A 47,497-nucleotide genomic window follows, 5' to 3' on the forward strand; every position below is an offset into this window, starting at 1 on the left:
CTGGAATGCCGTTTGCGCATCGGTGACATGGTGTCCGAAGCCAAAGGAAATGAGGCGGACGTGAGTGCCAGTCTCGAGGAATTGCTGGTCGTTTACCGCCAACTAATCGAGGTTGCAAGTGGCGAGCGTCAATCCTTGGTCAATGAAATGACGAAAATCCGTCAGGCGAAGAACGCGGCAAAGGTATACCATTTGTTCACCTGACCACCGATGTTGCAAAAAGCCGTGCGCCATTAATTTGACTGATCGGTGTTTTTTGACTTTACTAGTGGCTGTTTTCGAATTTCAGACGTCCGAACACTGACCATTCAGTCGGAATGATGTCGAGCACGCCCCTGCAGGGCGCCGATATGACTAGGGAAGTTGCTATTGCATGTGGCGTGAAACCAAGATTCTGCTGATCGATGACGACAGCGCGCGCCGCCGCGACCTTGCGGTGGTGCTGAACTTCCTCGGCGAAGAAAACCTCGCATGTGCCAGCCATGACTGGCAGCAGGCGGTCGAGCCATTGTCCTCGAGCCGCGAAGTGCTGTGCGTGCTCATCGGCACCGTGAATGCTCCGGGCAATCTGCTTGGGCTGCTTAAGACAGTGGCTACCTGGGATGAGTTCCTTCCGGTTCTGCTTTTAGGTGAAATTTCTTCTGCCGAGCTGCCGGAAGACCTTCGCCGCCGGGTGCTTTCCAACCTGGAAATGCCGCCAAGCTACAGCCAGCTGCTGGATTCGCTGCACCGTGCTCAGGTTTACCGCGAAATGTACGACCAGGCGCGCGAGCGCGGTCGCCAGCGCGAGCCCAATCTGTTCCGTAGCCTGGTGGGCACCAGCCGTGCCATTCAGCACGTGCGGCAAATGATGCAGCAAGTGGCGGATACCGACGCCAGCGTGCTGATCCTGGGTGAGTCCGGCACCGGCAAGGAAGTGGTGGCGCGCAACCTGCACTACCATTCCAAGCGCCGTGAAGCGCCGTTCGTGCCGGTCAACTGTGGCGCGATCCCGGCCGAGCTGCTGGAGAGCGAACTGTTCGGCCACGAGAAGGGCGCCTTTACCGGGGCCATCACCAGCCGTGCCGGGCGTTTCGAGCTGGCCAACGGCGGTACCCTGTTCCTCGATGAAATCGGCGACATGCCGTTACCGATGCAGGTCAAGCTGCTGCGTGTGCTGCAGGAGCGTACCTTCGAGCGCGTGGGTAGCAACAAGACCCAAAGCATCGACGTGCGCATCATCGCTGCGACGCACAAGAACCTCGAAACCATGATCGAGGACGGCACCTTCCGCGAAGACCTGTACTACCGCCTGAACGTGTTCCCTATCGAAATGGCACCGTTGCGTGAGCGGGTGGAAGACATCCCGTTGCTGATGAACGAGCTGATTTCGCGCATGGAGCACGAGAAGCGCGGTTCCATTCGCTTCAATTCCGCCTCGATCATGTCGCTGTGTCGTCACGGCTGGCCGGGTAACGTGCGCGAGCTGGCCAACCTGGTCGAGCGCATGGCGATCATGCACCCGTACGGGGTCATTGGCGTGTCGGAACTGCCGAAGAAATTCCGCTATGTCGATGACGAAGACGAGCAGATGGTCGACAGCCTGCGCAGCGACCTGGAAGAGCGCGTGGCGATCAATGGCCACACACCCAACTTCAGCAATCACGCCATGCTGCCGCCCGAAGGCCTGGACCTCAAGGACTACCTGGGTAGCCTGGAGCAGGGCCTGATCCAGCAGGCGCTGGACGATGCCAACGGTATCGTTGCGCGCGCGGCTGAACGTTTGCGTATTCGCCGTACCACCCTGGTCGAGAAAATGCGCAAGTACGGCATGAGCCGCCAGGGTGGCGAGGAACAGGCCGAGGATTGACGCCTGGCGGTTGCCTGTGCCGGCTTCTTCGCGGGCACGCCCGCTCCCACAGGATCGATACACATCTTCAATTCGGTGATATCCCTGTGGAAGCGGGCGTGCCCGCGAAGAGGCCGGCATAAATCCCTATCTCCGGCACGGCTATTGCTACATCGCTGGCAACACACCGTTTTTATGACGGTCAGCCACGCGAGAGAGCACGATGCCCCAGGCCGCCCACGTATCCCGAGCCCCCGAACAGCAGGGGCAAACCCCGGTCGCGCAGGACAACGGCCAGGGTATCGCGCAGGCCTTCGCCCTGTTCAATCAGGTGTCCAGCCAACTGAGCCAGTCCTACAGCCTGCTCGAAGCCCGGGTCAGCGAGCTCAAGGGCGAGCTGGCCGTGGTCAGCGCCCAGCGCATTGACGAACTGAGTGAAAAGGAACGCCTGGCCAACCGCCTGCAGAACTTGCTGGATTTGCTGCCCGGCGGGGTGATCGTGATTGATGGCCAGGGCCTTGTGCGCGAAGCCAACCCGGCTGCTTGCGAGTTGCTCGGCGAGCCTCTGATCGGTCAATTGTGGCGTCAGGTAATCGCCCGTAGCTTTGCCCCGCGCAAGGACGACGGCCACGAAGTCTCGCTGCGCGACGGTCGCCGCCTGTCGATCGCCACCCGCTCACTGGATGCCGAGCCTGGCCAATTGGTGCTGCTCAACGACCTGACTGAAACCCGTCGCCTCCAGGACCAGCTGGCTCGCCACGAGCGGCTGTCGTCGTTGGGGCGCATGGTTGCCTCGCTGGCCCACCAGATCCGCACGCCGCTGTCGGCAGCCATGCTGTATGCCGGCCACCTGGCCGACAACGAGCAAGCGCTGAGCGCGCAAACCCGTCAGCGCTTCGCCGCGACCTTGAAGGAGCGCCTGCACGAACTGGAACACCAGGTGCGCGACATGCTGGTGTTTGCCCGTGGCGAGTTGCCGCTGGGGGATCGGGTGACCCCGAAAGCGCTGTTCCAGGCCCTGCAGCAGGCGGCCCAGGCGCATGTGCAGGGGCACGCCGTGCGCTGGCAGTGCGACAGTCATCTGGGTGAGCTGCTGTGCAACCGCGACACCCTGGTGGGCGCCTTGCTCAACCTGATTGAAAATGCCCTGCAGGCCAGCGATGGCCCGGCACGGCTGAAGGTGCACCTGTACCGCCGCGAACGAAGCTTGCACCTGTGCGTCAGCGATGCTGGCAGCGGCATCGATGCAGGCTTGCTCGGCCGTTTGGGCGAGCCGTTCCTTACCACCAAGGCCACCGGCACCGGCCTGGGCCTGGCCGTGGTCAAGGCGGTGGTGCGTGCGCACCAGGGCACGATCAACCTGCGCTCGAAAGTCGGCCGTGGTACCTGCGTACGGGTAGAGCTGCCGTTGATCGACGGGCAATTGGCGGAGGGGGTGTAATGGCAATCAAGGTGCTGCTGGTCGAGGATGACCGCGTATTGCGCCAGGCGCTGGGCGATACCCTGGAAATCGGCGGTTTCGCCTACCAGGCCGTGGGCAGTGCCGAAGAAGCGCTGGAGGCCGTAGTGGATGACGCGTTCAGCCTGGTGGTCAGTGACGTCAACATGCCCGGTATGGACGGGCACCAGTTGCTCAGCCAGCTGCGCCGCCAGCAGCCACAGTTGCCGGTACTGTTGATGACGGCGCACGCTGCCGTCGAGCGTGCGGTCGAGGCCATGCGCCAAGGCGCCGTCGACTACCTGGTCAAACCGTTCGAGCCCAAGGCGCTGCTCAGCCTCGTGGAGCGGCATGCCGCCGGGCGTGTGACCGGCGAAGAGGGGCCGGTGGCCTGCGAGCCGGCCAGCCGCCAATTGCTGGAACTGGCGGCCCGTGTGGCGCGCAGTGACTCGACCGTGCTGATTTCCGGCGAGTCCGGTACTGGCAAGGAAGTGCTGGCGCGCTACATTCACCAGCAGTCGCCGCGTGCGGCGCAGCCCTTCGTGGCGATCAACTGCGCGGCGATCCCCGATAACATGCTCGAGGCCACCCTGTTCGGCCACGAGAAGGGTGCCTTCACCGGCGCTATTGCGGCTCAGGCGGGCAAGTTCGAGCAGGCCGAAGGCGGCACCCTGCTGCTCGACGAAATCTCGGAAATGCCCATGGCCTTGCAGGCCAAGCTGCTGCGTGTGCTGCAGGAGCGCGAGGTGGAGCGGGTAGGCGGGCGCAAGCCGATCAGCCTGGACATTCGGGTGCTGGCCACCACCAACCGCGACCTGGCCGGCGAAGTGGCAGCCGGGCGCTTCCGCGAAGACCTGTACTACCGCCTGTCAGTGTTTCCGCTGGCCTGGCGCCCGCTGCGTGAGCGGCCGGGCGATATCCTGCAGCTGGCTGAGCGCTTGCTGGCGCGCCATGTGGCCAAGATGAAGCACACCCCGGTGCGCCTCTCGCCAGCGGCTCGGGCCTGCCTGCAAGCCTATGCCTGGCCGGGCAACGTGCGCGAACTGGACAACGCCCTGCAGCGGGCGTTGATTCTGCAGCAGGGTGGCGTGATCGAGGCGGCGGATTTTTGTCTGGCAGGCGCCATTCCATTGTCAGCTAGCACCGAGCCATCTCTCCAGGTGGTTGCTGATGCCGGCGGCTTGGGGGATGACATGCGTCGTCACGAGTACCAGATGATCATCGACACCCTGCGCGCCGAGCGCGGCCGCCGCAAAGAGGCGGCCGAACGCCTGGGGATCAGTCCACGTACGTTGCGCTACAAGCTGGCGCAGATGCGCGATGCCGGGTTTGACGTCGAGGCCAGTCTGTTCGGCTGACTGGCCAATCATCTGCAACTGGCGCGGACCTCTGTGGGGGCGGCCTTGCGTCGCGATAGGGTCGCAAAGCAGCCCCGGCGATCTTTGCGGCGGAGCTGAAGTCCTGGGGCCGCTCCGCGCCCCTATCGCGACGCAAGGCCGCTCCCACAGGAATTGTGTGATCCCTGGGAAATGAGTTGCGAAGGCTGGCACCTTTGTTGCTTTAGGTAGGTCATTCGCCGCATGACTGTCAAAAAAATGCGGCCGCAGGAGAGAGAAGGGTCATGAGCCAAGGTGTTGAATTCAATCGTCTGATGTTGGACATGCGGGCCATGCAGGCCGATGCCATGTCGCTGCCCAAGGTAACGGCCGCCCCCGAGCTGGCGCCAGGGCAAAGCACCTTCGCCGACATGCTCGGCCAGGCCATCGGCAAGGTGCATGAGACGCAGCAGGCCTCGACCCAACTGGCCAACGCGTTCGAAATCGGCAAAAGCGGCGTCGACCTGACTGACGTGATGATCGCTTCGCAAAAGGCCAGCGTGTCGATGCAAGCCATGACCCAGGTACGCAACAAGCTGGTCCAGGCGTACCAGGACATCATGCAGATGCCGGTTTGAGGACGGATGTAACCCATGGCTGAAGCAGTCGTCGAAAACGCCCCCGCCAAAGCTGGCTCGCCAGCGGCCAAGCCGCCGCTGTTTGGCATGGCGTTTCTGGAAAACATCTCGCAGATGCCCATGCTGCGCCAGATCGGCCTCATGGTCGGCCTGGCGGCCAGCGTGGCCATCGGCTTTGCCGTGGTGCTGTGGTCGCAACAACCCGATTACCGTCCGTTGTACGGCAGCCTGTCGGGCATGGACACCAAGCAGGTCATGGACACCCTGGCCGCTGCTGACATCCCCTATAACGTGGAGCCCAACTCGGGGGCCCTGCTGGTCAAGGCCGACGACCTCTCCCGTGCGCGCCTGAAACTGGCAGCCGCCGGCGTGGCGCCGAGCGACGGCAATGTCGGCTTCGAGCTGCTCGACAAGGAGCAGGGCCTGGGCACCAGCCAGTTCATGGAAGCTACCCGCTACCGCCGCAGCCTTGAAGGCGAACTGGCCCGTACCGTTTCCAGCCTCAACAACGTCAAAGCCGCGCGCGTGCACCTGGCCATCCCGAAAAGTTCGGTGTTCGTGCGTGATGAACGCAAGCCCAGCGCCTCGGTACTGGTCGAGCTGTACCCAGGCCGTGCACTGGAAGCCGGGCAGGTGATGGCCATCGTCAACCTGGTCGCCACCAGCGTGCCGGAACTGGACAAATCCCAGGTCACCGTCGTCGACCAGAAAGGCAACCTGCTGTCCGAACAGATTCAGGATTCCGCGCTGACCCAGGCCGGCAAGCAGTTCGACTACAGCCGCCGGGTGGAAGGCATGCTCACCCAGCGTGTGCACAACATTCTGCAGCCGGTGTTGGGCAACGACCGCTACAAGGCCGAAGTGTCCGCCGACCTCGACTTCAGCGCGGTCGAGTCCACCTCCGAACAGTTCAACCCCGACCAGCCGGCGTTGCGCAGCGAGCAGTCGGTCGACGAACAACGTGCCAGCAGCCAAGGCCCGCAAGGCGTGCCTGGCGCGCTGAGCAACCAGCCGCCAGGCGCCGCTTCTGCACCGCAGACCACTGGTGGCGCGGCTACCCCGGCTGCTGCCATTCAGCCTGGCCAACCGCTGGTGGATGCCAACGGCCAGCAGATCATGGACCCGGCCACCGGTCAGCCGATGCTCGCGCCGTACCCGTCAGACAAACGTCAGCAAAGCACCAAGAACTTCGAGCTGGACCGTTCCATCAGCCACACCCGCCAGCAGCAGGGGCGCATGACCCGCCTGTCGGTAGCGGTGGTGGTGGACGACCAGGTCAAGATCGACCCGGCCACTGGCGATACCACGCGGGCGCCATGGGGTGCCGAGGACCTGGCGCGCTTTACCCGCCTGGTGCAGGACGCAGTCGGCTTCGATGCCAGCCGTGGCGACAGCGTGACAGTGATCAACGTGCCGTTCGCCGCCGACCGTGGCGAGGAAATCGCCGATATCGCCTTCTACCAGCAGCCGTGGTTCTGGGATATCGTCAAACAGGTGCTGGGCGTGGTGTTCATCCTGGTGCTGGTGTTCGGCGTGCTGCGGCCAGTGCTGAACAACATTACCGGGGGCGGCAAGCAGGCTGCCCCGGACAGCGACATGGAGCTGGGCGGCATGATGGGGCTGGATGGCGAACTGGCCAACGACCGCGTCAGCCTGGGTGGCCCGACAAGCATTCTGCTGCCTAGCCCGAGCGAGGGTTACGAGGCACAGCTCAACGCAATCAAAGGCCTGGTGGCCGAAGACCCGGGCCGTGTGGCTCAGGTCGTGAAAGACTGGATCAACGCCGATGAGTGATAACCGAGCCGTTACCGCCAAGCTGAGCCGCGTCGACAAGGCGGCGATCCTCCTGCTCTCGCTGGGCGAGACCGATGCGGCCCAGGTGCTGCGGCACATGGGCCCGAAGGAAGTGCAGCGGGTGGGTGTGGCCATGGCGCAGATGGGCAATGTGCACCGTGACCAGGTTGAACAGGTGATGAGCGAGTTCGTCGACATCGTCGGCGACCAGACCAGCCTGGGCGTCGGTTCTGATGCGTACATCCGCAAGATGCTCAACCAGGCCCTGGGCGAGGACAAGGCCAACGGCCTGGTCGACCGCATCCTGCTCGGCGGCAATACCAGCGGCCTGGACAGCCTAAAGTGGATGGAGCCGCGTGCCGTGGCCGACGTGATCCGCTATGAGCACCCACAGATCCAGGCCATCGTGGTCGCCTACCTCGACCCGGACCAGGCCGGTGAAGTGCTGAGCAACTTCGACCACAAGGTGCGCCTGGACATCGTCCTGCGCGTGTCATCGCTGAACACCGTGCAACCCGCGGCGCTGAAGGAGCTGAACCAGATTCTCGAGAAGCAGTTCTCGGGCAACTCCAACGCCGCGCGTACCACCCTGGGTGGCATCAAGCGGGCGGCCGACATCATGAACTTCCTCGACAGCTCGGTGGAAGGCGCACTGATGGACGCGATCCGCGAAATCGACAGCGACCTGTCGGAGCAGATCGAAGACCTGATGTTCGTCTTCAACAACCTGGCCGACGTCGACGACCGGGGCATCCAGGCGCTGTTGCGCGAAGTGTCCTCCGACGTGTTGGTGGTGTCGCTCAAGGGCGCCGACGAGCGGGTCAAGGACAAGATCTTCAAGAACATGTCCAAACGTGCTTCGGAGTTGCTGCGCGACGATCTGGAGGCCAAAGGGCCGGTACGGGTCAGCGACGTGGAAACCGCGCAGAAAGAAATCCTCACCATTGCCCGGCGTATGGCCGAGGCCGGCGAGATCGTGCTTGGCGGCAAGGGCGCCGAGGAAATGATCTAAGGTATTCGCGATCCCATGGCCGACGCCGCCTTTTGTAGGCGCGGGTTTACCCGCGAAGGCGTCGGCCCTGGCAATCGAGGTTGTCGCTGCCGACGCATTCGCGGGTGAACCCGCTCCTACAAGGGACCGTGTCGGCCGAACATGGTTTGAGAACATGACAGCATGCCCACCAAAGAACACCACCCCAGCGACCTGATCCGCGCCCGCGACCTCGAGGGCGTGGACGTGTGGACGCTGCCCAGCTTCGACCCGGAACCGGAGCCTGCGCCCGAGCCAGAGCCGGAACCCGAGGTCATCGCGGAAGAAGTCGAGGAAGTGCCGCTGGAAGAAGTCCAGCCACTGACCCTGGAAGAGCTCGAAGCCATCCGTCAGGAGGCCTACAACGAGGGCTTCGCCACCGGGGAGCGCGAGGGCTTCCACAGCACTCAGCTCAAAGTCCGCCAGGAGGCCGAAGAGGCCCTGAAGGCCAAGCTGGACAGCCTCGAGCGGCTGATGGCCAACCTGATGGAGCCGATCGCCGAGCAGGATACGCAGATCGAGAAAAGCCTGGTGCACCTGATCGCGCACATGAGCCGTCAGGTGATTGGCCGCGAGCTGCGCAACGATTCCAGCCAGATCACTCAGGTGCTGCGCGAAGCGCTCAAGCTGCTGCCCATGGGCGCGGACAATATCCGCATCCACCTCAACCCGCAGGATTTCGAGCTGGCCAAGGCCCTGCGCGAACGCCATGAGGAGAACTGGCGGCTGCTGGAAGACAGCGCGCTGCTACCGGGTGGTTGCCGCATCGAGACGGCCCACAGCCGTATCGATGCCACCATGGAAACGCGTATCGAAAAAGCGGTGGCGCAGCTGTTCGACCAGTTGCACGACCATTCCCTGCACCCGGCGGCGCCAGACATGACGATAGACCTGGACGCGCCGGCCGAGCGTGCCGTGGACAGCCCAGATGCACCTTGAACGCACCAGTTTCGGCAAGCGCCTAGGCTCTTACGCTGAGGCCATCGCGCTGCCGGCCCAGCCCATCGTCGAAGGCCGCTTGCTGCGTATGGTTGGCCTCACCCTGGAAGCCGAAGGCCTGCGCGCAGCAGTCGGCAGCCGCTGTTTGGTGATCAACGATGACAGTTATCACCCGGTGCAGGTCGAAGCCGAAGTCATGGGCTTTGCCGGGCCCAAGGTGTTTCTGATGCCGGTGGGCAGTATCGTCGGCATCGCGCCGGGGGCCCGGGTAGTGCCGCTGGATGACGGCGGCCGCCTGCCCATGGGTATGAGCATGCTGGGCCGGGTGCTCGACGGCGCCGGCCGTGCGCTGGATGGCAAGGGCGGGATGAAGGCCGAGGACTGGGTGCCGATGGACGGCCCGGTGATCAACCCGCTCAACCGCGACCCTATCAGCAAGCCGTTGGATGTGGGCATTCGCAGTATCAACGGCCTGCTTACCGTCGGCCGTGGCCAGCGGCTAGGCCTGTTTGCCGGTACCGGGGTGGGTAAATCGGTGCTGCTGGGCATGATGACCCGTTTCACCGAGGCCGAAATCATCGTGGTCGGCCTGATCGGTGAGCGGGGGCGCGAGGTGAAGGAGTTCATCGAGCACATCCTCGGTGAGGAGGGCCTCAAGCGCTCGGTGGTGGTGGCTTCGCCGGCCGACGATGCGCCGCTGATGCGCCTGCGCGCCGCCATGTATTGCACACGCATTGCCGAGTACTTCCGCGACAAAGGCAAGAATGTGCTGTTGCTGATGGACTCGTTGACCCGTTTCGCCCAGGCCCAGCGGGAAATTGCCCTGGCCATCGGCGAGCCACCGGCCACCCGGGGTTACCCGCCCTCGGTGTTCGCCAAGCTGCCCAAGCTAGTGGAGCGGGCAGGCAATGGCGAACCTGGCGGTGGTTCGATCACTGCGTTCTATACCGTGCTGTCTGAAGGCGACGATCAGCAAGACCCGATCGCCGACTCGGCGCGGGGCGTGCTTGACGGCCACTTTGTGCTGTCGCGTCGGCTGGCTGAGGAGGGCCATTACCCGGCCATCGACATCGAAGCGTCGATCAGCCGGGTCATGCCCCAAGTGGTCGATGCCGACCACTTGCGCCAGGCGCAGAAGTTCAAGCAACTGTGGTCGCGTCTGTCGCAAAGCCGCGACCTGATCAGCGTGGGTGCCTATGTGGCCGGCGGTGATCCGGAGACCGACCTGGCCATTGCCTTGCAATCGAAGCTGGTTGAGTTCCTGCGCCAAGGCCTGGGCGAGAATGTGGGCATGGCGCAGAGCCGCGAACAGCTGGGGGCAATTTTCACGCCCCCGGCAGGTTGATAAGCCATGGCGCTGCCCGGACGTGCCGCGCGCCTGGCGCCGGTGGTGGACATGGCCGAAGAGGCCGAGCGCAAGGCGGCTCAGCGCCTTGGCCATTTCCAGCAGCAGGTGGCCACGGCCCAGGCCAAGCTGGCTGAGCTGGAGCGCTTTCGCGAGGATTACCAGTTGCAGTGGATCAACCGCGGCGGGCAAGGGGTCAATGGCAGCTGGCTGGTCAATTATCAGCGTTTTCTGGGGCAGCTGGAAACGGCCATGACCCAGCAGCGGCAAAGCCTGGTCTGGCACCAGAACAACCTCAATAATGCCCGTGGTGCCTGGCAGCAGGCCTATGCCCGGGTGGAAGGTTTGCGCAAGCTGGTACAGCGCTACCAGGACGAGGCCCGGCGCGCTGAAGACAAGCGCGAGCAGCGCTTGCTGGATGAGCTGTCGCAGCGCCTACCGCGGCAAAACCCTCTATAGGTGTTCGCCGCAGGCCTTGCAGCGGAATAATTGGCCCGAAACAAATGCGATGTCTTGCCCGCGAATGCGGTGGCGGCTGCGACGGTGTATGACCGGGTATATTGGCTGGCAGGTCCGGCCTATTCGCGGGTGAACCCGCTCCTACCACGGTATTGGGCGACACCACCGATTGATGTAGGAGCGGGTTTACCCGCGAAGAGGCCGTACAGGCCATCAAAGCCACGAGCCTGCATCCGCTTGCCACCCCCACCATCGCCTGCTAAACCTTAGAGCAGTTGCATCCGCCATCATCGAAGGAATCGCTAGCATGGCAGTCGAGACTGATTTTTCGCAGGACGGGAAAAAGCTGACCATCAAGATCAAGGGGCGCTTCGATTTCGGCAAGCATCAGGAGTTTCGCGACGCCTACGAACGCCAGCCCAGGCGCCCGGATTCGGTGGTCGTCGACCTGAAGGACACCACCTACCTCGACAGCTCCGCGCTGGGCATGCTGCTGTTGCTGCGCGACCACGCGGGCGGCGACGAGTCGGATGTGCGGGTAGTGCATGCCAGCTCCGACGTGCGCAAGATTCTCGCTATCTCCAATTTCGAAAAACTCTTCGATATCAGTTGAGCGCCGACATGCCGGCCGAACAGGCGTTGACCGTGCTGGTCGCCGAAGACAGTGCTGTCGATCGCCTTCTGCTTGCGCAGATCGTGCGCCGCCAGGGGCATCAGGTATTCACTGCGGAAAACGGCGAGCAGGCGGTAGCGCTGTACCTCGAGCGGCGCCCGCAACTGGTGCTGCTGGACGCCCTGATGCCGGTCATGGATGGCTTCGAGGCGGCGCGGCAGATCAAGGCATTGGCTGGCGAGGCGCTGGTGCCGATCATTTTCCTGACGTCGCTGAATGAAGAAGAAGGCCTGGTGCGTTGCCTGGAGGCGGGGGGCGATGATTTCATGGCCAAGCCCTACAGTGCGGTGATCCTCGCTGCCAAGATTCGCGCCATGGACCGTCTGCGTCGCTTGCAGGCAACGGTACTGGAACAGCGTGACCAGATCACCCGGCATCACCATCACCTGCTTAACGAGCAGCGGGTCGCCAAGGCGGTGTTCGACAAGGTGGCCCACTCGGGTTGCCTTTCTGCACCCAACATTCGCTACCTGCAATCGCCTTACGCGCTGTTCAATGGCGACCTGATGCTGGCGGCATTTACCCCGGCCGGCGACATGCGTGTGCTGCTTGGCGATTTCACCGGTCATGGCCTGCCGGCGGCGGTCGGCGCCATGCCGATGGCTGAGGTGTTCTACGGCATGACCGCCAAGGGCTACGGCATGGCGCAGATCCTGCGCGAGATGAATGCCAAGCTCAAGCGCATCCTGCCGGTGGACATGTTCTGCTGTGCGCTGCTGCTCAACCTCAGCATGCAGCGCGGCTCGGTGGAGGTATGGAATGGCGGTATGCCTGATGGCTATCGCCTGTCGGTGGATGGCCAAGTGCTGTCGGCACTGAGTTCGCGGCACCTGCCGCTGGGCATTCTGGCCGCTGAGCGCTTCGATGACAGCACAGAGGTGTTGCCGCTGGCACCGGGCGAGCGCCTGTTGCTGCTGTCAGACGGTGTGCTCGATACCGCCGACGACCAGGAGCGCCTGTTTGGCGTACAGCGCCTGCGAGCGGTGCTGGCCGACAACCGCGACCCTGTGCAGTTGTTCGATGAGCTGATGCTGGCCCTGGAGCGTTTTGGTGGGCAGCCACGCGATGACATCAGCTTGTGCGATATTCGCATGTTCACTGCCGAGGAGCGGGTGCCGGCACCGATGATCTACTCTGATAGTGGCCGCTCCAGCCCGCTGGACTGGTCGCTGAGCTTCGAAGTGCGTGGCGAAAGCCTTAAGCGCTTCAACCCTGTGCCTTACCTGGTGCAGTTGTTGCAAGAAATTCATGGCCTGCGCGCGCGTACCGGCAACTTGCACAGTGTGCTTAGCGAGTTGTATGCCAATGCGCTTGAGCATGGTGTGCTGGGCCTGGACTCACAGCTCAAGCGCGATGTGCAGGGCTTTACCGACTATTACCAGGAGCGCGCCCGGCGCCTGGGCTCGCTGACCGAAGGCTTTGTAAGCATCGATTTCAAGGTTGAACCGCATGGCGGCGGTGGGCGTCTGATGATCGAGGTGCGCGACAGCGGTGCCGGCTTCGACGTGCAGCAAGTGCTTGCGCGGCCTTCGCTGGATCAGGGGCTGAGCGGTCGCGGTCTGAATCTGGTGCGGCAGTTGGCCAGTGACGCGCGCTGGAGTGAAGGCGGGCGTTGCGCGCATGTGGAGTTCGTATGGTGAGCCACGGGTTGGCTCGGGCATAATCTGGCTTGATCAAGGAGTGAACAAGTGACTGACATGCATATTGACCACAAGGTACTCAGTGACCTGCGTGAGGTCATGGAAGATGGCTACCTGCAGTTGGTGCAGACTTTTCTCGACGACTCAGAGCGGCGTCTTGGCCAGCTGCACGCGGCCAAAAGCGCCGAGGAGCTTGGCGCGGCAGCCCACAGTTTCAAGGGCAGCAGCAGCAACATGGGCGCGGTGGCCTTGGCCAGCCTGTGCCAGCAGCTCGAAGAGCGCGCACGGCGGCCCCCGTTATATGGAATTGAAGACTTGATCAGCCGCATCGACATGGAATTCGTCGTGGTGCAGCACTTTTACCGCGGTGAGCAGCAACGTATTTCCGCAGGCTGATACGCGAGTTGGCGCGAGTCTTGCCTGTCTCTGCCCCGATGATTTTTGTTTCTGGCGCGGAGACCGCTCGATGCCTGTCGCACCCAACCCTTTGTTGCAAGCCAATGCCATTGCCAAGACCTCGCGTTCGGCCGCCGTGCAGGCGGACAAGCCGCTGCAGGCGCTGGGCGACAAGGGCGATGCCTTTGGCCAGGTGATGGCCAGGCAGGGCCGCGACAAGGTTACCGGGCAGGACGACAAGGTTGCTCAAGCCAAGCCCAAGGACAAACCTGATGCGGCAGCCGGCGGCAAGAAAGACCCGGCTGGCAAAGCTGCAGTTGCCGATGACGGCAACAAGTTGCCAAAAGAGGATTCGGCCCAGGCCGATACGGGTGTGCGTGATGCCAGCCTGGTGGCCGGTCAGGTCACTGATGCCCAGCCCGGCGCACAACTGATCCAGGCGCAGGCCGAGGCGGTGGCGCCCGTGCTGCAGGCGGCCACGGCGCAAACCCAGGTCGCCGCGGCACTGCCTGAAGAGCCGTCCGGCGAGGAGGCCTTCGATCCGGATGCTGACCCTCTGGCCAACCTGCCAACCCTGCGCTTCGCGCTGGAGCACAGTGCCCAGGCCAAGGGTGGCACCTCGGCACATGCCCTCGATGCTGCCCAGGCTCAGGGCGAGGAAGGGCAGGCGGCCGTCAATACCTTGGCGAATTTGGTCGAGAATGCCGATGGCGAAAGCACCGAATCCGGTGACAAGGCTTTTGGCAGCTTGCTTGAGGACGGCCTGAAAGACACCAAGAGTGCCAGCAGCGACACCCGCATCGATGATTTTGCCAACCGCCTGGCCAGCCTGACCCAGGCGGCCACGGCCAAGACCGCCAATGCCGTGCCGGCCAATGCGAACCCGCTGCATCAGCCATTGCCAATGAACCAGAACGCTTGGGCAGAAGGCCTGGTCAACCGGGTCATGTACCTGTCCAGCCAGAACCTCAAGTCGGCTGATATCCAGCTGGAGCCAGCAGAACTCGGTCGCCTCGACATTCGCGTCAATGTTGCGGCGGACCAGGCGACCCAGGTCACCTTCATCAGCGGCCACGCCGGCGTACGTGATGCCCTCGACAGCCAGGTGCACCGCCTGCGCGAACTGTTTGCCCAGCAGGGGTTGGCGCAGCCGGATGTCAACGTGGCTGACCAGTCGCGCGGGCAGCAACAACAGCAGGGGCAGGCGCAGGGCAGCAACTTTTCCGGGGTGGCGGCGCGCCGCTCCGAGCAGGGTGGGGTCGAGGCGGTCGATAGCGCCCGGCCTTTGGAGCAGCAGGTGGTTGTCGGCGACAGTGCGGTCGATTACTACGCCTGATAACGGTTGGCCTGGGCTGGCTTCTTCGCGGGCGAGCCCGCTCCAACAGGCGTTTCGTTGATTTCGAACCCTGTGCGGTAGCTGTGGGAGCGGGCGTGGCCGCGAAGCAGCCAGCACCGCAAAACCTGCTGGAATCCATCCCCTGCAAAATCTGGCATAACACTTGCTCAAGCCAAGCCATCCTCCCTTGAACCCCCCGATGGACGACGGATTATTGGCATGGCGAAGAGCGAAGCAGTCAAAGACCCCGCCACTAAAGGCAAACTCAAGCTGATCCTGCTGGCTGTCGTCGGCCTTTTGCTGGCGATCGGCCTTTCGGTGGGCGCTACCTGGTTCATCATGCACAAGAGCGAGCCGGCTCCGGCCGCCGAGGCCACGGCCAGCAACGTCAAGCCAGGGGCGATCTACGAGGCGCTGACCCCGGCCTTCGTGGTCAACTTCAACCAGAACGGCCGCCAGCGCTACATGCAGCTGAGCATCACTCTGCAGGCGCGTAACCAGGCCGACCTGGATGCCCTCAAGGTGCACATGCCGGTGATCCGCAACAACCTGGTGATGATGTTCTCCGGGCAAGGGTTCGACACCCTCGCCAGCAGCCCGGTAGGGCAGGAGATGCTGCGCCAGAAGGCCACCGCGGTGGTCCAGGAAGTGGCGCAGAAGGAAGTCGGCAAGCCGGTCATCGACCAGTTGCTGTTCACCAATTTCGTATTGCAGTAGGAGTCCGCAATGGCCGTACAGGACCTGCTGTCCCAGGATGAAATCGATGCCCTGTTGCACGGTGTCGACGACGGGCTGGTGCAGACCGAGAGTGCATCCGAGCCTGGCAGTATCAAAAGCTACGACCTGACCAGTCAGGACCGTATCGTGCGGGGTCGCATGCCGACCCTGGAAATGATCAACGAGCGCTTCGCCCGCTACACCCGTATCAGCATGTTCAACCTGCTACGCCGCTCCGCGGACGTGGCCGTGGGTGGCGTGCAGGTCATGAAGTTCGGCGAATACGTGCATTCGCTGTACGTGCCCACCAGCCTCAACCTGGTCAAGATCAAGCCGCTGCGCGGCACATCGCTGTTCATCCTCGACGCCAAGCTGGTGTTCAAGCTGGTGGACAACTTTTTTGGCGGCGATGGCCGCCACGCCAAGATCGAAGGGCGTGAGTTCACCCCGACCGAACTGCGTGTGGTGCGCATGGTGCTGGACCAGTGTTTCGTCGACCTCAAGGAAGCCTGGCAGGCGATCATGCCGGTCAGCTTCGAGTACATGAACTCCGAGGTCAACCCGGCCATGGCCAACATTGTCGGCCCCAGCGAGGCGGTGGTGGTGTCCACCTTCCACATCGAACTGGACGGCGGCGGCGGCGATCTGCACGTGACCATGCCGTACTCGATGATCGAGCCGGTGCGGGAAATGCTCGACGCCGGTTTCCAGTCGGACCTGGACGACCAGGACGAGCGCTGGGTCAAGGCCCTGCGCGAGGACGTGCTGGACGTGGCCGTGCCAATGACCGCCACGGTCGCCCGACGCCAGCTGAAGCTGCGCGACATCCTGCACATGCAGCCGGGTGACGTGATCCCGGTGGAACTGCCCGAGCACCTGGTGCTGCGCGCTAACGGGGTGCCAGCGTTCAAGGCGCGGCTGGGCTCGCACAAGGGCAACCTGGCCCTGCAGATCATTGACCCGATCGAACGCCGCTGACGGTGTGCCGGTCGCTTACAACGAATTGAATGCCTGTCGAGGAAATCATGGCTAACGAAAACGAGATCACCTCCCCAGAGGACCAGGCACTGGCCGATGAGTGGGCCGCAGCGTTGGAAGAAACCGGTTCTGCCGGCCAGGCCGACATCGATGCACTGCTGGGCGGGGACACCGGCAGCAGCGGCCCGGGCCGCCTGCCGATGGAAGAATTCGCCAGCTCGCCGAAGCCGAACGAAAATGTCAGCCTCGAAGGCCCGAACCTGGACGTGATCCTGGACATCCCGGTGAACATTTCCATGGAGGTGGGCAGCACCGAGATCAACATCCGCAACTTGCTGCAGCTCAACCAGGGCTCGGTGATCGAGCTCGACCGTCTGGCCGGCGAGCCGCTCGACGTGCTGGTCAACGGCACGCTGATCGCCCATGGCGAAGTGGTCGTGGTCAACGAAAAGTTCGGCATCCGCCTGACCGACGTGATCAGCCCCAGCGAACGTATCAAGAAGCTGCGCTGAGTGAAGGGCACGATGCGCGCCATCGCTGCGGCAGCGGTGCTTTTCGCCAGCCACGCCTGCCTGGCGGCGGCCTCGCCAGCGGCCACCCCGGTGGCTCAACCTGGCAGTCTCGGCGGGCAGTTGGCGCAGATGGTCTTGGGCCTGCTGCTGGTGGTGGGCCTGATCTTCTTCCTGGCCTGGCTGCTGCGGCGCCTGCAGAGCACCGCTGTGAAGGGTGGGCAGGTGATCGAGATTGTCGGCAGCCGTGCCATCGGCCCGCGTGACCGCCTGCTGCTGGTGCAGGTAGGCAAGGAGCAGATCCTGATAGGCCATACCCCCGGCACCATCGAGGCCCTGCATGTACTGGCCGAACCCGTGGAAGTACCGGCAAGCGTCCGTCAGGCGACGCCGGAGTTTGCCCAGCGGCTGATGGAGCTCATGGGCAAGGACCCTAAGGACAACAAGTGATGAGCGGCGCGCTGCGTACGTTGTTGACTCTGGCGCTGCTGCTGGCTGCGCCGCTGGCCCTGGCCGCCGACCCGCTGTCGATTCCGGCCATCACCCTGTCCAACACCCCGGACGGGCAACAGGAATATTCGGTCAGCCTGCAAATCCTGCTGATCATGACCGCGCTGAGCTTCATCCCGGCGTTCGTCATTCTGATGACCAGCTTTACCCGCATCATCATCGTGTTTTCGATTTTGCGCCAGGCCCTGGGCCTGCAGCAGACGCCCTCGAACCAGTTGCTCAACGGCATGGCGCTTTTCCTGACCATGTTCATCATGGCCCCGGTGTTCGAGCGAGTGAACCAGGATGCCCTGCAGCCGTACCTGAAGGAGCAGATGACTGCCCAGCAGGCGATCGACAAAGCCCAGGGCCCGCTCAAGGACTTCATGCTGGCGCAAACCCGGCAGAGCGACCTTGACTTGTTCATGCGCCTGTCCAAGCGCACCGACATCGCCGGCCCCGACCAGGTGCCGCTGACGATCCTGGTGCCGGCATTCGTCACGTCGGAGCTCAAGACCGCGTTCCAGATCGGGTTCATGATCTTCATCCCGTTCCTGATCATCGACATGGTCGTGGCCAGTGTGCTGATGGCCATGGGTATGATGATGCTGTCGCCGCTGATCATCTCGCTGCCGTTCAAGATCATGCTGTTCGTGCTGGTCGACGGCTGGGCGCTGATCATGGGCACCCTGGCCAGCAGTTTCGGCGGCGTCTGACGCCGTCAAGGAGAGCCGCCGATGACACCTGAAGTTGCTGTCGACCTGTTCCGTGACGCCCTGTGGCTGACCACCCTGCTGGTCGCCGTGCTGGTTGTGCCAAGCCTGTTGGTGGGTCTGGTGGTGGCGATGTTCCAGGCAGCCACGCAGATCAACGAGCAGACCCTGAGCTTTCTGCCGCGCCTGCTGGTGATGCTGATCACGCTGATCATTGCCGGGCCGTGGCTGGTGCAGAAGTTCATGGAGTACATCACCAGCCTATACACCAGCATCCCGCAGCTGATTGGTTGACGCGACAATGCTGGAACTGACCGATACGCAGATCGGCACCTGGGTCGCCACCTTCATCCTGCCGTTGTTCAGAGTAACGGCGGTGCTGATGACCATGCCGATTTTCGGTACCCGCATGTTGCCGGCGCGGGTGCGCCTCTACGTGGCAGTGGCGATTACTGTGGTGATCGTGCCTGCACTGCCACCGCTGCCTGAATTCGACCCGCTGAGCCTGCGCGGTTTGCTACTGTGCGCCGAGCAGATCATCGTTGGCGCGCTGTTTGGCCTGGCCTTGCAGTTGTTGTTCCAGGCTTTCGTGATTGCCGGGCAGATTGTTGCGGTGCAGATGGGCATGGCCTTCGCCTCGATGGTTGACCCCGCCAACGGGGTCAACGTCACGGTAATCAGCCAGTTCATGACCATGTTGGTGAGCGTGCTGTTCCTGTTGATGAACGGGCACCTGGTGGTGTTCGAGGTGCTGACCGAGAGCTTTACCACCTTGCCGGTGGGGAGTGCGCTGGTGGTCAATCACTTCTGGGAGCTGGCCGGACGCATGGGTTGGGTGTTCGGTGCTGGGCTTTTGTTGATCCTGCCGGTAATCGCTGCGCTGCTGGTTGTGAACATCGCCTTTGGCGTGATGACCCGTGCGGCACCGCAGTTGAATATCTTCTCGATCGGTTTCCCGTTGACCCTGGTCATGGGCATGGCCATTTTCTGGATCGGCCTGGCCGATATCCTCTCCCACTACCAGGCATTGGCCAGCGAAGCGCTGCAATGGTTGCGTGAATTGGCAAGGGCGCGCTGATCATGGCGGAAAGCGAGAGCGGTCAGGACAAGACAGAAGAGCCCACCGAGAAGCGCAAGCGCACTGCCCGCGAGAAGGGAGAGATCGCGCGCTCCAAAGAGTTGAACACCGTGGCGGTGACGTTGGCCGGCGCGGGTGGCTTGCTGGCGTTTGGTGGGCACCTGGCCGAGACCTTGCTTGCCATGATGCGCATGAATTTCAGCCTGACCCGCGACATCATCGTCGACGAGCGCGCCATGGGGGCCTTTCTTCTGGCTTCGGGCAAGATGGCCATCTGGGCGGTACAGCCGATACTGATCCTGTTGTTCGTGATCGCCTTTGTCGCACCCATCGCCCTGGGCGGTTTCCTGTTTTCCGGCAGCCTGTTGCAGCCGAAATTCAGCCGCATGAACCCGTTGTCGGGGATCAAGCGCATGTTCTCGATGAATGCCCTGACCGAGTTGTTGAAGGCGCTCGCCAAGTTTTTCGTGATTCTGGTAGTGGCGATAGTGGTGCTGGTCAACGACCGCCAGGCGTTGCTCTCCATTGCCAACGAGCCTTTGGATCAAGCGATCATACACAGTGTTCAGGTGGTTGGCTGGAGTGCGCTGTGGATGGCGGCAGGGTTGTTGCTGATTGCGGCGGCGGATGTACCATTCCAGCTGTGGCAGGCACACAACAAGCTGAAGATGACCAAGCAGGAGGTGCGTGACGAGTACAAGGACTCCGAAGGCAAACCCGAGGTCAAACAGCGTATTCGCCAGCTGCAGCGCGAGGCTTCGCAGCGGCGCATGATGGCGGCGGTGCCTGATGCAGACGTGATCATCACCAACCCGACGCACTATGCGGTGGCCTTGCAATACGACCCGGAGAAGGGTGGGGTGGCGCCACTGTTGCTGGCCAAGGGGACCGACTTCATTGCCTTGAAGATCCGCGAGATTGGCGTGGAGCACAAGGTCCAGATTCTCGAGTCGCCAGCGCTGGCGCGGGCGATCTATTACTCCACCGAAATTGAGCAGGAAATCCCTGCTGGCCTGTACCTGGCGGTGGCCCAGGTGTTGGCATATGTGTTCCAGATTCGCCAATACCGATCCGGCAAAGGCAAGCGCCCAGAGCCGCTGAAAGACGACCTGCCGATCCCGCCGGACCTGCGCCGCGACAGTTGACCTTGTATCACGGCTTCTGGCCCTTTCGCGGGCGCGCCGGCTCCCATACGGTGGTGGACACCTGTCGGTGGTTGGGCGCAGGCCGTCGTGTAGGAGCGGGTTCACCCGCGAAAGGGCCGGTACCAGCCACATAAATCCCTCGCCGAGCAAAGTTGGAAAGCTTCTTGCAAAGCCACGCCCAGGCGCCCCCTGGGCGTCAAAGTTTTGCATCAAGAGGACTCGCGGTGGATCGCACTCAGTTAATCAGCAACGCCCGCAACAACCTGGCCGGGCTCGGCCGGGGCAACCTGGGGGTGCCGCTGTTGCTGCTGGTGATGTTGGCAATGATGATGTTGCCGATACCGCCGTTCCTGCTCGACGTGTTCTTCACCTTCAACATCGCCCTGTCGATCGTTGTGCTGCTGGTCTGTGTATACGCCCTGCGCCCCCTCGACTTCGCCGCGTTCCCGACCATCCTGCTGGTGGCCACGTTGTTGCGCCTGGCCCTGAACGTCGCGTCCACCCGTGTGGTCATGCTGCATGGCCAGGAGGGCCATGGCGCTGCCGGTAAAGTGATCCAGGCCTTCGGTGAGGTGGTGATCGGCGGTAACTACGTGGTCGGTGCCGTGGTGTTCGCCATCCTCATGATCATCAACTTCGTGGTGGTGACCAAGGGTGCCGGGCGTATCTCGGAAGTGAGTGCGCGTTTCACCCTCGACGCCATGCCCGGCAAGCAGATGGCCATCGACGCCGACCTCAATGCCGGCCTGATCGACCAGGCTCAGGCCAAGCACCGCCGTGCCGAGGTGGCGCAGGAGGCCGAGTTCTACGGTTCGATGGACGGTGCCAGCAAGTTCGTGCGCGGCGACGCCATCGCCGGCTTGCTGATCCTGTTCATCAACCTGATCGGTGGCATGCTCATCGGCATGCTGCAGCACAATATGTCGTTCAGCGAGGCCGGCAAGGTCTACGCCCTGCTGACCATTGGTGACGGTTTGGTGGCGCAATTGCCATCACTGCTGCTGTCCACCGCCGCCGCGATCATGGTCACCCGTGCTTCAGGCTCTGAAGACATGGGCAAGCTGATCAATCGGCAGATGTTCGATTCGCCCAAGGCGCTGGCGGTGTCGGCGGGGCTGATGATCGTCATGGGCCTGGTGCCGGGCATGCCGCACATTGCCTTCCTCAGCCTCGGCCTGATGGCGGCCGGCGGCGCCTACCTGGTGTGGAAGAAACAGCAACAGGCCAAGGTCAAAGCCCAGCAAGAGGCGCAGCGTCAGCAGGACCTGCTGCCCTCGCCACAGCGTGCGCTGGAAACCAAGGAGCTGGGTTGGGACGACGTCACTCCTATCGACATGATCGGCCTGGAGGTCGGCTATCGGCTGATCCCGCTGGTCGATCGCAACCAGGGCGGCCAGTTGCTGGCGCGGATCAAGGGCGTGCGCAAGAAGCTGTCGCAGGACCTGGGCTTCCTGATGCCCACCGTGCACATTCGTGACAACCTCGACCTGCAGCCCAGCGCCTATCGCCTGACCCTGATGGGGGTGATTCTGGCCGAGGCGGAGATCTACCCGGACCGCGAACTGGCAATCAACCCTGGGCAGGTGTTTGGCACCCTCAACGGTATTGCCGCGCGCGACCCGGCGTTTGGCCTGGAAGCGGTGTGGATCGACGTCGGCCAGCGCTCACAGGCGCAGTCGCTGGGTTACACCGTGGTCGATGCCAGCACCGTGGTGGCCACCCACCTCAACCAGATTCTGCAGAAACACTGCCACGAGCTGATCGGCCACGAAGAGGTTCAGCAGTTGCTGCAGGTGCTGGCCAAGGCATCGCCTAAACTTGCAGAAGAGCTGGTGCCGGGTGTCATTTCCTTGTCGGGGCTGCTCAAGGTGCTGCAAGCCCTGTTGTCGGAACAGGTGCCAGTGCGCGATATTCGCAGTATTGCCGAGGCCATCGCGAACAACGCCGGCAAGAGTCAAGATACCGCCGCACTGGTGGCGGCGGTGCGCGTCGGATTGTGTCGCGCCATCGTGCAAAGCATTGTCGGCGTTGAGTCGGAGCTGCCAGTGATTACCCTGGAGCCAAGGTTGGAACAGATTTTGCTGAATAGTCTGCAAAGGGCCGGGCAAGGTCAGGAAGACGGTGTTCTTCTGGAACCTAGCATGGCCGAGAAGCTGCAACGTTCGCTGATCGAGGCGGCCCAGCGCCAGGAAATGCAGGGTCAGCCGGCCATCCTGCTGGTCGCCGGCCCGATCCGCGCCATGTTGTCGCGTTTCGGTCGCCTGGCTGTACCGAATTTGCATGTTCTGGCGTATCAGGAAATACCTGACAACAAGCAAGTCACCATCGTTGCCACCGTGGGCCCTAACGGCTGAGGTAGGGGATAATGCAAGTTAAGCGATTTTTCGCCGCCGATATGCGTCAGGCCATGAAACTGGTCCGTGACGAGCTGGGCGCCGATGCCGCAATCATTGGCAACCGCCGCATTGCCGGTGGTGTCGAGCTGACGGCCGCGCTGGACTACAAGCTGTCCGCCCTGGCCCCGCGTGTGCCCAACGCCGAGCTGGAAGAAGAGCTGCGCAAGACCCACACGCGCATTGCCACTGCCCAGGCCGAGCTGGACCAGCGTCAGGACAGCAGCGACAACAACCGCCAATTGTTCGCCGGGCAATCTTTGACCGCTGCCGAACCGTTGATCGAGCCGCACGTCGATGCCCCTGAGGCCGCCGCCGTACCGGCTGCTGCGCCGGTTGACCCGCGCCTGTTCGATGCCATGCGCTCGGAGCTGTCGGGCCTGCGCGAGCTGCTGGAAGTGCAACTCGGTTCGCTGGCCTGGAATCAGCTGCAGGGCAGCAAGCCGCAGCAGGCCAACCTTTGGCGCCGCCTGCAGCGCATCGGCCTGTCCGGGCCGATCGCCCGCGAGCTGCTGGACCTGACCGCCGAGATCGAGGAACCGCGCCAGGCTTGGCGCATGCTGCTGGCTCACTTGGCGCGGATGATCGAAGTACCTGAAATCGAGCCGATCGAAGAGGGCGGGGTGATCGCCATGGTCGGCCCGGCGGGTATGGGCAAGACCACCACCCTGGCCAAGCTGGCCGCGCGCTACGTGCTCAAGTACGGCGCGCAGAACCTGGCGCTGGTGAGCATGGACAGCTTCCGTATCGGCGCCCAGGAGCAGCTCAAGACCCTGGGCCGCATCCTCAACGTGCCGGTGACTTACGTCGACCCGGGCCAGTCGCTGGCAGCAGCGCTGGAGCCACTGCTGCGCAAGCGCGTGGTGCTGATCGATACTGCCGGCCTGCAAGCCAGCGACCCTGCGCTGCGCATGCAGCTGGAAACCTTGGCCGGGCGTGGCATTGCCGCGAAGAACTACCTGGTGCTGGCCACCACCAGCCAGAAGCAGGTGCTGACCGCCGCCTACCACAGCTACAAGCGCTGTGGCCTGGCCGGCTGCATCCTGACCAAACTCGATGAAACGGCAAGCCTTGGCGATGTGTTGAGCCTTGCCATCAGTCATGAACTGCCAGTGGCCTATCTTACCGATGGCCCACGCATTCCTGACGACCTGCACCTGCCAAGGGGCCACCAGTTGGTCACGCGGGCGGTGAATGTGCAGCAGCAGGACGAGCCCAGCGAAGAGGCCATGGCCGACATGTTCGCTGATCTCTATCACAACCCACGGCGAGCGGGTTGACCATGAAGCGTGTGCAAAGTCGCTATGCCAAGGGGCACGCAGAATTGCCCTACGTGTGGCCTGAGTCCCAGCGAGACAAGGTAAAGAACAGACATGGGTAGCATGCATCCCGTACAGGTGATCGCCGTGACCGGTGGCAAAGGTGGCGTCGGCAAGACTAACGTTTCAGTGAACTTGTCCCTGGCGCTGGCCGAGCTTGGCCGCAGGGTCATGCTGCTGGACGCCGACCTGGGCCTGGCCAATGTCGACGTGTTGCTGGGCCTTACCCCCAAACGTACCCTCGCCGATGTGATTGAAGGGCGTTGCGAGCTGCGTGACGTGATGCTGCAGGGCCCCGGCGGTGTGCGCATCGTACCGGCAGCCTCGGGTACCCAGAGCATGGTGCATCTGGCCCCGGCCCAGCATGCCGGGCTGATCCAGGCGTTCAGCGAAATCGGCGACAACCTCGATGTGTTGGTGATCGATACCGCTGCGGGTATCGGTGACTCGGTGGTCAGCTTCGTTCGCGCCGCCCAGGAAGTGCTGCTGGTGGTGTGTGATGAACCTACCTCGATTACCGACGCCTACGCGTTGATCAAGCTGCTCAATCGCGACTATGGCATGAACCGTTTCCGTGTGTTGGCCAACATGGCGCAGAGCCCGCAGGAAGGGCGCAACCTGTTTGCCAAGCTGACCAAGGTCACCGACCGCTTCCTTGACGTTGCCCTGCAGTACGTGGGTGCCGTGCCGTACGACGAGTGCGTGCGCAAGGCGGTGCAGAAGCAGCGTGCCGTCTACGAAGCCTTCCCTCGCTCCAAGTGCGCGCTGGCCTTCAAGGCGATTGCCCAGAAGGTCGACAGCTGGCCGCTGCCGGCCAATCCGCGCGGCCATCTGGAGTTCTTTGTCGAGCGCTTGGTGCAACCCACCAGCGCGGGACCCGTACTATGAACGCCAGTGGCTTCAAGATGTACAGCCGGGCGGCGAAGGACGCCCAGTACGAGCTGATCGAACGCTACGCCCCGCTGGTCAAGCGCATCGCGTACCACCTGTTGGCGCGGTTGCCGGCCAATGTGCAAGTCGAGGACCTGATCCAGGCCGGCATGATCGGCCTGCTGGAAGTGGCCAACAAATACGACGCCAGCAAGGGCGCCAGCTTTGAGACCTACGCCGGCATCCGCATCCGCGGGGCCATGCTGGACGAAGTGCGCAAAGGCGATTGGGCACCGCGTTCGGTACACCGCAACACCCGTATGGTCAGTGATGCCATGCGTGCAGTTGAGGCCAGAACAGGCCGTGACGCTAAAGATCATGAAGTTGCTGCCGAACTCCAATTGAGTCTCGATGATTACTACGGGATCTTGAACGATACCCTGGGCAGCCGCCTGTTCAGCTTTGACGACCTGTTGCAGGACGGCGAGCACGAAGGGCTGCATGAGGATGGCGCCAGTGGCCAGGTCGAACCTGCGCGCGGCCTGGAGGAGGAGCGCTTCCAGGCTGCCCTGACCGAGGCTATCGCCAACCTGCCGGAGCGTGAGCGCCTGGTGCTGGCGCTGTACTACGACGAAGAGCTGAACCTCAAGGAAATCGGTGAGGTGCTGGGTGTCAGCGAGTCGCGGGTCAGCCAGTTGCACAGCCAATGTGCCGCGCGCCTGCGCAGCCGCCTGGGGGAATGGCGGGTGCGTTGAGCCCACTGTCGTTGCAGTCGTTTTCCACGTTGTACCGAATTGAATGAGTGCGTGCTCGGTAGGCCGAGCGCGTTTGAGACTGCTTGGAGGTCTAATTGGACAAGAACATGAAAATCCTCATCGTTGACGACTTTTCGACGATGCGGCGGATCATCAAGAACCTGTTGCGTGACCTGGGTTTCACCAACACCGACGAAGCCGATGACGGCACCACGGCGTTGCCGATGCTGGAAAACGGTCACTACGACTTCCTGGTGACCGACTGGAACATGCCGGGCATGTCCGGCATCGACCTGCTGCGTAAAGTGCGTGCCAGCGACAAGCTGAAAAGCATGCCGGTCTTGATGGTGACCGCTGAAGCCAAGCGCGACCAGATCATTGAAGCGGCACAGGCCGGCGTCAATGGTTACGTGGTCAAACCGTTCACCGCTCAGGTGCTCAAAGAGAAGATCGAGAAGATCTTCGAACGCGTCAACGGCTGAGTCACGTCAGGGGGGCGCGTCATGGATTCATCACAAACGTCTTTGGGCGAGTTCGAGTCGACCCTGAAGAAGCATGCCCAGGAGTTGGTCGAAAGCCTGGAGCGGGGCCGTTTCGGCGAGGCGGTGCAGTTGATTCACGAACTGAACCAGACCCGCGACCGCGGCCTGTACCAGGAAGTCGGCAAGCTGACTCGCGAGCTGCACAGTGCCATCGTCAGTTTCCAGATCGACCCCACCATGCCGCAGGCAGAAGAGGTGTCGCAAATTACCGACGCCACCGAGCGCCTGTCGTATGTGGTCAAGCTGACCGAGGGCGCGGCCAACCGCACCATGGACCTGGTCGAGGAAAGCACACCGGTGCTCAATGAGCTGGCCAGCGAGGCCAAGGCCCTGAGCACCGACTGGCAGCGCTTCATGCGCCGCGAAGTGGCTGCGCCGGAATTCCGTGATCTGGTCAAGCGCGTCGACAGTTTCCTGACGCACAGCGCCGAGGGTAACCGCAAGGTTTCCGGGCACCTCAATGACATTTTGCTGGCCCAGGACTATCAGGACCTGACCGGCCAGGTGATCAAGCGCGTCACCGCACTGGTGACCGAGGTGGAAAGCAACCTGCTCAAGCTGGTGCTGATGGCCAGCCAGGTCGACCGCTTTGCCGGTATAAAACATGACCACGATCAATTGCGTGCAGAAAAAGATCGAGAAAAACATCCGACTCGGGGTGAAGGTCCGCAGATTCATGCCGATAAGCGTGAAGACGTCGTGTCCGGTCAGGACGATGTCGATGATCTGCTGTCCAGCCTTGGTTTTTAAGGAGCACGTTTGATGAGCTTCGGCGCCGATGAAGAAATCCTCCAGGATTTCCTGGTAGAAGCCGGCGAAATACTTGAGCAATTGTCCGAGCAACTGGTCGAGCTGGAAAGCCGACCTGACGATGCCGACCTGCTCAATGCGATCTTTCGCGGTTTCCACACTGTAAAAGGGGGCGCCGGCTTCCTCCAGTTGAACGAGCTGGTGGAGTGCTGCCATATCGCCGAGAACGTGTTCGACGTCCTGCGCAAAGGTGAGCGCCGGGTCGATGCGGAACTGATGGATGTGGTGCTCGAGGCACTGGATACGGTCAACAGCATGTTTGGCCAGGTGCGCGAGCGTGCCGAAGTGACACCGGCCACCCCTGCACTGCTGGCAGCGTTGTCGCGCCTGGCCGAACCTGGCGCAGCCGAAACTGTTGCAGCGCCTGCACCGGCACCGGTTGCCGACGTGTCGGTTGCCGCGCCGGCCGAGGCCGAGGAGCAACACCAGGACATCACTGACAGCGAATTCGAGCAGTTGCTTGATTCGCTCGATGCGGTCAAGGCGCAAGCGGCGGCCGACGAGCAGATGCAGGGCGAGACTGTCAGCGGTGCGGGTGATGAAATCACCGACGCCGAGTTCGAATCACTGCTCGACCAGTTGCACGGCAAGGGCCAGTTCAATGCCGAGGTTGCCGCGCCGCCGGTGGCCGTCAGCAGCGAAGCGGTCAGTGATGAGATCACCGACGCCGAATTCGAATCGCTGCTCGACCAGCTGCATGGCAAGGGCACCTTCCAGGCTGGCGCCTTGCCAGCCGCCCAGGCACCAGCGCCTGCCGCACCCGACAACAGTGCCGCCAGCGATGAAATCAGCGAGCACGAGTTCGAAGCCCTGCTGGACCAGTTGCACGGCAAGGGCAAGTTCGGTGGCGATGTTGCCGCTGTAGAGGCCCCGGCTGCTGTCCAGGCGCAAGCGCCGGCTGCCGCCAAGGCCGAAAGCCCGCCGGTGGCCAAGCCCGCTGCCGCGCCAGCGCCTTCGCCGGCCAGCAAACCTGCCGCGGCGCCTCGCGCGCCGGCCCCGGCCGCCGAAAAGCATGCCGCCAGCGAAGCGGAAACCACGGTACGCGTCGATACCGCGCGCCTGGACGAGATCATGAACATGGTCGGCGAACTGGTGCTGGTGCGTAACCGCCTGGTGCGCCTGGGCCTGAACAGCGGCGACGAGGCCATGTCCAAGGCCGTGTCCAACCTTGACGTGGTCACCGCCGACCTGCAGACCGCGGTGATGAAAACCCGTATGCAGCCGATCAAGAAAGTCTTCGGCCGCTTCCCGCGCCTGGTCCGCGACCTGGCGCGCCAGTTGAAGAAAGAGATCAATCTGGAGCTGGTCGGCGAAGAGACCGACCTTGACAAGAACCTCGTAGAAGCCTTGGCCGACCCGCTGGTGCACTTGGTGCGCAATGCGGTCGACCACGGTATCGAGATGCCCGAGGAGCGTGAAACGTCTGGCAAGGCACGTACCGGCCGCGTAGTGCTGTCGGCCGAACAGGAAGGCGACCACATCCTGCTGTCGATCTCGGACGACGGCAAGGGCATGGACCCGAACATCCTGCGCGCCAAGGCCGTGGAAAAGGGCCTGATGGACAAGGACGCCGCCGAGCGCCTGAGCGAGTCGGACTGCTACAACCTGATCTTCGCCCCTGGCTTCTCGACCAAGACCGAGATTTCCGATGTGTCCGGGCGTGGCGTGGGCATGGACGTGGTGAAAACCAAGATCTCCCAGCTCAACGGCTCGATCAACATTTTCTCGGCCAAGGGCCAAGGCTCCAAGATCGTCATCAAGGTGCCGCTGACCCTGGCGATCATGCCCACCCTGATGGTGATGTTGGGCAACCAGGCGTTCGCCTTCCCGCTGGTCAACGTCAACGAGATCTTCCACCTCGACCTGTCGCGCACCAACGTGGTGGACGGCCAGGAAGTGGTGATCGTGCGCGACAAGGCGCTGCCGCTGTTCTACCTCAAGCGCTGGCTGGTCCAGGGCCAGGTGCACGAAGAGCAGCACGAAGGCCACGTGGTGATTCTGTCGGTCGGCACCCAGCGCATCGGTTTTGTCGTTGACCAACTGGTGGGCCAGGAAGAAGTGGTCATCAAGCCGCTGGGCAAGATGCTGCAAGGCACCCCGGGCATGTCCGGGGCCACCATTACCGGCGACGGTCGCATCGCGTTGATTCTCGACGTCCCGAGCATGCTCAAGCGTTACGCCGCGCGGCGTATTTGATTTCGGTGGCGCGCCCTGGCGGGTTGCGCCGCCTAATGGAGTGTTTATGGCAGTCAAGGTCCTGGTGGTGGATGATTCTGGTTTCTTCCGCCGCCGTGTCTCGGAAATCCTCTCGGCGGATCCAACGATCCAGGTAGTGGGTACCGCGACCAACGGCAAGGAAGCAATCGACCAGGCGCTGGCGCTCAAGCCCGATGTGATCACCATGGACTACGAAATGCCCATGATGGATGGCATTACCGCCGTGCGGCACATCATGCAGCGCTGCCCGACGCCCGTATTGATGTTCTCGTCGCTGACCCATGAAGGCGCCCGCGTCACCCTTGACGCGCTGGATGCCGGCGCAGTGGACTACCTGCCGAAAAACTTCGAGGACATCTCGCGCAACCCTGACAAGGTCAAGCAGTTGCTGTGCGAGAAGGTGCACACCATTTCGCGCAGCAACCGCCGGATCGGCAGCTATGCCAGAACGGCGCCGGTCGCCGCGCCAGCGCCGGCCAGCACCTTCGCCAGCCAGGCGCAGACGCGCCCGGCAGCGCCTGCCCGTGCAGCGGCCCCGACACCGGCGGCCTCGCAGTCGCCGGCACCCAAGCGCAAACCCTACAAACTGGTGGCCATCGGTACCTCCACGGGGGGGCCGGTGGCGCTGCAGCGGGTACTGACCCAGCTGCCGGCCAATTTCCCGGCGCCGATCGTGTTGATCCAGCACATGCCGGCGGCGTTCACCAAAGCGTTTGCCGAACGCCTGGACAAGCTGTGCCGCATCAGCGTCAAGGAAGCCGAAGACGGCGACATGCTGCGCCCGGGCCTGGCCCTGCTGGCCCCCGGTGGCAAGCAGATGATGATCGATGGCCGTGGCACGGTGAAGATCCTGCCCGGCGACGAGCGCCTGAACTACAAACCGTGCGTGGACATCACCTTCGGGTCGGCGGCCAAGTCGTACGGCGACAAGGTGTTGTCGGTGGTGCTCACCGGCATGGGCGCCGATGGCCGCGAGGGCGCGCGCCTGCTCAAGCAGGGGGGCAGCACGGTGTGGGCCCAGGATGAAGCCAGCTGCGTGATTTATGGCATGCCCATGGCCATCGTCAAGGCCAACCTGGCGGATGCCGTGTACAGCCTGGATGAAATCGGCAAGCACCTGGTGGAGGCGTGCGTCTGATGGACGTCCTCAGCCTGATCGGTCTGATTCTGGCTTTCGTTGCCATCGTCGGTGGCAACTTCCTTGAAGGCGGTCATGTCGGTGCTCTGGTCAATGGCCCGGCGGCTCTGATCGTGCTGGGAGGCACCCTGGCGGCGGCGTTGTTGCAGTCGCCGCTGTCGTCGTTCAAGCGTGCCTTGCAGATTTTGCGTTGGATCCTGTTTCCACCGCGGGTCGATCTGGCGGGCGGCATCGACCGTGTGGTGAACTGGAGCCTGACCGCTCGCAAAGAAGGCCTGCTGGGCCTGGAAGGGGTAGCGGACAGCGAGCCCGACCCCTATGCGCGCAAGGGCCTGCAACTGCTGGTGGACGGTGCCGAGCCGGAAGCAATCCGCAGCATCCTTGAGGTCGACTTCCTTACCCAGGAAGGCCGTGACATCCAGGCAGCCAAGGTATTCGAAAGCATGGGCGGCTATGCGCCGACCATCGGCATCATCGGGGCGGTCATGGGCCTTATCCATGTGATGGGCAATCTGGCCGACCCGTCGCAACTGGGCAATGGCATTGCCGTGGCCTTTGTCGCCACCATTTACGGTGTGGCCAGTGCCAACCTTGTGCTATTGCCGGTCGCCAGCAAGCTCAAGGCCATCGTCATGCGCCAGTCGCGCTACCGTGAAATGCTGCTCGAAGGCCTGCTGTCGATTGCCGAAGGTGAAAACCCGCGCTCGATCGAGCTGAAGCTGCAAGGCTTCATGGAGTAACCCATGCGTCGCCGTCGTCATACCGAGGAACACGAAAACCACGAGCGCTGGCTGGTGTCGTACGCCGACTTCATCACGTTGCTGTTCGCCTTCTTCGTGGTGATGTATTCCATTTCCTCGATCAACGAGGGTAAGTACAAGGTTATTTCCCAGGCTTTGCTAGGGGTATTCAACGACCCCGAGCGCAGCATGAAGCCGATCCCGATTGGCGATGAGCAGCCGCTGAGCGTGCGCCCGGCCGAACCGCTGGTCAAAGACAGCGAGCAGACCGAAGCGGGCCTGGCGGCGACCAATGTCGACCCGTTGAAAACCATCAGCGATGACGTGCGCGATGCCTTCGGCGACCTGATCAACAGCGACCAGATGACTGTGCGCGGCAACGAGCTGTGGGTGGAGATCGAGCTCAACTCATCGCTGCTGTTTGGCAGCGGTGATGCGATGCCCAGTGACAAGGCGTTTGCGATCATCGAGAAGGTGGCCAACATCCTCAAGCCGTTCGCCAACCCGGTGCACGTCGAAGGCTTCACCGACAACCTGCCGATCCGCACCGCGCAGTACCCCACCAACTGGGAGTTGTCCTCGGCGCGCGCGGCCAGCATCGTGCGCCTGCTGGCCATGGAGGGCGTCAACCCGGCACGCATGGCTTCGGTGGGCTACGGCGAGTACCAGCCCGTGGCCAGCAACGATACCGCCGAAGGGCGCGCACGCAACCGCCGGGTGGTGCTGGTGATTTCCCGTAACCTGGAAGTGCGCCGCAGCCTGACAGGCTCGGGCAGCGCCAATGCCACACCGGATGCCGCATTGCGCCGTGCTGGCACACAAAGTGCACCGGCAATACAAGCAACGGTAGCGAGGCCGTGATACGTCAATTCCCCGTCGCTGATACGAACACGATTTTGAATGTGCCGCCGCCCCCTGTGGGAGCGGGCATGCCCGCGAAGCCAGCGACTCGGTGAATGGCACCGGCTACGCCGGTGTTCGCGGGCTTGCCCGCTCCCACAGAGGGGCGTGCGAGCTTTGAAGTTTTGCGCATGACGGTTGTTTCTACAGTGTCCCTGCCAAATCAATAGATAGAGTTTGCTTGATGAGAGTCTGGGCAGTAGCCAATCAAAAAGGTGGTGTCGGCAAGACCACCACTACCATTGCCCTGGCCGGCCTGCTGGCCGAGGCCGGCAAGCGCGTGGTCGTCGTCGACCTCGACCCGCACGGCTCGATGACCAGCTACTTCGGGCACAACCCGGACGCCCTGGAGCACAGCTGCTACGACCTGTTCCTGCACAAGGGCACGGTGCCCGAAGGCTTGCCCGGGCAACTGCTGCTGCCCACCAGCGATGAGCGCATTTCGCTGCTGCCGTCGAGTACCGCCCTGGCGGTGCTGGAGCGCCAGTCGCCAGGGCAGAATGGCCTGGGCCTGGTAATCGCCAAGAGTCTGGCGCAGCTGTGGCAGGATTTCGACTATGCCCTGATCGACAGCCCACCCTTGCTGGGTGTGCTGATGGTCAATGCCCTGGCCGCCAGCCAGCAGCTGGTGATCCCGGTGCAAACCGAATTCCTAGCGGTGAAGGGCCTGGAGCGCATGGTCGGCACCCTGGCCATGGTCAACCGTTCGCGCAAGCAGGCGCTGCCGTACCAGATCGTGCCGACCCTGTTCGACCGTCGTACCCAGGCGTCGCTGGGCACCCTCAAGTTGCTGCGTGACACCTACGGGCAGCATGTGTGGCAGGGCTACATCCCGGTGGATACGCGCCTGCGTGATGCCAGTCGCAAGGGCGTCACGCCTTCGCAGTTCGACAGCAAGAGCCGTGGGTTGATCGCCTACCGGGCGCTGCTCAAGCACCTGCTCACCTACAAGACCGCAGTGCAGGTGGCCTGATGACTCAAACCCGGCAAACCAGCACCCGGCCCCAGATGGCCCTGCAATCGTACCTGGACGGCCTGCTGCAGGAGGCCACCGAGGCCGAAGACCTGAGCGAGCAGCCGGCAGTGGCGGATGAGTTCGCCGAGGCGGTGCGCGAGGAGCAGGCACGCGATGCCCGGCAGCCAGCCCGGCCTGAGCCCGCCGAAGCCGCCGCCGCCAGCTTTGCCCCGCGGCCGTTCGCCGAACCCCGTCTGGCGGTACTGCCCAGCGTGATGCCGGTGGAAGCCCCGGTGGTGACGGTGGTCGAGCAGGAGGTCGTGGCCGAAGCCAGCATCCCGGTACTGGTCGAAGAACAAACCGTGGAACCGGCTGTGCCGCTGGTCGATGTGCATCTGCCGGCACCCAACCTGCCCGTACCCCCGGCCACTGTCGACGGTCGTCCGGTGTGGGCGGCCGAGCCGTTCGAATGCCTGCTGTTCGACGTTGCCGGCCTGACCCTGGCGGTGCCGTTGGTGTGCCTGGGCTCGATCTACACCCTGGCTGGCCAGGAGCTGACGCCACTGTTCGGCCAGCCCGACTGGTTCCTCGGCATCCTGACCTGCCAGGCCGGCAACCTGAAGGTGCTGGACACTGCGCGTTGGGTAATGCCCGACCGCTACCGCGATGATTTTCGCCAGGGCCTGCAATACGTGATTTCGGTACAGGGCTACGAATGGGGGCTGGCGGTGCATCAGGTCAGCCGCTCGCTGCGCCTGGACCCGTCGGAGATCAAGTGGCGCAGCCAGCGTGGCCAGCGCCCCTGGCTGGCCGGCACCGTAATCGAACACATGTGCGCACTGCTCGACGTCGCCGCACTGGCCGAGCTGATCGCCAGCGGTGCGGTCAAGCAGATGCACGCCAAACAGAAATGACACAGAACATACCGCCAACGGCGGATTTTGAGGGTAGGGGAATGAAAAAGTCGTCTGCACAAGGTTCCGAAGATCCGATCCTGCAGTGGGTTACCTTCCGTCTGGACAACGAGTCCTACGGCATCAATGTGATGCAGGTGCAGGAAGTACTGCGCTACACCGAGATTGCCCCGGTGCCGGGTGCGCCGAGCTACGTGCTGGGCATCATCAACTTGCGCGGTAACGTGGTGACGGTGATCGACACGCGTCAGCGTTTTGGCCTGATGCCGACCGAAGTGACCGACAACACCCGTATCGTCATCATCGAAGCCGACAAGCAAGTGGTCGGCATTCTGGTCGACAGCGTGGCCGAAGTGGTTTACCTGCGCCAGTCCGAAATCGAGACCGCGCCGAACGTGGGTAACGAAGAGTCGGCCAAGTTCATTCAGGGCGTGTGCAACAAGAATGGCGAACTGCTGATCCTGGTCGAACTGGACAAGATGATGACCGAGGAAGAGTGGTCCGAGCTGGAGAACATCTGAGTTGATCCTAGAGGTTGCTGTCATCTTCCTGGCGCTGGCCTGGGCGCTGAGCCTGTGGTTTTTCCTCAACTACAGCAAGCGCCAGCGCGAGCTGGCTGCGCAGCAGGCCGAGGGCGATGCGCTGCGTGACCAGCGCATCAAGGACTTGGCCAAGCGTCTGGATGACTACCAGAACGGCACGGTGCGCATGGGGGAGGCCATCCATGAGCTGCGTGCGACGGTGGCTACCCTGCCAGACCGGCTGGAGCGCCTGGAGCAGCGCGACCCCAGCAACGTTACCTTTAGCCAGGCGGCCAAGCTGGTGGGGATGGGGGCGAGTATCGATGAGTTGACCCAGAGCTGCGGCCTGACCCAGGCCGAGGCGGAGTTGATGAGCAAGGTGTATCGGGCTCCTTGACGGGGGTACCCTCGGCAGCAGGTGCGTCGCCTGGGAAATCGAGCGCCGCCCATGCGTCGCTCGATTTGAAAGGTGTCGCCAGGCCCGTTCAGTAACCGCTGTTCATTTCAGTTGCGAACCCAGGAGTGATTGCCGCCCACGCCGGCGAACCGGTTCAGGGGCAGCAGTTGCTTCAGGGCTGTATTGGCTTGCGAAGGGTTGATGAATGGATAGGTGTTGACACGTGGCATGGTGTGCAGGTTGATGATCTGGCGCAGGGTCCGCAACCCGGGTAGATGGCGATCGACCACTTCAGTGAGCAGCGCCGGCCCGGTGAGATAGCTGAGCGTGTTGGCATAGCGATAGAAACCGCTCGGGTCCTGTTCCAGGCTCGGTCGGCTTTCGTAGAAGTCTGCATGGGTCTGGAAACGTGCGAGCATTTCATCGGAGATCGCATCCAGCAGTGGGTTGCCTGGGTGGCTACCAATGAGGCTGGTGTTGTACAGGCAATTCATGCTCATCTTCTCGTTGGACATCGGCGGTGGCAGCAGCAGCCCATCGGGTGGGGTGCGCAGCTCGACCTGATCGATCGTTTCGCCCTTGCCGTCCGGCAGCAGGAAGTCGTCCACGTCCATGTACAGCCCACCCTCATGGTGCAGCATCCGGTAGCGCAGCACATCGGTCGCAGACGCGTAATTGGTGGCGATGCCACCGTTGCCATCCAGCGCTGCCTCGTACTGCGGGTAATAGCGGCTCTGGCGGAAGGCCCGGAAGAAGCCTTGCTCTTCAAGCGGCAATACCTGCAGCCCTGGCGCCCGGGCTGCCAATAGCCTTGCGTTCTGTTCGTAGGCGGTAGGCGAAGCCTTCGACAGAAACAGGCGCATGCTGTATTCACTGTCGCTCAGGCGCGCGGCGTTGGCGGCAAGGTTGGCCAGCAATGGCTCGCTTATGACTTTGTCGCCGACCCAGAGGCTGGAGATAAGTTTGGGGATGGGGGCGCTGTCCGGGGCCGGTGTCGGAATGGTGACGGGCAGTGGCAGGTCGACACCCAGCGCGCGCAAGGTGCGGGTGCGCATGGCGTCGGTGACTGGGCGCTGCCTGTCGAGCGCCACAAGGTCACGGCTGCCAGGCACTGCGATGTAGGCTTGCGGCTCGACCTCGTTGACGGTTTCCTTGATGATGAATGCGTCGTGCTCCAGGTCATAGACCACGCGTGCATTGTAGGTTTCGATGCTGCATTCCAGGTCGTCCAGTTCGCCATCGTAGTGTGGCAAGCGTATCACCGCGCCGGCAACAGCCGGGTCGCCTTCGTCAAGCGGTGTAATCGGCTCGTGGTGGTGGAAGTACTCTGCGCCTTCTGGCTCGGGAAGCCGTGGTGGACTGGTCGGGCTTAGCGGATAGCCGAGCTGCCCGTTGACCTCGCGCGGCATGACAAAACCATCGCTTTTGAACTCGAACAGGGCCTTGATGCCTGCTGTGCCCTCCGTTGCCAGCGGTACGGCGTTGAACAGCCCCCAGGCGATGTCGCCCACCCCGTCCTGTTTGGCTTTCAGGCTGTGGCCGTTGATCACCTGATCCAGGCCCAGGCCCAACTGGGCAATGCCACCGAGCGCCAGCAGTGGCGCCAGCCCCGGCACCACCAGGCACAGTGGCGCTAGCAGGTTGAGCGTATTGGTGAGGTAGCCTCGCCATTTGGCTTTGGTAACCTGGCTATCGGTGGTGATGACAAAATCGGCATCGTCGTAGCTGCGCTGGCGCTGGCGCTCGGTCAGGGCTGCGAACATATCCCCGGTCAGTTTGGGGTTGTACTTGCCAGGTTTGTAGTTCACGTAGGTTCTGGGGGGCCAGACGCCATCATCGTTGAAATAACCATGTTCAGGTGGCAACCGGTGCCGGTCCGGATAGTCGCCAAGGCCCTCGAGCGCGGTGTCCAGGCCGCTGAAATCGAGGCCCTGAGGGCGGTCGGCGAGCCTGAAGTGTTGTTTGAGTGCCTCGCGTCGGGCGGGGTCCTTGCACTGATCGCCCACCCAGTCCTTGAGCAGGTTCTCGCTGGCGAATTCGAGCAAGGGCGAGCTGTTACCTGGCATGTACAGCAGGGTCAGATCGCTGTGGGGGGCATTGATGTACAGCAGGTCGGTGGCCGCATAGCCATAGATGCTCAGCGTGCTCACCCGTATCTTGAAGCGCTGCGGCATCATGCCGGCGGCTTGCCATGCCAGCTCCCTGGCGGCATCACTCAGGCGCCCCTGGCTGACCTGGGCGTTGCAGGCGGCGATGAAATTGAGCTTGCTGGCCAGGCGGTGACTGTCCTGATGCTCCTGCCAGTAAGCGTCGAGCATGGCTTTGAATGGCTGGTGAAAGTCCAGCGCTTCTATGAACCGCTGGAAAGCTTCAGCCGGTACCTGAACGTGGGTCGAGGCATCGTAACGGGCGGGGGACGATCGCTGGAACAGGCCGTTGTACACTTCGAAGGCTGCGCCCTGATGGCCAAAGCCCAGCGCTGGCAGGCGATCGACCAGCTTCAACGGCCCTTGGGGGAAGGTGCCTGCCCAAGGGTTGGCGAACAGCGCGCCGATGAGGTTGTTATCGGACTCCCCTTGCCAGTTGCCCAGCAGCGCCTGGGTCATGCTCTGGGTCTGCTGGATCGCTGCCACATACCCTTGGTCATCCGGCCGGTAGTGCAGGGTGACCACATCGACGCGATCGGGGTCGATATGCACACCTTGCCCGGCAAGCCACTGCCGGATCAAGCGATTGGCTTCGCGGTCCGGGCGTGGGATGTTGGCCAGATGGTCTACTACGAACTGCACGCCCTTGGCGTTGATTCTGCTGTCGATCATGACGGTCACCTTGTACGTGGGAGGCCGACAAGGTTGGGCGCATGGTGGGGGAGGGGGTGGTAGATAGTTACTTGCCAGTGCCGGGCAGCGGGGGCAATGGTGGGGTGATATCGCGTTCTGTCGGGCGCGGATCATCGAAGCCGGCGGGTACCTTGCCGCGCAGTTGCCAGGCGAAGGCGATGATTTCGGCAATGGTCAGGTACAGCGCTTCGGGTATTTGATCGCCCAGCTCCAGCCGCGCCAGCAGGCGCACCAGCTCGGCGTTTTCGTAGATCGGCACTTCGTGTTCGCGGGCGAGCGCAAGGATGGCCTCGGCCAGGTCCTCGTCGCCCTTGGCGGTGAGGGTCGGTGCCTGATGGCCGTCGTAGTTCAGCGCTATGGCTTGGCGTGGTGTCGTATCGTTCATGCGGTTTCGTCCACCCAGCGTTGTTCCATCCGTGTGCGTGGCCCCTGCGGCGGGATGCCCGGGTGGCACTCCAGGTCGCCGACTTCCAGGCCTCGGGCCACCAGGCGCGCGCGCAGCGCGCCAAGCTGGGCGTCGATCAACCGCGCGGTCTGCTCGCGCTCTGCCCATAGCTGCCCGCTCAGGCGGCCCTCGCTCAGTTGCGCCTGCACTTGCAGGGGGCCGAGTGGGGACAAGTCGAAGGCCAGCTCGATGCGCCACAGGGCTTGCCGAGGGTTTTGGGCTTCATGTTGGCGGTCGGCCTGTTGTTGTGGGGTTTCTTCGCGCTGCAGTTTGACTTGCAGCGGGATGAAGTCCTGGCCGTGGCGGATCGGCACTTCGGTTTGCCAGGTGGTCTGCAGGTTGCCGTTTTCCAGCGTGCCGGTTTGTTGCAGGCTGCTCATGGCGTGGCTCTGCAAACGTGAAATGGCAGCGGCAGCCAGGCGCAGCAGCTGTTGCAGGTCGCCTTCCTCTTCCAGGGCCTTGAGCAGGCGCGACGGTAATGGGAACGCGCCCGGCTGCGGCTTGGGGCTGACCCGCTCGAGCATGCCCAGTGCGCTGCGCGCCAGTATCGGCATGGTCAGGGCCAGGCTGGCGGGGCTCAGAGTGGTGGCCCCTGCCGGGAGGGCAGGGGCCTGTGCCATCAGCCGCAGTAAATGCGCTTTGAGGTCGGTGTCGACGCTGGCGGTTGACCCACTCAGCAGCTTCGCTTCGAGAAAGCTGCCGCTGTTGTTCAAGGCCTGGGCCACTGCCTTGGCGTCGCCCAGTTGTCGGGCGTCCGGCAGGCCGGCCAGCAGGCGTTCGGCGCTGGCGCGCAGCTCGCCATCGATGCCTGGGTCGCGGGTGAGCTGTTGCAGGGCGTTGAGCAGGCCGGGCAGCGAGGCTTGACGGTTTTGCTGTGTCAGCAGCTGTTGGGCAATGCTGAGTTGGTCCTGCCTGCCGCTGAGCGGCACGAAGCGCAATGACTGATCACCCTGCACCAGGGCGCTGAGCAGGCTGCCAATGGCCAGCGGGCGCGGGCTGTCGATGCTCAGCGTGGCACCGGCCTGGGTGCTGTTGAGCAAGCTGACCAGCGCCCGGTACACGGCCGGTTGGCCGGGTGCCTGGGCCAGCGGCTGGTTGGTCAGGACCTTGCCTTGCAGCAAGGTGCCGACCGGCACCTTGCTGGTGTCCAGCTGGGTGAGGGTGGCGACCTGGCTGGCGCTGGCCTGTTGCAACATGATCGCCAGGCGATTGCTTTCGGTCTGGCTGACGGTGATCTGGCTGCCTTGGGGCAGCGGCTGGCTGGCGTTGGCCTGCAGTTGGGTCTGCACGCCGTTGGCCTGCATCAGCCTTAGCACCAGCTGAAAGTCCTGGCCCGTCTGGCGCAACGATAAAACCTCGGCTTGCGCGGTTTCGCCGGGGGCCAGCAGCCCGGGCTGCGCCTGGATAAGGCGCAGCAGTTCGCCGGTCGTGCCCGCCTTCATGGCTTGGCTGTTGATCGCGGTTTGTGCGCCGAGACTATTGATTTCAGTCATGATTGTATACAACCTGTCGAGCCCGGCCTCTTGGCAGCGCGGCGGCGCGTGTAATAATGCCGAGCGCCCGTGGTTGCCAGTATAACGGCAGCGCGCGGGGCGACTTGAGACACAAGGGTTCTGGAGCGATGTTGGCTGCTTCGCGGGTGAACCCGCTCTTACAGGGTTCTGTGGGAGCGGGTTCACCCGCGAAACAGGCGACGCCGCTCCAAAGCCCTACTGAAGATAAGGCGAAACCGTGACCCTTCACCTCCAAGCCGCAGGCCTGGCCTGCGAGCGCGACTGGCGCCTGCTGTTCGAACAGCTCGATTTCGAGCTGGGCGCCGGTGACATGCTGCAGATCAGTGGCCCCAACGGCAGTGGCAAGACCAGCCTGTTGCGCCTGTTGGCCGGGCTGATGCAGCCGACGGCCGGGCAGATTCTGCTGGGTGGCAAGCCACTGGCAGAACAGCGTCATGCCCTGGCCAGCGCCCTGCTGTGGATTGGCCACGCCGCCGGCATCAAGGACTTGCTCACCGCCGAGGAAAATCTCACCTGGCTGTGCGCCTTGCACCAGCCGGCCAGCCGCGAGGCGATCTGGGCGGCGCTGGAGGCTGTCGGCCTGCGCGGTTTCGAAGACGTCCCCTGCCATACCCTGTCGGCCGGCCAGCAGCGCCGCGTGGCGCTGGCCCGGCTGCACCTGGCTTGCCCGCCGCTATGGATTCTTGACGAGCCGTTCACCGCGCTGGACAAGCAAGGCGTGGCGCAGCTTGAAGCGCACCTGGCAGCCCACTGCGAGCAGGGCGGCACGGTGGTGCTGACGACTCACCACACACTGGAACGCAAGCCCTCCGGTTACCGAGAACTGAACCTGGGGCAATGGGCTGCATGAGCGTATTCATTTTATTACTGCGCCGCGAAGCGCGCCTGCTGTTCCGTCGCCCGGCCGAACTGGCCAACCCGTTGGTGTTCTTCGCCATTGTCGTGGCCATGTTCCCGCTGGCGGTCGGCCCAGAGAGCCAATTGTTGCAAACCTTGTCGCCGGGCCTGGTCTGGGTGGCGGCGTTGCTGGCCGTGTTGTTGTCGCTGGACGGCCTGTTCCGCAGCGATTTCGAAGACGGCTCGCTGGAGCAATGGGTGCTGTCGCCGCACCCACTGGCGTTGCTGGTGCTGGCCAAGGTGCTGGCGCACTGGATCTTTTCCGGGCTGGCGCTGGTATTGTTGGCGCCACTGCTGGCACTGATGCTGGGGCTGCCTAGCCATTGCCTGCCGGTGCTGCTCGGTTCGCTGCTGCTGGGGACGCCGGTATTGAGCTTGCTGGGCGCGGTAGGTGCGGCACTGACAGTCGGCCTTAAACGCGGAGGTTTGTTACTGGCGTTGCTGATTCTGCCGTTGTATATCCCTGTATTGATCCTGGGCAGTGGTGCGTTGCAAGCGGCGTTGCAAAATATGCCGGCAACCGGCCATCTGCTCTGGCTCGCCAGCCTGACGGCCCTGGCCGTTACCCTGGCACCCTTTGCGATAGCGGCCGGCCTGAAGATCAGCGTCGGCGAATAACGAGTCCCGGGCTCTCAAGCCCGGCAAATACCCTGGATGTACCCTGATGAAAATAAGCTGGACGTGGTTCCACAAGCTGGGCTCCCCGAAATGGTTCTATGCCATCAGCGGCCGCATGCTGCCGTGGCTGGCCGGTGCTGCCGTGCTCCTGCTGCTGGTCGGCATCACCTGGGGCCTGGCCTTCGCCCCCCAGGACTACCAGCAAGGCAACAGCTTCCGCATCATCTATATCCACGTGCCGGCGGCGATGCTGGCGCAGTCCTGCTATGTGCTACTGGCGGTGGCCGGGGTGGTGGGGCTGGTGTGGAAGATGAAACTGGCCGACGTTGCCCTGCAATGTGCCGCGCCCATTGGCGCCTGGATGACCGCCGTGGCGCTGGTTACCGGCGCCATCTGGGGCAAACCGACCTGGGGCAGCTGGTGGGTGTGGGATGCCCGCCTTACGTCCATGCTCATCCTGCTGTTCCTGTACTTCGGCATTATTGCGCTGGGCCAGGCGATCAGTAATCGTGACAGTGCAGCCAAGGCCTGTGCGGTGCTTGCGATTGTCGGTGTGGTGAATATCCCGATCATCAAGTATTCAGTGGAGTGGTGGAACACCCTGCACCAGGGCGCCACCTTCACCCTTACCGAAAAGCCGGCGATGCCGGCCGAAATGTGGCTGCCGCTGTTGTGCACGGCGCTGGGTTTCTACTGTTTCTTCGGCGCCGTACTGCTGCTGCGCATGCGCCTTGAAGTGCTCAAGCGCGAAGCACGCGCCAGTTGGGTCAGGGACGAAGTATTGAACAGCCTGGGGCGGAGGGCCACACAATGAGCTTTGCCACCTTCGGTGACTTTCTCGCCATGGGCCACCATGGCATGTACGTGTGGTCGGCCTATGGCATCTGCCTGGCGGTGCTGGCGCTGAATGTCGGTGCGCCACTGCTGGCTCGTCGTCGCTATTTGCAAGAAGAGGCGCGCCGTTTGCGCCGGGAGAACAACCAGTGAATCCGCAGCGCAAGAAACGCCTGTTGCTCATCGTCGGCCTGCTGGTCGGCGTCGGGGTTGCCGTCGGCTTTGCCTTGAGCGCATTGCAGCAGAACATCAACCTGTTCTATACACCGACCCAGATCGCCAACGGCGAAGCCCCGCTGGACACGCGCATCCGCGCCGGCGGCATGGTGGAGAAAGGCTCGGTGCAGCGTTCGGCCGACTCGCTGGACGTGCGTTTCGTGGTAACCGACTTCAACAAGTCGGTACCCATCACCTACCGCGGCATCCTCCCCGACCTGTTCCGCGAAGGGCAGGGCATCGTCGCCCTTGGCAAGCTCAATGCCGACGGTGTGGTGGTAGCCGATGAAGTGCTGGCCAAGCACGACGAGAAATACATGCCGCCCGAAGTCACCAAGGCCCTGAAGGAAAGCGGCCAGGCCGCTGCCGGCGGAGAGACGAAGCCATGAACGCAACACTGGTAGTCCCCGAACTGGGCCAGTTAGCGATGATTCTGGCCATCTGCTTTGCCGTCGTACAGGCCAGTGTGCCGTTGCTTGGCGCGTGGCGTGGCGACAGCCTGTGGATGAGCCTGGCGCGGCCGGCAGCGTGGGGGCAGTTCGCCTTCCTGGCGTTTGCCTTTGCCTGCCTGACCCATGCCTTCATGACAGACAATTTCTCGGTCGCCTATGTGGCCAGCAACTCCAACAGCGCCTTGCCCTGGTACTACAAGTTCAGTGCGGTGTGGGGCGCCCATGAGGGTTCGTTGCTGCTTTGGGCGCTGATCCTCGGCGGCTGGACCTTTGCCGTGTCGGTGTTCTCCCGGCAGTTGCCGCAGGTGATGCTGGCCCGCGTGCTGGCGGTAATGGGCATGATCAGCGTGGGCTTCCTGAGCTTCCTGATCATTACTTCCAACCCGTTCCAGCGCCTGCTGCCGCAGGTGCCGACCGATGGCCGTGACCTTAACCCGCTGCTGCAGGACTTTGGCCTGATCGTTCACCCACCCATGCTCTACATGGGCTATGTGGGCTTCTCGGTGGCCTTCGCGTTCGCCATTGCCGCCTTGCTCGGCGGCCGGCTGGACGCTGCCTGGGCGCGCTGGTCGCGGCCGTGGACCATCGTCGCCTGGGCTTTCCTGGGTGTTGGCATCACCTTGGGGTCGTGGTGGGCCTACTACGAACTGGGCTGGGGTGGCTGGTGGTTCTGGGACCCGGTGGAAAACGCCTCGTTCATGCCTTGGCTGGTGGGCACCGCACTGATCCACTCGCTGGCGGTGACCGAGAAACGTGGGGTATTCAAGAGCTGGACGGTGCTGCTGGCAATTGCCGCATTCTCGCTGAGCCTGCTGGGTACCTTCCTGGTGCGTTCCGGGGTGCTGACCTCGGTGCACGCGTTTGCCGCCGACCCGTCGCGGGGTATTTTCATCCTGTTTTTCCTGCTGTTCGTGGTCGGCGGGTCGCTCACCCTGTTCGCCCTGCGCGCACCGGTGGTCAAGAGCCAGGTCGGTTTCGCCCTGTGGTCGCGTGAAACGCTGCTGCTGGCCAACAACCTGGTGCTGGTGGTCGCAGCTTCGATGATTCTGCTCGGTACCCTGTACCCATTGGTGCTCGATGCCCTGACCGGGGCCAAGCTGTCGGTCGGCCCGCCCTATTTCGACGCCTTGTTCCTGCCGCTGATGGCGCTGCTGATGGTGGTGCTGAGCGTGGGCGTGGTGGTGCGCTGGAAGGACACCCCGGGCAAATGGTTGGTCAGCATGATGACCCCGGTATTGATCGGCAGTGCCATCCTTGCCCCGGTTGCCGGCTTTATCGTCGACGACTTCGACTGGCCGACGCTGACGGCCTTCGCCCTGGCCGCCTGGGTAGTGCTTGGCGGGCTGCGTGACATTTTCGACAAGACCCGCCACAAGGGCCTGGTCAAAGGCCTGCCGGGCCTGGGCCGCAGCTACTGGGGCATGCAACTGGCGCACCTGGGCCTGGCGGTGTGTGCGCTGGGCGTGGTGCTGTCCAGCAACAACAGCGCCGAGCGCGACCTGCGCATGGCGCCGGGCGAAAGCGTGGAGCTGGGTGGCTATCACTTCCTGTTCCAGGGCGCCAAGCACTTCGAGGGGCCGAACTTCATCTCTGACAAGGGCACCATCGTGGTCAGCCGCGATGGCCGTGAAGTGACCACACTGTACCCGGAGAAGCGCCTGTACACCGTGCAACAGTCGATGATGACCGAAGCGGGCATCGACGCCGGCTTTACCCGCGACCTGTACGTCGCGCTTGGCGAGCCACTGGAGAATGGCGCCTGGGCTGTGCGCGTACATATTAAGCCTTACGTCCGCTGGATCTGGCTGGGCGGTCTGCTGACCGGCCTGGGCGGGTTGCTGGCGGCCCTCGACCGGCGCTACCGCGTCAAGGTCAAGACCCGGGTGCGTGATGTCCTGGGCGTGTCTGGAGCAGCTGCATGAAGCGTTGGATCATGGTAGTGCCCCTTGCAGTGTTCCTGCTGGTGGCGGTCTTCCTCTACAAGGGGCTTTTCCTCAAGCCCGACGAGCTGCCTTCGGCAATGATCGGCAAACCGTTCCCGGTGTTTTCCCTGGCGTCGACACAGGGGGACCGCACCCTGACTCAGGCCGACTTGCAGGGGCGCCCGGCACTGGTCAACGTGTGGGCCACCTGGTGCCCGTCGTGCAAGGTCGAGCACCCGTACCTGAACCAGCTGGCACAGCAGGGGGTGGTGATCCATGGGGTCAACTACAAGGATGACAACGCCGCCGCGCAGAAGTGGTTGGCCGAGTTCCACAACCCCTATCAGCTGGATATTCGTGACGAACAGGGCAGCCTGGGCCTGGACCTTGGGGTGTATGGGGCGCCGGAAACCTTCCTGATCGATGCCAAGGGCATCATCCGCTACAAGCACGTCGGCATCGTCGATGCCACGGTCTGGCGTGAACAGCTGGCGCCGTTGTACCAGGGCCTGATTGATGAGGCCAAGCCATGAGGCGTTGGCTGGCAGCTGCGGTGCTGGGCATGAGCCTGGCCGGTGTGGCCAAGGCGGCTATCGACACCTACCAGTTTCGCGACGAGGCAGAGCGCGAGCGTTACCAAGAGTTGACCAAGGAACTGCGCTGCCCCAAGTGTCAGAACCAGGATATTGCCGACTCCAACGCGCCGATTGCTGCCGACCTGCGCCGAGAAATCTTCCGCATGCTTGGCGAAGGCCAGAGCAACCAGCAGATCATCGACTTCATGGTCGACCGCTATGGCGACTTCGTGCGCTACAAGCCGGCGCTCAGCGGGCGTACCTGGCTGCTGTGGTTTGGCCCGGGGATCTTGCTGGCCGGTGGCTTCGTGGTGCTGGCGGTGATCGTACGCCGGCGCCGTGCTACGGCCGTGCAGGGCGCCGATGAGTTGTCTGCCGAAGAACGCGAGCGTCTCGCCAAACTGCTGGAAAAAGAACAGACCCATGATTGAATTCTGGCTTAGCGCGGGCCTTCTGCTGCTCGCTGCCCTCAGCTTTTTGCTGCTCCCGATCTTGCGTGGCCGCCGTCGCCAGCAGGAAGAAGACCGCACGGCCTTGAACGTGGCCCTTTACCAGGAACGTGTCGCCGAGCTGGCGGCCCAACAAGCCGCCGGTGTGCTCGATGAGGCGCAGATGGCCAAGGGCCGGGACGAGGCTGCCCGCGAGCTGCTGGCCGATACCGAAGGCGCCGAGGCCCCGCGCCAGGGGCATTTGGGCAAGGCCCTGCCGCTGCTGGCTGCGGTACTGGTACCGCTGATGGCGCTGGGGCTGTACCTGCATTTTGGGGCGGCCGACAAGGTGGCGCTGACCCAGGAGTTTGCCGAGGCTCCCAAGTCGATGGAAGAAATGACCACGCGCCTTGAACGCGTGGTGCAGGCCCAGCCGGATTCGGCCGAGGCCATGTATTTCCTTGGCCGGGCCTACATGGCCGAGCAGCGCCCGGCCGATGCCGCGCGTACGTTCGAACGGGCCGTGGCCTTGGCTGGTCGTCAGCCCGAGCTGCTGGGGCAGTGGGCGCAGTCGCTGTACTTTGCCGCCAACAAGCAGTGGAGCCCGCAATTGCAGGCGCTGACTGACGAAGCGCTGAAGGCGGACCCCAACGAGGTGACCAGCCTGGGCCTGCGCGGTATTGCCGCGTTTGAAGGCGAGCGCTATCAGGAAGCCATCGACTACTGGAAGCGCTTGCTGGCGCAGTTGCCAGAAGGTGATGCATCGCGAGGGGCCCTGCAGGGGGGGATCGACCGCGCCGCCGAGCGCTTGGGTGGCGCGCCAGTGCAGGCTACCGAGCCTGCACCTGTGGCGGCTCGCCTGAAAGTGCGGGTGGAACTGGCGGCTGCCTTGAAGGACAAGGTTCAGCCGGACGACACGGTATTTATCTTCGCTCGCGCCAGCAATGGCCCGCCGATGCCACTGGCGGCCAAGCGGGTGACCGTGGCGCAGTTGCCGATCGAGGTGGAGTTGTCTGATGCTGATGCGATGATGCCGCAGATGAAACTGTCGCAGTATGCCGAAGTCCAACTGGTTGCACGTGTTTCACGCGCGGGTCAGCCTACCCAGGGTGAGTGGGTTGGCCGGGGTGCTCCGTTGTCTAGCGCCACCCAGGCTACCCAGCGCCTGACCATCGACACTCCAGACCAGTAAGAGAGCAATGCCATGCACAGCACCGTCCGCCTGACCCTGATTACCCTGGCCCTGGGTTTGTCTGCGTGTACGGTGCATGAGCCGTACGAGCAGCCCGCGCCACCGATCGAGCGTGTGCCGCCTTCGGGGCCGGTGGTCAAGCCCTTGCCGGGCAGGCAGCCTTCCACTCAGCCGAGCAAGCCGGCGGCGATACCCAAGCCCATGCCGCGTACCTCGGCCAGCTTTGCGCCACCGCCTGGCGGGGCAAGCCACTGGGATCCCAAGCTGGGTGTATATGTGTTGGAGAAACAGCCCAATACCTTCTACCGGCAGCGTACGTACTATCGGTTTGATAACGGCTGGAGTTGGTCGTTGAGCCCGAATGGGCCTTGGCAGGAAACTGACAGCAGTGGTGTACCCGGTGGGTTAGGGCGCGCGTTCGCACAGTAACGCTGTTTCTGTTTCTGTTTCTGTTTCTGCTTTTGCTTGTAAGCGCGCGATAGTTCAGGCGACGCAGATTGCGACTTCAGGAGGCCGAGCGGAGGGCTTGCGAAGGGAGGTGACGGGCATGGATGCCCGTCAAGCGCTGAGGCCCCATGGATGGGGCCTGCAGCGCGTACTCCCGGGAGCAAGACCGTAGCGAGGGAACCCCG

At 63.2% G+C, this 47,497-nt stretch carries 49 protein-coding genes (1 of these 49 running past the window's edge); 46 read left to right on the top strand and 3 right to left on the bottom strand.

The window, feature by feature from the left end:
• The 36 genes from I8746_RS21270 to I8746_RS21445 form a co-directional block, all read left to right on the top strand.
• Nucleotides 1–204: the 3' portion of a hypothetical protein gene (locus I8746_RS21270; RefSeq protein ID WP_012051623.1), read on the top strand. 93 nt of this gene lie to the left of the window's left edge; only the last 204 of its 297 coding nucleotides appear in the window; its start codon lies off the left edge, out of view; the stop codon is at nucleotides 202–204.
• A gap of 169 nt (nucleotides 205–373) precedes the next feature.
• Nucleotides 374–1,849: a transcriptional regulator FleQ gene (fleQ, locus tag I8746_RS21275; protein WP_003254443.1), complete on the top strand. Its 1,476-nt coding sequence runs from the start codon at nucleotides 374–376 to the stop codon at nucleotides 1,847–1,849.
• Between the two features lie 202 nt (nucleotides 1,850–2,051).
• The gene (locus tag I8746_RS21280) at nucleotides 2,052–3,269 is read left to right on the top strand and encodes a PAS domain-containing sensor histidine kinase (protein WP_088513380.1); all 1,218 of its coding nucleotides are present in this window, start codon (nucleotides 2,052–2,054) and stop codon (nucleotides 3,267–3,269) included.
• A complete protein-coding gene (locus I8746_RS21285) occupies nucleotides 3,269–4,624 on the top strand; it encodes a sigma-54 dependent transcriptional regulator (protein WP_088513379.1) in 1,356 nt (451 codons plus the stop codon). The genes I8746_RS21280 and I8746_RS21285 overlap by 1 nt, the downstream gene beginning before the upstream one ends.
• Nucleotides 4,625–4,887: 263 nt before the next feature.
• Complete coding sequence (gene fliE, locus I8746_RS21290) at nucleotides 4,888–5,220, top strand: flagellar hook-basal body complex protein FliE (RefSeq protein WP_003254438.1); 333 nt, start codon at nucleotides 4,888–4,890, stop codon at nucleotides 5,218–5,220.
• Between the two features lie 15 nt (nucleotides 5,221–5,235).
• A complete protein-coding gene (fliF, locus tag I8746_RS21295; protein ID WP_004577671.1) occupies nucleotides 5,236–7,014 on the top strand; it encodes a flagellar basal-body MS-ring/collar protein FliF in 1,779 nt (592 codons plus the stop codon).
• Nucleotides 7,007–8,026: a flagellar motor switch protein FliG gene (gene fliG / locus I8746_RS21300; protein ID WP_003254434.1), complete on the top strand. Its 1,020-nt coding sequence runs from the start codon at nucleotides 7,007–7,009 to the stop codon at nucleotides 8,024–8,026. The genes fliF and fliG overlap by 8 nt, the downstream gene beginning before the upstream one ends.
• 162 nt (nucleotides 8,027–8,188) lie before the next feature.
• Nucleotides 8,189–8,983: a flagellar assembly protein FliH gene (gene fliH / locus I8746_RS21305; RefSeq protein WP_003254431.1), complete on the top strand. Its 795-nt coding sequence runs from the start codon at nucleotides 8,189–8,191 to the stop codon at nucleotides 8,981–8,983.
• Nucleotides 8,973–10,328: a flagellar protein export ATPase FliI gene (gene fliI, locus I8746_RS21310; RefSeq protein ID WP_012051628.1), complete on the top strand. Its 1,356-nt coding sequence runs from the start codon at nucleotides 8,973–8,975 to the stop codon at nucleotides 10,326–10,328. The genes fliH and fliI overlap by 11 nt, the downstream gene beginning before the upstream one ends.
• A gap of 6 nt (nucleotides 10,329–10,334) precedes the next feature.
• Nucleotides 10,335–10,787 (top strand): flagellar export protein FliJ, encoded by a 453-nt coding sequence (gene fliJ, locus I8746_RS21315; RefSeq protein ID WP_012051629.1) that lies wholly within the window; start codon nucleotides 10,335–10,337, stop codon nucleotides 10,785–10,787.
• Between the two features lie 307 nt (nucleotides 10,788–11,094).
• A complete protein-coding gene (locus I8746_RS21320; RefSeq protein ID WP_003254426.1) occupies nucleotides 11,095–11,400 on the top strand; it encodes an STAS domain-containing protein in 306 nt (101 codons plus the stop codon).
• Nucleotides 11,401–11,408: 8 nt separating this feature from the next.
• Nucleotides 11,409–13,100: a fused response regulator/phosphatase gene (locus I8746_RS21325; RefSeq protein WP_003254425.1), complete on the top strand. Its 1,692-nt coding sequence runs from the start codon at nucleotides 11,409–11,411 to the stop codon at nucleotides 13,098–13,100.
• Between the two features lie 48 nt (nucleotides 13,101–13,148).
• Entirely contained in the window at nucleotides 13,149–13,496 is a 348-nt protein-coding gene (locus tag I8746_RS21330) for an Hpt domain-containing protein (RefSeq protein WP_004577674.1), read from the top strand.
• 70 nt (nucleotides 13,497–13,566) lie between these two features.
• On the top strand, nucleotides 13,567–14,832 hold the full coding sequence (locus I8746_RS21335; protein WP_088513378.1) for a flagellar hook-length control protein FliK: 1,266 nt from the start codon (nucleotides 13,567–13,569) through the stop codon (nucleotides 14,830–14,832).
• A gap of 219 nt (nucleotides 14,833–15,051) precedes the next feature.
• Nucleotides 15,052–15,549 carry a flagellar basal body-associated protein FliL gene (gene fliL / locus I8746_RS21340; RefSeq protein WP_010955083.1) on the top strand — a complete coding sequence of 166 codons (498 nt, stop codon included), beginning with the start codon at nucleotides 15,052–15,054 and terminating at the stop codon, nucleotides 15,547–15,549.
• A gap of 9 nt (nucleotides 15,550–15,558) precedes the next feature.
• Complete coding sequence (fliM, locus tag I8746_RS21345) at nucleotides 15,559–16,527, top strand: flagellar motor switch protein FliM (RefSeq protein ID WP_003254418.1); 969 nt, start codon at nucleotides 15,559–15,561, stop codon at nucleotides 16,525–16,527.
• Between the two features lie 47 nt (nucleotides 16,528–16,574).
• Complete coding sequence (gene fliN, locus I8746_RS21350) at nucleotides 16,575–17,039, top strand: flagellar motor switch protein FliN (RefSeq protein WP_003254417.1); 465 nt, start codon at nucleotides 16,575–16,577, stop codon at nucleotides 17,037–17,039.
• Between the two features lie 12 nt (nucleotides 17,040–17,051).
• Nucleotides 17,052–17,486: a flagellar biosynthetic protein FliO gene (gene fliO, locus I8746_RS21355; RefSeq protein ID WP_178085899.1), complete on the top strand. Its 435-nt coding sequence runs from the start codon at nucleotides 17,052–17,054 to the stop codon at nucleotides 17,484–17,486.
• On the top strand, nucleotides 17,486–18,241 hold the full coding sequence (gene fliP / locus I8746_RS21360) for a flagellar type III secretion system pore protein FliP (protein ID WP_012051633.1): 756 nt from the start codon (nucleotides 17,486–17,488) through the stop codon (nucleotides 18,239–18,241). The genes fliO and fliP overlap by 1 nt, the downstream gene beginning before the upstream one ends.
• A 21-nt stretch (nucleotides 18,242–18,262) precedes the next feature.
• The gene (fliQ, locus tag I8746_RS21365) at nucleotides 18,263–18,532 is read left to right on the top strand and encodes a flagellar biosynthesis protein FliQ (RefSeq protein WP_012051634.1); all 270 of its coding nucleotides are present in this window, start codon (nucleotides 18,263–18,265) and stop codon (nucleotides 18,530–18,532) included.
• Nucleotides 18,533–18,539: 7 nt separating this feature from the next.
• On the top strand, nucleotides 18,540–19,316 hold the full coding sequence (fliR, locus tag I8746_RS21370; protein ID WP_012051635.1) for a flagellar biosynthetic protein FliR: 777 nt from the start codon (nucleotides 18,540–18,542) through the stop codon (nucleotides 19,314–19,316).
• A gap of 2 nt (nucleotides 19,317–19,318) precedes the next feature.
• Nucleotides 19,319–20,461 (top strand): flagellar biosynthesis protein FlhB, encoded by a 1,143-nt coding sequence (gene flhB / locus I8746_RS21375; RefSeq protein ID WP_012051636.1) that lies wholly within the window; start codon nucleotides 19,319–19,321, stop codon nucleotides 20,459–20,461.
• Nucleotides 20,462–20,685: 224 nt separating this feature from the next.
• Nucleotides 20,686–22,815, top strand: coding sequence for a flagellar biosynthesis protein FlhA (flhA, locus tag I8746_RS21380; RefSeq protein WP_088513375.1), 2,130 nt, complete (start codon nucleotides 20,686–20,688; stop codon nucleotides 22,813–22,815).
• Between the two features lie 11 nt (nucleotides 22,816–22,826).
• Complete coding sequence (flhF, locus tag I8746_RS21385; protein ID WP_003254409.1) at nucleotides 22,827–24,134, top strand: flagellar biosynthesis protein FlhF; 1,308 nt, start codon at nucleotides 22,827–22,829, stop codon at nucleotides 24,132–24,134.
• 93 nt (nucleotides 24,135–24,227) lie between these two features.
• The gene (gene fleN / locus I8746_RS21390; protein ID WP_003254408.1) at nucleotides 24,228–25,061 is read left to right on the top strand and encodes a flagellar synthesis regulator FleN; all 834 of its coding nucleotides are present in this window, start codon (nucleotides 24,228–24,230) and stop codon (nucleotides 25,059–25,061) included.
• Nucleotides 25,058–25,798 carry an RNA polymerase sigma factor FliA gene (gene fliA, locus I8746_RS21395; RefSeq protein WP_088513374.1) on the top strand — a complete coding sequence of 247 codons (741 nt, stop codon included), beginning with the start codon at nucleotides 25,058–25,060 and terminating at the stop codon, nucleotides 25,796–25,798. Before fleN ends, fliA begins: the two co-directional genes overlap by 4 nt.
• 107 nt (nucleotides 25,799–25,905) lie before the next feature.
• Nucleotides 25,906–26,280, top strand: a complete 375-nt coding sequence (locus tag I8746_RS21400) for a chemotaxis response regulator CheY (protein WP_010955070.1) — start codon at nucleotides 25,906–25,908, stop codon at nucleotides 26,278–26,280.
• A 21-nt stretch (nucleotides 26,281–26,301) separates the two neighbouring features.
• Complete coding sequence (locus tag I8746_RS21405; protein ID WP_003254403.1) at nucleotides 26,302–27,090, top strand: protein phosphatase CheZ; 789 nt, start codon at nucleotides 26,302–26,304, stop codon at nucleotides 27,088–27,090.
• Between the two features lie 12 nt (nucleotides 27,091–27,102).
• A complete protein-coding gene (locus I8746_RS21410; protein WP_012051646.1) occupies nucleotides 27,103–29,346 on the top strand; it encodes a chemotaxis protein CheA in 2,244 nt (747 codons plus the stop codon).
• 46 nt (nucleotides 29,347–29,392) lie between these two features.
• Entirely contained in the window at nucleotides 29,393–30,505 is a 1,113-nt protein-coding gene (locus I8746_RS21415) for a chemotaxis response regulator protein-glutamate methylesterase (RefSeq protein WP_003254400.1), read from the top strand.
• A complete protein-coding gene (locus I8746_RS21420) occupies nucleotides 30,505–31,245 on the top strand; it encodes a flagellar motor protein (protein ID WP_003254399.1) in 741 nt (246 codons plus the stop codon). The genes I8746_RS21415 and I8746_RS21420 overlap by 1 nt, the downstream gene beginning before the upstream one ends.
• Before the next feature lie 3 nt (nucleotides 31,246–31,248).
• Nucleotides 31,249–32,106 carry a flagellar motor protein MotD gene (gene motD / locus I8746_RS21425; protein ID WP_012051647.1) on the top strand — a complete coding sequence of 286 codons (858 nt, stop codon included), beginning with the start codon at nucleotides 31,249–31,251 and terminating at the stop codon, nucleotides 32,104–32,106.
• A 223-nt stretch (nucleotides 32,107–32,329) separates the two neighbouring features.
• Nucleotides 32,330–33,118, top strand: a complete 789-nt coding sequence (locus I8746_RS21430; protein WP_003254396.1) for a ParA family protein — start codon at nucleotides 32,330–32,332, stop codon at nucleotides 33,116–33,118.
• Nucleotides 33,118–34,014, top strand: coding sequence for a CheW domain-containing protein (locus I8746_RS21435; RefSeq protein ID WP_012051648.1), 897 nt, complete (start codon nucleotides 33,118–33,120; stop codon nucleotides 34,012–34,014). Before I8746_RS21430 ends, I8746_RS21435 begins: the two co-directional genes overlap by 1 nt.
• A gap of 41 nt (nucleotides 34,015–34,055) precedes the next feature.
• A complete protein-coding gene (locus I8746_RS21440; RefSeq protein ID WP_003254393.1) occupies nucleotides 34,056–34,535 on the top strand; it encodes a chemotaxis protein CheW in 480 nt (159 codons plus the stop codon).
• 1 nt (nucleotide 34,536) lies between these two features.
• Complete coding sequence (locus tag I8746_RS21445; protein WP_012051649.1) at nucleotides 34,537–34,932, top strand: DUF2802 domain-containing protein; 396 nt, start codon at nucleotides 34,537–34,539, stop codon at nucleotides 34,930–34,932.
• 107 nt (nucleotides 34,933–35,039) lie between these two features.
• Here the strand turns inward: I8746_RS21445 and I8746_RS21450 are convergent, their stop codons facing one another.
• The 3 genes from I8746_RS21450 to I8746_RS21460 form a co-directional block, all read right to left on the bottom strand.
• Nucleotides 35,040–37,751 (bottom strand): dermonecrotic toxin domain-containing protein, encoded by a 2,712-nt coding sequence (locus tag I8746_RS21450; protein ID WP_017148174.1) that lies wholly within the window; start codon nucleotides 37,749–37,751, stop codon nucleotides 35,040–35,042.
• A 67-nt stretch (nucleotides 37,752–37,818) separates the two neighbouring features.
• Nucleotides 37,819–38,157 carry an EscU/YscU/HrcU family type III secretion system export apparatus switch protein gene (locus tag I8746_RS21455; protein ID WP_014755796.1) on the bottom strand — a complete coding sequence of 113 codons (339 nt, stop codon included), beginning with the start codon at nucleotides 38,155–38,157 and terminating at the stop codon, nucleotides 37,819–37,821.
• Nucleotides 38,154–39,710: a flagellar hook-length control protein FliK gene (locus tag I8746_RS21460; RefSeq protein WP_221101040.1), complete on the bottom strand. Its 1,557-nt coding sequence runs from the start codon at nucleotides 39,708–39,710 to the stop codon at nucleotides 38,154–38,156. The genes I8746_RS21455 and I8746_RS21460 overlap by 4 nt, the downstream gene beginning before the upstream one ends.
• 238 nt (nucleotides 39,711–39,948) lie before the next feature.
• On the opposite strand from I8746_RS21460, the gene ccmA reads away from it, so the two are divergent.
• The 10 genes from ccmA to I8746_RS21510 are packed head-to-tail and all read left to right on the top strand — an operon-like array spanning nucleotide 39,949 to nucleotide 47,294.
• Nucleotides 39,949–40,581, top strand: coding sequence for a cytochrome c biogenesis heme-transporting ATPase CcmA (ccmA, locus tag I8746_RS21465; RefSeq protein ID WP_003254385.1), 633 nt, complete (start codon nucleotides 39,949–39,951; stop codon nucleotides 40,579–40,581).
• Nucleotides 40,578–41,246 carry a heme exporter protein CcmB gene (gene ccmB / locus I8746_RS21470; RefSeq protein ID WP_012051653.1) on the top strand — a complete coding sequence of 223 codons (669 nt, stop codon included), beginning with the start codon at nucleotides 40,578–40,580 and terminating at the stop codon, nucleotides 41,244–41,246. Before ccmA ends, ccmB begins: the two co-directional genes overlap by 4 nt.
• 46 nt (nucleotides 41,247–41,292) lie before the next feature.
• Nucleotides 41,293–42,060, top strand: coding sequence for a heme ABC transporter permease (locus tag I8746_RS21475; RefSeq protein ID WP_012051654.1), 768 nt, complete (start codon nucleotides 41,293–41,295; stop codon nucleotides 42,058–42,060).
• Nucleotides 42,057–42,233, top strand: a complete 177-nt coding sequence (gene ccmD, locus I8746_RS21480; protein WP_221101041.1) for a heme exporter protein CcmD — start codon at nucleotides 42,057–42,059, stop codon at nucleotides 42,231–42,233. Before I8746_RS21475 ends, ccmD begins: the two co-directional genes overlap by 4 nt.
• The gene (ccmE, locus tag I8746_RS21485; RefSeq protein ID WP_003254379.1) at nucleotides 42,230–42,685 is read left to right on the top strand and encodes a cytochrome c maturation protein CcmE; all 456 of its coding nucleotides are present in this window, start codon (nucleotides 42,230–42,232) and stop codon (nucleotides 42,683–42,685) included. The genes ccmD and ccmE overlap by 4 nt, the downstream gene beginning before the upstream one ends.
• Nucleotides 42,682–44,670 (top strand): heme lyase CcmF/NrfE family subunit, encoded by a 1,989-nt coding sequence (locus tag I8746_RS21490; protein ID WP_221101042.1) that lies wholly within the window; start codon nucleotides 42,682–42,684, stop codon nucleotides 44,668–44,670. Before ccmE ends, I8746_RS21490 begins: the two co-directional genes overlap by 4 nt.
• Nucleotides 44,667–45,203, top strand: a complete 537-nt coding sequence (locus tag I8746_RS21495) for a DsbE family thiol:disulfide interchange protein (RefSeq protein WP_003254377.1) — start codon at nucleotides 44,667–44,669, stop codon at nucleotides 45,201–45,203. The genes I8746_RS21490 and I8746_RS21495 overlap by 4 nt, the downstream gene beginning before the upstream one ends.
• Entirely contained in the window at nucleotides 45,200–45,676 is a 477-nt protein-coding gene (locus I8746_RS21500) for a cytochrome c-type biogenesis protein (RefSeq protein WP_014860172.1), read from the top strand. Before I8746_RS21495 ends, I8746_RS21500 begins: the two co-directional genes overlap by 4 nt.
• Complete coding sequence (ccmI, locus tag I8746_RS21505) at nucleotides 45,669–46,865, top strand: c-type cytochrome biogenesis protein CcmI (RefSeq protein WP_221101043.1); 1,197 nt, start codon at nucleotides 45,669–45,671, stop codon at nucleotides 46,863–46,865. Before I8746_RS21500 ends, ccmI begins: the two co-directional genes overlap by 8 nt.
• A gap of 12 nt (nucleotides 46,866–46,877) precedes the next feature.
• Nucleotides 46,878–47,294, top strand: a complete 417-nt coding sequence (locus tag I8746_RS21510) for a hypothetical protein (RefSeq protein ID WP_004577461.1) — start codon at nucleotides 46,878–46,880, stop codon at nucleotides 47,292–47,294.
• Nucleotides 47,295–47,497 lie beyond the last annotated feature (203 nt).

The organism is Pseudomonas sp. USTB-Z (genome assembly GCF_019691255.1).
Taxonomy (GTDB): Bacteria; Pseudomonadota; Gammaproteobacteria; order Pseudomonadales; family Pseudomonadaceae; genus Aquipseudomonas; species Aquipseudomonas alloputida.

What these genes read in the sequence shown, in the direction of transcription:
- I8746_RS21510 (WP_004577461.1), top strand. Translation starts at nt 46,878, where the DNA reads ATGCACAGCACCGTCCGCCTGACCCTGATTACCCTGGCCCTGGGTTTG.
- I8746_RS21320 (WP_003254426.1), top strand. Translation starts at nt 11,095, where the DNA reads ATGGCAGTCGAGACTGATTTTTCGCAGGACGGGAAAAAGCTGACCATC.
- I8746_RS21490 (WP_221101042.1), top strand. Translation starts at nt 42,682, where the DNA reads ATGAACGCAACACTGGTAGTCCCCGAACTGGGCCAGTTAGCGATGATT.
- flhF (WP_003254409.1), top strand. Translation starts at nt 22,827, where the DNA reads ATGCAAGTTAAGCGATTTTTCGCCGCCGATATGCGTCAGGCCATGAAA.
- ccmI (WP_221101043.1), top strand. Translation starts at nt 45,669, where the DNA reads ATGATTGAATTCTGGCTTAGCGCGGGCCTTCTGCTGCTCGCTGCCCTC.
- fliM (WP_003254418.1), top strand. Translation starts at nt 15,559, where the DNA reads ATGGCCGTACAGGACCTGCTGTCCCAGGATGAAATCGATGCCCTGTTG.
- I8746_RS21325 (WP_003254425.1), top strand. Translation starts at nt 11,409, where the DNA reads ATGCCGGCCGAACAGGCGTTGACCGTGCTGGTCGCCGAAGACAGTGCT.
- I8746_RS21495 (WP_003254377.1), top strand. Translation starts at nt 44,667, where the DNA reads ATGAAGCGTTGGATCATGGTAGTGCCCCTTGCAGTGTTCCTGCTGGTG.
- I8746_RS21475 (WP_012051654.1), top strand. Translation starts at nt 41,293, where the DNA reads ATGAAAATAAGCTGGACGTGGTTCCACAAGCTGGGCTCCCCGAAATGG.
- I8746_RS21435 (WP_012051648.1), top strand. Translation starts at nt 33,118, where the DNA reads ATGACTCAAACCCGGCAAACCAGCACCCGGCCCCAGATGGCCCTGCAA.
- ccmD (WP_221101041.1), top strand. Translation starts at nt 42,057, where the DNA reads ATGAGCTTTGCCACCTTCGGTGACTTTCTCGCCATGGGCCACCATGGC.
- I8746_RS21285 (WP_088513379.1), top strand. Translation starts at nt 3,269, where the DNA reads ATGGCAATCAAGGTGCTGCTGGTCGAGGATGACCGCGTATTGCGCCAG.
- fliQ (WP_012051634.1), top strand. Translation starts at nt 18,263, where the DNA reads ATGACACCTGAAGTTGCTGTCGACCTGTTCCGTGACGCCCTGTGGCTG.
- I8746_RS21460 (WP_221101040.1), bottom strand. Translation starts at nt 39,710, where the DNA reads ATGACTGAAATCAATAGTCTCGGCGCACAAACCGCGATCAACAGCCAA.
- fliL (WP_010955083.1), top strand. Translation starts at nt 15,052, where the DNA reads ATGGCGAAGAGCGAAGCAGTCAAAGACCCCGCCACTAAAGGCAAACTC.
- fliN (WP_003254417.1), top strand. Translation starts at nt 16,575, where the DNA reads ATGGCTAACGAAAACGAGATCACCTCCCCAGAGGACCAGGCACTGGCC.
- I8746_RS21420 (WP_003254399.1), top strand. Translation starts at nt 30,505, where the DNA reads ATGGACGTCCTCAGCCTGATCGGTCTGATTCTGGCTTTCGTTGCCATC.
- fleN (WP_003254408.1), top strand. Translation starts at nt 24,228, where the DNA reads ATGGGTAGCATGCATCCCGTACAGGTGATCGCCGTGACCGGTGGCAAA.
- I8746_RS21280 (WP_088513380.1), top strand. Translation starts at nt 2,052, where the DNA reads ATGCCCCAGGCCGCCCACGTATCCCGAGCCCCCGAACAGCAGGGGCAA.
- fliG (WP_003254434.1), top strand. Translation starts at nt 7,007, where the DNA reads ATGAGTGATAACCGAGCCGTTACCGCCAAGCTGAGCCGCGTCGACAAG.
- fliE (WP_003254438.1), top strand. Translation starts at nt 4,888, where the DNA reads ATGAGCCAAGGTGTTGAATTCAATCGTCTGATGTTGGACATGCGGGCC.
- flhB (WP_012051636.1), top strand. Translation starts at nt 19,319, where the DNA reads ATGGCGGAAAGCGAGAGCGGTCAGGACAAGACAGAAGAGCCCACCGAG.
- fliH (WP_003254431.1), top strand. Translation starts at nt 8,189, where the DNA reads ATGCCCACCAAAGAACACCACCCCAGCGACCTGATCCGCGCCCGCGAC.
- fliI (WP_012051628.1), top strand. Translation starts at nt 8,973, where the DNA reads ATGCACCTTGAACGCACCAGTTTCGGCAAGCGCCTAGGCTCTTACGCT.
- I8746_RS21450 (WP_017148174.1), bottom strand. Translation starts at nt 37,751, where the DNA reads ATGATCGACAGCAGAATCAACGCCAAGGGCGTGCAGTTCGTAGTAGAC.
- I8746_RS21430 (WP_003254396.1), top strand. Translation starts at nt 32,330, where the DNA reads ATGAGAGTCTGGGCAGTAGCCAATCAAAAAGGTGGTGTCGGCAAGACC.
- ccmB (WP_012051653.1), top strand. Translation starts at nt 40,578, where the DNA reads ATGAGCGTATTCATTTTATTACTGCGCCGCGAAGCGCGCCTGCTGTTC.
- fliA (WP_088513374.1), top strand. Translation starts at nt 25,058, where the DNA reads ATGAACGCCAGTGGCTTCAAGATGTACAGCCGGGCGGCGAAGGACGCC.
- fliO (WP_178085899.1), top strand. Translation starts at nt 17,052, where the DNA reads ATGCGCGCCATCGCTGCGGCAGCGGTGCTTTTCGCCAGCCACGCCTGC.
- I8746_RS21440 (WP_003254393.1), top strand. Translation starts at nt 34,056, where the DNA reads ATGAAAAAGTCGTCTGCACAAGGTTCCGAAGATCCGATCCTGCAGTGG.
- I8746_RS21335 (WP_088513378.1), top strand. Translation starts at nt 13,567, where the DNA reads ATGCCTGTCGCACCCAACCCTTTGTTGCAAGCCAATGCCATTGCCAAG.
- I8746_RS21410 (WP_012051646.1), top strand. Translation starts at nt 27,103, where the DNA reads ATGAGCTTCGGCGCCGATGAAGAAATCCTCCAGGATTTCCTGGTAGAA.
- I8746_RS21500 (WP_014860172.1), top strand. Translation starts at nt 45,200, where the DNA reads ATGAGGCGTTGGCTGGCAGCTGCGGTGCTGGGCATGAGCCTGGCCGGT.
- I8746_RS21455 (WP_014755796.1), bottom strand. Translation starts at nt 38,157, where the DNA reads ATGAACGATACGACACCACGCCAAGCCATAGCGCTGAACTACGACGGC.
- fliF (WP_004577671.1), top strand. Translation starts at nt 5,236, where the DNA reads ATGGCTGAAGCAGTCGTCGAAAACGCCCCCGCCAAAGCTGGCTCGCCA.
- I8746_RS21415 (WP_003254400.1), top strand. Translation starts at nt 29,393, where the DNA reads ATGGCAGTCAAGGTCCTGGTGGTGGATGATTCTGGTTTCTTCCGCCGC.
- fleQ (WP_003254443.1), top strand. Translation starts at nt 374, where the DNA reads ATGTGGCGTGAAACCAAGATTCTGCTGATCGATGACGACAGCGCGCGC.
- fliP (WP_012051633.1), top strand. Translation starts at nt 17,486, where the DNA reads ATGAGCGGCGCGCTGCGTACGTTGTTGACTCTGGCGCTGCTGCTGGCT.
- I8746_RS21400 (WP_010955070.1), top strand. Translation starts at nt 25,906, where the DNA reads ATGAAAATCCTCATCGTTGACGACTTTTCGACGATGCGGCGGATCATC.
- fliJ (WP_012051629.1), top strand. Translation starts at nt 10,335, where the DNA reads ATGGCGCTGCCCGGACGTGCCGCGCGCCTGGCGCCGGTGGTGGACATG.
- fliR (WP_012051635.1), top strand. Translation starts at nt 18,540, where the DNA reads ATGCTGGAACTGACCGATACGCAGATCGGCACCTGGGTCGCCACCTTC.
- motD (WP_012051647.1), top strand. Translation starts at nt 31,249, where the DNA reads ATGCGTCGCCGTCGTCATACCGAGGAACACGAAAACCACGAGCGCTGG.
- I8746_RS21405 (WP_003254403.1), top strand. Translation starts at nt 26,302, where the DNA reads ATGGATTCATCACAAACGTCTTTGGGCGAGTTCGAGTCGACCCTGAAG.